At 58.7% G+C, this 55064-nt stretch carries 61 protein-coding genes (1 of these 61 running past the window's edge); 28 read left to right on the top strand and 33 right to left on the bottom strand.

All coding sequences use genetic code 11. The features are described 5' to 3' along the window. The 10 genes from Q4D83_RS05550 to glf form a co-directional block, all read right to left on the bottom strand. A protein-coding gene (locus Q4D83_RS05550; protein ID WP_303173706.1) for a FadD32-like long-chain-fatty-acid--AMP ligase crosses the window boundary here: on the bottom strand, nucleotides 1-114 show its 5' portion. It extends 1737 nt beyond the left edge of the window; the window shows 114 of its 1851 coding nt (coding positions 1-114); its start codon is at nucleotides 112-114; its stop codon lies off the left edge, out of view. Nucleotides 115-188: 74 nt separating this feature from the next. Beyond that, a complete protein-coding gene (locus tag Q4D83_RS05545) occupies nucleotides 189-1094 on the bottom strand; it encodes a cutinase family protein (protein ID WP_303173703.1) in 906 nt (301 codons plus the stop codon). 5 nt (nucleotides 1095-1099) lie between these two features. Beyond that, nucleotides 1100-1576 carry a DUF732 domain-containing protein gene (locus tag Q4D83_RS05540; RefSeq protein WP_303173702.1) on the bottom strand — a complete coding sequence of 159 codons (477 nt, stop codon included), beginning with the start codon at nucleotides 1574-1576 and terminating at the stop codon, nucleotides 1100-1102. Further along, entirely contained in the window at nucleotides 1573-3495 is a 1923-nt protein-coding gene (locus tag Q4D83_RS05535) for an alpha/beta hydrolase-fold protein (RefSeq protein WP_303173700.1), read from the bottom strand. The genes Q4D83_RS05540 and Q4D83_RS05535 overlap by 4 nt, the downstream gene beginning before the upstream one ends. 169 nt (nucleotides 3496-3664) lie before the next feature. After that, entirely contained in the window at nucleotides 3665-4687 is a 1023-nt protein-coding gene (locus Q4D83_RS05530) for an alpha/beta hydrolase family protein (protein ID WP_303173699.1), read from the bottom strand. Between the two features lie 129 nt (nucleotides 4688-4816). Further along, nucleotides 4817-5764 (bottom strand): decaprenyl-phosphate phosphoribosyltransferase, encoded by a 948-nt coding sequence (locus Q4D83_RS05525; protein WP_303173698.1) that lies wholly within the window; start codon nucleotides 5762-5764, stop codon nucleotides 4817-4819. A 5-nt stretch (nucleotides 5765-5769) separates the two neighbouring features. Then, complete coding sequence (locus tag Q4D83_RS05520; RefSeq protein ID WP_303173697.1) at nucleotides 5770-6270, bottom strand: phosphatase PAP2 family protein; 501 nt, start codon at nucleotides 6268-6270, stop codon at nucleotides 5770-5772. Next, nucleotides 6267-8210 carry a glycosyltransferase gene (locus tag Q4D83_RS05515; protein ID WP_303173695.1) on the bottom strand — a complete coding sequence of 648 codons (1944 nt, stop codon included), beginning with the start codon at nucleotides 8208-8210 and terminating at the stop codon, nucleotides 6267-6269. Before Q4D83_RS05515 ends, Q4D83_RS05520 begins: the two co-directional genes overlap by 4 nt. 117 nt (nucleotides 8211-8327) lie before the next feature. After that, on the bottom strand, nucleotides 8328-9659 hold the full coding sequence (locus Q4D83_RS05510) for a polysaccharide deacetylase family protein (protein WP_303173692.1): 1332 nt from the start codon (nucleotides 9657-9659) through the stop codon (nucleotides 8328-8330). A gap of 81 nt (nucleotides 9660-9740) precedes the next feature. Beyond that, nucleotides 9741-10913, bottom strand: coding sequence for a UDP-galactopyranose mutase (gene glf / locus Q4D83_RS05505; RefSeq protein WP_303173690.1), 1173 nt, complete (start codon nucleotides 10911-10913; stop codon nucleotides 9741-9743). A 151-nt stretch (nucleotides 10914-11064) separates the two neighbouring features. Between glf and Q4D83_RS05500 the strand changes: the two genes are divergently transcribed. Next, on the top strand, nucleotides 11065-12867 hold the full coding sequence (locus Q4D83_RS05500; RefSeq protein ID WP_303173687.1) for an N-acetylmuramoyl-L-alanine amidase: 1803 nt from the start codon (nucleotides 11065-11067) through the stop codon (nucleotides 12865-12867). A 31-nt stretch (nucleotides 12868-12898) separates the two neighbouring features. Here Q4D83_RS05500 and Q4D83_RS05495 read toward each other — a convergent pair whose 3' ends face one another. Then, nucleotides 12899-13714: an HAD family hydrolase gene (locus tag Q4D83_RS05495; RefSeq protein ID WP_303173685.1), complete on the bottom strand. Its 816-nt coding sequence runs from the start codon at nucleotides 13712-13714 to the stop codon at nucleotides 12899-12901. Continuing rightward, nucleotides 13715-14974 carry a serine--tRNA ligase gene (serS, locus tag Q4D83_RS05490; RefSeq protein WP_303173683.1) on the bottom strand — a complete coding sequence of 420 codons (1260 nt, stop codon included), beginning with the start codon at nucleotides 14972-14974 and terminating at the stop codon, nucleotides 13715-13717. Between the two features lie 146 nt (nucleotides 14975-15120). Here serS and Q4D83_RS05485 point away from each other — a divergent pair, with 146 nt between their 5' ends. Genes Q4D83_RS05485 through Q4D83_RS05475 form a run of 3 tightly spaced genes read left to right on the top strand, consistent with a single transcriptional unit; the run spans nucleotide 15121 to nucleotide 17216 of the window. Then, nucleotides 15121-15897, top strand: a complete 777-nt coding sequence (locus Q4D83_RS05485; RefSeq protein ID WP_303173682.1) for a GntR family transcriptional regulator — start codon at nucleotides 15121-15123, stop codon at nucleotides 15895-15897. 9 nt (nucleotides 15898-15906) lie between these two features. Then, nucleotides 15907-16872, top strand: a complete 966-nt coding sequence (locus tag Q4D83_RS05480; RefSeq protein WP_303173680.1) for a septum formation family protein — start codon at nucleotides 15907-15909, stop codon at nucleotides 16870-16872. After that, nucleotides 16869-17216 (top strand): metallopeptidase family protein, encoded by a 348-nt coding sequence (locus tag Q4D83_RS05475; RefSeq protein WP_303173678.1) that lies wholly within the window; start codon nucleotides 16869-16871, stop codon nucleotides 17214-17216. Before Q4D83_RS05480 ends, Q4D83_RS05475 begins: the two co-directional genes overlap by 4 nt. Here the strand turns inward: Q4D83_RS05475 and Q4D83_RS05470 are convergent. After that, nucleotides 17213-17818 (bottom strand): histidine phosphatase family protein, encoded by a 606-nt coding sequence (locus Q4D83_RS05470; RefSeq protein ID WP_303173676.1) that lies wholly within the window; start codon nucleotides 17816-17818, stop codon nucleotides 17213-17215. The genes Q4D83_RS05475 and Q4D83_RS05470 overlap by 4 nt on opposite strands. Continuing rightward, nucleotides 17812-18723, bottom strand: coding sequence for a prephenate dehydratase (gene pheA, locus Q4D83_RS05465; protein WP_303173675.1), 912 nt, complete (start codon nucleotides 18721-18723; stop codon nucleotides 17812-17814). The genes Q4D83_RS05470 and pheA overlap by 7 nt, the downstream gene beginning before the upstream one ends. Nucleotides 18724-18747: 24 nt before the next feature. Here pheA and Q4D83_RS05460 point away from each other — a divergent pair, with 24 nt between their 5' ends. The 3 genes from Q4D83_RS05460 to Q4D83_RS05450 are packed head-to-tail and all read left to right on the top strand — an operon-like array spanning nucleotide 18748 to nucleotide 21805. Beyond that, nucleotides 18748-19953 carry an amidase gene (locus Q4D83_RS05460; RefSeq protein WP_303173673.1) on the top strand — a complete coding sequence of 402 codons (1206 nt, stop codon included), beginning with the start codon at nucleotides 18748-18750 and terminating at the stop codon, nucleotides 19951-19953. Beyond that, nucleotides 19950-20624: a CPBP family intramembrane glutamic endopeptidase gene (locus tag Q4D83_RS05455; RefSeq protein ID WP_303173672.1), complete on the top strand. Its 675-nt coding sequence runs from the start codon at nucleotides 19950-19952 to the stop codon at nucleotides 20622-20624. Before Q4D83_RS05460 ends, Q4D83_RS05455 begins: the two co-directional genes overlap by 4 nt. Before the next feature lie 5 nt (nucleotides 20625-20629). Then, nucleotides 20630-21805 (top strand): LCP family protein, encoded by a 1176-nt coding sequence (locus Q4D83_RS05450; protein WP_303173670.1) that lies wholly within the window; start codon nucleotides 20630-20632, stop codon nucleotides 21803-21805. A 175-nt stretch (nucleotides 21806-21980) separates the two neighbouring features. On the opposite strand, the gene Q4D83_RS05445 is transcribed toward Q4D83_RS05450, so the two are convergent. Continuing rightward, nucleotides 21981-22190, bottom strand: a complete 210-nt coding sequence (locus Q4D83_RS05445) for a hypothetical protein (RefSeq protein WP_303173668.1) — start codon at nucleotides 22188-22190, stop codon at nucleotides 21981-21983. A gap of 644 nt (nucleotides 22191-22834) precedes the next feature. On the opposite strand from Q4D83_RS05445, the gene Q4D83_RS05440 reads away from it, so the two are divergent. After that, nucleotides 22835-23188 (top strand): hypothetical protein, encoded by a 354-nt coding sequence (locus tag Q4D83_RS05440; RefSeq protein ID WP_303173666.1) that lies wholly within the window; start codon nucleotides 22835-22837, stop codon nucleotides 23186-23188. A 77-nt stretch (nucleotides 23189-23265) separates the two neighbouring features. On the opposite strand, the gene Q4D83_RS05435 is transcribed toward Q4D83_RS05440, so the two are convergent. Then, nucleotides 23266-23721: a transposase gene (locus Q4D83_RS05435; RefSeq protein ID WP_303173665.1), complete on the bottom strand. Its 456-nt coding sequence runs from the start codon at nucleotides 23719-23721 to the stop codon at nucleotides 23266-23268. 201 nt (nucleotides 23722-23922) lie between these two features. Continuing rightward, nucleotides 23923-24321: a hypothetical protein gene (locus tag Q4D83_RS05430; RefSeq protein WP_303173663.1), complete on the bottom strand. Its 399-nt coding sequence runs from the start codon at nucleotides 24319-24321 to the stop codon at nucleotides 23923-23925. 144 nt (nucleotides 24322-24465) lie between these two features. Here Q4D83_RS05430 and Q4D83_RS05425 point away from each other — a divergent pair, with 144 nt between their 5' ends. The 3 genes from Q4D83_RS05425 to Q4D83_RS05415 all read left to right on the top strand — a co-directional run bounded on the left by Q4D83_RS05425 (nucleotide 24466) and on the right by Q4D83_RS05415 (nucleotide 25963). Further along, entirely contained in the window at nucleotides 24466-24681 is a 216-nt protein-coding gene (locus tag Q4D83_RS05425; protein ID WP_303173661.1) for an acyl-CoA thioester hydrolase/BAAT C-terminal domain-containing protein, read from the top strand. An 83-nt stretch (nucleotides 24682-24764) separates the two neighbouring features. Continuing rightward, nucleotides 24765-24938 carry a hypothetical protein gene (locus Q4D83_RS05420; RefSeq protein WP_303173660.1) on the top strand — a complete coding sequence of 58 codons (174 nt, stop codon included), beginning with the start codon at nucleotides 24765-24767 and terminating at the stop codon, nucleotides 24936-24938. Between the two features lie 50 nt (nucleotides 24939-24988). Further along, nucleotides 24989-25963, top strand: a complete 975-nt coding sequence (locus Q4D83_RS05415; protein ID WP_303173659.1) for an acyl-CoA thioester hydrolase/BAAT C-terminal domain-containing protein — start codon at nucleotides 24989-24991, stop codon at nucleotides 25961-25963. Here the strand turns inward: Q4D83_RS05415 and Q4D83_RS05410 are convergent, their stop codons facing one another. Next, the gene (locus Q4D83_RS05410; protein ID WP_303173658.1) at nucleotides 25964-26866 is read right to left on the bottom strand and encodes a DUF5926 family protein; all 903 of its coding nucleotides are present in this window, start codon (nucleotides 26864-26866) and stop codon (nucleotides 25964-25966) included. A 60-nt stretch (nucleotides 26867-26926) separates the two neighbouring features. Further along, a complete protein-coding gene (locus Q4D83_RS05405) occupies nucleotides 26927-27880 on the bottom strand; it encodes an L-lactate dehydrogenase (RefSeq protein WP_303173657.1) in 954 nt (317 codons plus the stop codon). Nucleotides 27881-27995: 115 nt separating this feature from the next. Between Q4D83_RS05405 and Q4D83_RS05400 the strand changes: the two genes are divergently transcribed. Further along, the gene (locus tag Q4D83_RS05400) at nucleotides 27996-28556 is read left to right on the top strand and encodes a phosphatase PAP2 family protein (protein ID WP_303173655.1); all 561 of its coding nucleotides are present in this window, start codon (nucleotides 27996-27998) and stop codon (nucleotides 28554-28556) included. On the opposite strand, the gene Q4D83_RS05395 is transcribed toward Q4D83_RS05400, so the two are convergent. Next, the gene (locus tag Q4D83_RS05395; protein ID WP_303173654.1) at nucleotides 28513-29886 is read right to left on the bottom strand and encodes a DUF5129 domain-containing protein; all 1374 of its coding nucleotides are present in this window, start codon (nucleotides 29884-29886) and stop codon (nucleotides 28513-28515) included. The two genes, Q4D83_RS05400 and Q4D83_RS05395, sit on opposite strands and share 44 nt — an antisense overlap. Nucleotides 29887-30018: 132 nt before the next feature. On the opposite strand from Q4D83_RS05395, the gene Q4D83_RS05390 reads away from it, so the two are divergent. Further along, nucleotides 30019-31416 (top strand): HAD family hydrolase, encoded by a 1398-nt coding sequence (locus Q4D83_RS05390; RefSeq protein WP_303173653.1) that lies wholly within the window; start codon nucleotides 30019-30021, stop codon nucleotides 31414-31416. Nucleotides 31417-31454: 38 nt separating this feature from the next. Then, a complete protein-coding gene (locus Q4D83_RS05385) occupies nucleotides 31455-31991 on the top strand; it encodes an NADPH-dependent FMN reductase (protein ID WP_303173651.1) in 537 nt (178 codons plus the stop codon). Here the strand turns inward: Q4D83_RS05385 and msrA are convergent. Next, the gene (gene msrA, locus Q4D83_RS05380) at nucleotides 31988-32638 is read right to left on the bottom strand and encodes a peptide-methionine (S)-S-oxide reductase MsrA (RefSeq protein ID WP_303173649.1); all 651 of its coding nucleotides are present in this window, start codon (nucleotides 32636-32638) and stop codon (nucleotides 31988-31990) included. The two genes, Q4D83_RS05385 and msrA, sit on opposite strands and share 4 nt — an antisense overlap. A gap of 142 nt (nucleotides 32639-32780) precedes the next feature. Here msrA and Q4D83_RS05375 point away from each other — a divergent pair, with 142 nt between their 5' ends. Both Q4D83_RS05375 and Q4D83_RS05370 read left to right on the top strand, forming a co-directional pair. Beyond that, entirely contained in the window at nucleotides 32781-33380 is a 600-nt protein-coding gene (locus tag Q4D83_RS05375) for a superoxide dismutase (RefSeq protein WP_303173647.1), read from the top strand. 8 nt (nucleotides 33381-33388) lie between these two features. Beyond that, nucleotides 33389-34501 carry an MFS transporter gene (locus Q4D83_RS05370; RefSeq protein ID WP_303173645.1) on the top strand — a complete coding sequence of 371 codons (1113 nt, stop codon included), beginning with the start codon at nucleotides 33389-33391 and terminating at the stop codon, nucleotides 34499-34501. A gap of 286 nt (nucleotides 34502-34787) precedes the next feature. On the opposite strand, the gene Q4D83_RS05365 is transcribed toward Q4D83_RS05370, so the two are convergent. Continuing rightward, the gene (locus Q4D83_RS05365) at nucleotides 34788-36230 is read right to left on the bottom strand and encodes a TM0106 family RecB-like putative nuclease (protein ID WP_303173643.1); all 1443 of its coding nucleotides are present in this window, start codon (nucleotides 36228-36230) and stop codon (nucleotides 34788-34790) included. Between the two features lie 79 nt (nucleotides 36231-36309). On the opposite strand from Q4D83_RS05365, the gene Q4D83_RS05360 reads away from it, so the two are divergent. Together Q4D83_RS05360 and Q4D83_RS05355 are read left to right on the top strand one after the other, a co-directional pair. Next, the gene (locus Q4D83_RS05360; protein ID WP_303173642.1) at nucleotides 36310-36945 is read left to right on the top strand and encodes a DUF6474 family protein; all 636 of its coding nucleotides are present in this window, start codon (nucleotides 36310-36312) and stop codon (nucleotides 36943-36945) included. A gap of 123 nt (nucleotides 36946-37068) precedes the next feature. Next, the gene (locus Q4D83_RS05355; RefSeq protein ID WP_303173640.1) at nucleotides 37069-37422 is read left to right on the top strand and encodes an Lsr2 family protein; all 354 of its coding nucleotides are present in this window, start codon (nucleotides 37069-37071) and stop codon (nucleotides 37420-37422) included. Nucleotides 37423-37467: 45 nt separating this feature from the next. On the opposite strand, the gene yidC is transcribed toward Q4D83_RS05355, so the two are convergent. Next, entirely contained in the window at nucleotides 37468-38832 is a 1365-nt protein-coding gene (gene yidC, locus Q4D83_RS05350) for a membrane protein insertase YidC (protein ID WP_303173638.1), read from the bottom strand. Between the two features lie 68 nt (nucleotides 38833-38900). On the opposite strand from yidC, the gene Q4D83_RS05345 reads away from it, so the two are divergent. Together Q4D83_RS05345 and Q4D83_RS05340 are read left to right on the top strand one after the other, a co-directional pair. Continuing rightward, complete coding sequence (locus tag Q4D83_RS05345) at nucleotides 38901-39689, top strand: class E sortase (protein ID WP_303173636.1); 789 nt, start codon at nucleotides 38901-38903, stop codon at nucleotides 39687-39689. Between the two features lie 4 nt (nucleotides 39690-39693). Then, entirely contained in the window at nucleotides 39694-39846 is a 153-nt protein-coding gene (locus Q4D83_RS05340) for a hypothetical protein (RefSeq protein ID WP_303173630.1), read from the top strand. 10 nt (nucleotides 39847-39856) lie between these two features. Here the strand turns inward: Q4D83_RS05340 and Q4D83_RS05335 are convergent, their stop codons facing one another. From Q4D83_RS05335 to Q4D83_RS12060, 4 genes are all read right to left on the bottom strand, one after another. After that, nucleotides 39857-39934, bottom strand: a complete 78-nt coding sequence (locus tag Q4D83_RS05335; protein ID WP_303174149.1) for a hypothetical protein — start codon at nucleotides 39932-39934, stop codon at nucleotides 39857-39859. A 138-nt stretch (nucleotides 39935-40072) separates the two neighbouring features. Then, nucleotides 40073-41272: an MFS transporter gene (locus tag Q4D83_RS05330; RefSeq protein ID WP_303173633.1), complete on the bottom strand. Its 1200-nt coding sequence runs from the start codon at nucleotides 41270-41272 to the stop codon at nucleotides 40073-40075. Continuing rightward, nucleotides 41272-42168 carry a 4-hydroxy-tetrahydrodipicolinate synthase gene (dapA, locus tag Q4D83_RS05325; protein ID WP_303173632.1) on the bottom strand — a complete coding sequence of 299 codons (897 nt, stop codon included), beginning with the start codon at nucleotides 42166-42168 and terminating at the stop codon, nucleotides 41272-41274. Before dapA ends, Q4D83_RS05330 begins: the two co-directional genes overlap by 1 nt. Before the next feature lie 12 nt (nucleotides 42169-42180). Next, a complete protein-coding gene (locus Q4D83_RS12060) occupies nucleotides 42181-42324 on the bottom strand; it encodes a hypothetical protein (protein WP_368502189.1) in 144 nt (47 codons plus the stop codon). 800 nt (nucleotides 42325-43124) lie between these two features. Between Q4D83_RS12060 and Q4D83_RS05320 the strand changes: the two genes are divergently transcribed. After that, nucleotides 43125-43277: a hypothetical protein gene (locus tag Q4D83_RS05320; protein ID WP_303173630.1), complete on the top strand. Its 153-nt coding sequence runs from the start codon at nucleotides 43125-43127 to the stop codon at nucleotides 43275-43277. Between the two features lie 10 nt (nucleotides 43278-43287). Here the strand turns inward: Q4D83_RS05320 and Q4D83_RS05315 are convergent, their stop codons facing one another. Then, nucleotides 43288-43833 carry a DUF2020 domain-containing protein gene (locus Q4D83_RS05315; protein WP_303173629.1) on the bottom strand — a complete coding sequence of 182 codons (546 nt, stop codon included), beginning with the start codon at nucleotides 43831-43833 and terminating at the stop codon, nucleotides 43288-43290. Between the two features lie 25 nt (nucleotides 43834-43858). Here Q4D83_RS05315 and Q4D83_RS05310 point away from each other — a divergent pair, with 25 nt between their 5' ends. Together Q4D83_RS05310 and Q4D83_RS05305 are read left to right on the top strand one after the other, a co-directional pair. Next, the gene (locus Q4D83_RS05310) at nucleotides 43859-45091 is read left to right on the top strand and encodes a sensor histidine kinase (RefSeq protein WP_303173627.1); all 1233 of its coding nucleotides are present in this window, start codon (nucleotides 43859-43861) and stop codon (nucleotides 45089-45091) included. Next, nucleotides 45069-45707, top strand: a complete 639-nt coding sequence (locus Q4D83_RS05305) for a response regulator transcription factor (protein WP_303173624.1) — start codon at nucleotides 45069-45071, stop codon at nucleotides 45705-45707. The genes Q4D83_RS05310 and Q4D83_RS05305 overlap by 23 nt, the downstream gene beginning before the upstream one ends. Here Q4D83_RS05305 and Q4D83_RS05300 read toward each other — a convergent pair. The 5 genes from Q4D83_RS05300 to Q4D83_RS05280 form a co-directional block, all read right to left on the bottom strand. Continuing rightward, a complete protein-coding gene (locus Q4D83_RS05300) occupies nucleotides 45704-46324 on the bottom strand; it encodes a TetR/AcrR family transcriptional regulator (RefSeq protein ID WP_303173623.1) in 621 nt (206 codons plus the stop codon). The two genes, Q4D83_RS05305 and Q4D83_RS05300, sit on opposite strands and share 4 nt — an antisense overlap. Before the next feature lie 238 nt (nucleotides 46325-46562). Then, nucleotides 46563-46823 (bottom strand): GlsB/YeaQ/YmgE family stress response membrane protein, encoded by a 261-nt coding sequence (locus Q4D83_RS05295; protein WP_303173622.1) that lies wholly within the window; start codon nucleotides 46821-46823, stop codon nucleotides 46563-46565. Nucleotides 46824-46964: 141 nt separating this feature from the next. Continuing rightward, nucleotides 46965-47855 (bottom strand): universal stress protein, encoded by an 891-nt coding sequence (locus Q4D83_RS05290; RefSeq protein WP_303173620.1) that lies wholly within the window; start codon nucleotides 47853-47855, stop codon nucleotides 46965-46967. A gap of 45 nt (nucleotides 47856-47900) precedes the next feature. Further along, entirely contained in the window at nucleotides 47901-48824 is a 924-nt protein-coding gene (locus Q4D83_RS05285; protein ID WP_303173618.1) for an MsnO8 family LLM class oxidoreductase, read from the bottom strand. After that, nucleotides 48824-48970 carry a hypothetical protein gene (locus Q4D83_RS05280; protein WP_303173617.1) on the bottom strand — a complete coding sequence of 49 codons (147 nt, stop codon included), beginning with the start codon at nucleotides 48968-48970 and terminating at the stop codon, nucleotides 48824-48826. The genes Q4D83_RS05285 and Q4D83_RS05280 overlap by 1 nt, the downstream gene beginning before the upstream one ends. Here Q4D83_RS05280 and Q4D83_RS05275 point away from each other — a divergent pair. The 5 genes from Q4D83_RS05275 (at nucleotide 48969) to Q4D83_RS05255 (ending at nucleotide 54982) form a co-directional block, all read left to right on the top strand. Further along, a complete protein-coding gene (locus Q4D83_RS05275; RefSeq protein ID WP_303173615.1) occupies nucleotides 48969-49925 on the top strand; it encodes a pseudouridine synthase in 957 nt (318 codons plus the stop codon). The two genes, Q4D83_RS05280 and Q4D83_RS05275, sit on opposite strands and share 2 nt — an antisense overlap. Before the next feature lie 59 nt (nucleotides 49926-49984). Beyond that, nucleotides 49985-50965: a PspC domain-containing protein gene (locus tag Q4D83_RS05270; RefSeq protein ID WP_303173613.1), complete on the top strand. Its 981-nt coding sequence runs from the start codon at nucleotides 49985-49987 to the stop codon at nucleotides 50963-50965. Between the two features lie 155 nt (nucleotides 50966-51120). Then, a complete protein-coding gene (locus tag Q4D83_RS05265) occupies nucleotides 51121-51855 on the top strand; it encodes an ABC transporter ATP-binding protein (protein WP_303173611.1) in 735 nt (244 codons plus the stop codon). Continuing rightward, nucleotides 51856-54378 carry an ABC transporter permease gene (locus Q4D83_RS05260; RefSeq protein WP_303173609.1) on the top strand — a complete coding sequence of 841 codons (2523 nt, stop codon included), beginning with the start codon at nucleotides 51856-51858 and terminating at the stop codon, nucleotides 54376-54378. A gap of 10 nt (nucleotides 54379-54388) precedes the next feature. Next, a complete protein-coding gene (locus Q4D83_RS05255; RefSeq protein WP_303173607.1) occupies nucleotides 54389-54982 on the top strand; it encodes a hypothetical protein in 594 nt (197 codons plus the stop codon). Nucleotides 54983-55064 lie beyond the last annotated feature (82 nt).

Here is a 55064-nt window from a genome sequence, read left to right as displayed (position 1 = left end):
CATCGCTTCCGCTTGGTACAGGGTTTCACACAGCCCAGCAATGGTCATCTGAGGTGGCAGATTGATTCGGCCCTGTTCGTCAAAAAACTGGCCGATGACGGCATGAAGATCCATGGTACTCCTATAGTGGTTGCAAGATACTTAGTGAAGTCTAATGCTTTCCCTAGTGAACATACAAGGGATTTGACTTATTTGTTGATTAAGTCTGTTGTCCAATCCACCAACCACGCGGATGTTGTAGTTCCGGGGATGACGTTCGGATTTGTGGCATATTGCGCGTGAATACCATTTGCCGCAATCAGACCCTCGGCGCGTTCTAACGCATTCAACACATTGAGCGGGGCGTCGCAAATGTGATCATCGGGCGCGCATATTTCCACGGTGCGGTCGTTGAGGGCGCCGAACCCGCCGGGCCGCGAGCCACGCATCGTTGCCTCGGGAACAATTGGTTGAATCAGCGCGTTGACGGGGCGCAACGCTACTTCCGCGCCGACACCGGATACGGGGTTGCCCACGTGCTGCCCGTACTGCGCTTCTCGACGCCCATCCGCCACCAGCGCCACACCCCGAATCCGCTCCGCGGGCACAATGTTCGCGGTACCGGTTCCGATCACGGAGGCGATGTCGCCGAGGAATACGGCACCTTGGGAGAATCCGACGAGCACGAAGTCCGTCAAGGGGCATTCCCCATGGGTTGCCCGCATCTCCTCTTCGGCGCGCGCGCTGCCCTCATTCCGAGACTGGTCGTAGCTCACCTCGTGCATGGCGTGAATATTGCGGAATTGCGCAGTATAGGGAACTGTCCACACCTTCACATCATCCGGGGAGTACCGCTCTTGGAGCGGTTGGGTCACCGTGAGCATGAACGAGGTGGGGTTGGCGGTGGGGGTCACGGGATCGTCCGCCGCGTTGGACTCCCACGTGCCAGGGGCGGCAATCACCTCCACGTCCGGGCACCAATCTGGTTGCGTTGCCGTTGGGGGTTCGGGGGTCGGCGGAACGGGGGTCGGGGGTTGCACTAACCAACGAACCACGCCCAATGTGATCAACACGAGCACAATGAGCGCAACCAGAATTGTGAGCACCTTTTTCATAGGATCTAGCAGTACGCGTTTTTCGCGGCCGCCGCAATTGTTTCGGCCAAGGCTTCGGGAGTTTCGCTACTGCGACCCTGCTCGATCAGCTGGCCAGCCACGGCGTCGACAGTGAAGCTTTTCTGCCCGAGTTCGTTGGCCCGGCACACCTCGGTAGCCGCGGCGATAAGTTGATCCTCAACGCCTTCTACCTTGACTTTCTTGTCCTGCAGATCGTGCAGAAAATCCTCGTCGGTAGCGGTGCGTTCGGGCGTGATCTCGGGCAGCGAGGAGATTTCCTGCGCGGGCCGATCCTTCACACTTGGCTCCGTCGAACTAGCGTCCGACGGGGTGTCGGTTTTGCTCGTCGCCCCAGAGCTTGCGGTGGTGGCGCGGCTCAGCGATGTCGCCGAGGAATCCGTGGTGTCTTCCGAAGTTGCGCCACCGCACGCCACGAGGGCACTACAGGCGACTAAGACTACGAAAGCGTGTCGTATGCTCACTTCTTCTCCTCAATAATGCGGCCGTTGACCTGCTGAATAACGCCGTGTTCGAAAGTAACGGATTCACCACCTGCGGGGATTTTCTCCTGATCGGAGACTGGGAACCCGTATTCGCCTTGTTCGTGATCCTTCTTACCCCAGGCGTCGAAAATGTCGCCGTAGAGGACGTAGTGTGCACCCGTGTTTGAGCTCCAATACATATTGCCATGCTCAAATTGCTGGAACGCACCACCATTCACGGGAATTTCATTGGATTTCGGTGCGCCAAGACGAGAATTCACCGTATCCAGTTCCCCGTATTTCTGGGCGATAATGCCCTGAACGGTGAACGCGTGATCGTCTTGAGTGCGAATGACATAGCCGCCCTGGAATTGCTGGACAACGTTTTCCCCAACCTCCTTCGGATCAGAAGTGGGATACTTCAACGCTCCCTGCTCGTGCTTCAACCGGCCCCAAGCTTCCTTCATGTCTTTGGGCACCGCGTGGGCGTTGGTTTCTGGGGTCCAATAAATGGAACCGTGTTCAAAATCCACGTAGCGGCCCACACCGTCCGGAGTAGTCTGCTCACCGGAGAGCGGGAACCCCAGCCAAGACTCGGTAGCACCCAGTTCAGAGTAGTGGGCACCGATGCGACCGATGAGCACGTGCGCGCCCGTGTTCGGCGACCAATACGCGCGGCCGTTGCGGAAATCCTGCGCCTTGCCGCCGGGGACGTCGTACTCGTTGGTCACGCAGGATCCGTAGGAGCCGTCCTTGGTGAGCTCGCCGATTGCGCCGCCGGCGGTGCATTCCGCGCCACGGTCCTGGTCTTCGAGGTTGAGGCTGTCTGCGATGTGCGGCCACGCTTGGGTCAGCTCGAACTGCCAGTACGGCCAGTTGTGAATGCCAGACGGACGGAACATTGCCGTCACCGGCACCCCGGCCTTTTTTGCGCGGTCCACAAACGTTTGGGTGGTCATGCGGGAAATTACCTCCAGCCCCATGCCGGAAACCTCCGCAGGTGCTTCGGCAACGCTGCCAGGCTGCCCGTAATCGTCCCGCCCAGAACCTGCGGAAACGTAGACGCTTTTACCTTTCAGCGCCTCAATACCCAGCTTCGGATCATTGTCGATCCACCGTTGGGAGCCGTACGGTCCCCACATATTTTCGGCCGTGTAGCCGCCACCGTCCTGCATCGCGGCGCCGATCATGGCGGGCATGCCGGAGGACGTGGTGTCCAAGTACCCAGAGAAGGAACCAACAAAATTGAACATATCCGGGCGATGCTGCGCCAAGTTCATCGCCGCGGTGCCGCCCATGGAAATACCGAAGATCGCACGCTGCTCATTCGAGCGATAGCCGTTCTTCAGTACCGCTGGCAGTTCCTGGGTCAGGAACGTCTCCCACTTATAGTGTTTGCCTTTATCGGGTTTGTCCCAGTCTGTGTAGAACGAAGACTCTCCGCCAACAGGCATGATCACGTTGACGTTTTTATCAGCGAATTGTTGCTCGATATTGGTGTAGAGAGTCCAACCGCTTTCTTCCTCTAGTGCGCGCAAACCGTCGAGCGCCCACACCTCGGGAAACTTGGCATCCTTGTTGGAGTGCCAATCGCGCGCCAGCAGGATCTGTACTTGGATTGGTTTTTCCGGCATGGCGGCTGACTTGATAAACACCGCGACTCTCCGGTCCGTGAGCCATTCGACGCGATCAACGTCCACCCCCGAGGGCAAACCACCAATATCTGGGTGATCAGTACGGATAGGCGTGCGTTGCGGCGCTTCGCCCCCCTCAAGATAGTCCGTAATACCGTTATGGCCTGCGCTCGGGCTCGGGGCAGTTACTTGTGCCACGGCGACCGGAAGCGGGCTCAGCAACGTCAGCGGAACGAGGATGGCTGCGGCGCGGAGAACGCGGGCAGGGAAGGAAAAAGAGCGCATGAACTAAGTCCTCAACAATTTAAAAGATTGCACACGATACGCTTAAGTTTAAGTACAACTTGAAGGTTGTGGTAGTTGTGACACACGGTGTCCAACGTGAATTTTTTAAATTGCTGTGACTAGACATGAAAAAACCGCGCCAGCGGCGCGGTCAATCCAAATGAAACTCTTAGCGAGCCTGCATCACGTCCAAGACGCGGTCGCGGGTACGCCACAGCTCATCCGTCCACAGACGCCAGTTGTGAATACCAACGGCCGGGTAGTGGGTGGTCGGGTTCAGACCCTTAGAGCGAGCTTCACGCTCCCACTCTTGAGTGGTAGCACGGGACAGGAACTCCAAGCCGGCGCCCATGAAGCGCTGATCCAACGGCAAGTTGTGATCCTCCGGCGCCCACGCACCGGTAGCGGCGGAAATGTACACGTCCGCGTTGTGCAGCCCCTCCATGTTGTGGAACGGGTCGTTCTCAAAACGGCGTGGGTTGGTGATGCTGCCGTACATAGCGTTCAGGTTGAAGCCACCGGTCTCCAGCAGCGCCAACCGCAGCAGGGTCTGCATGCCCGGTGCGGTGGTGTGCAGGTAGCCAGAGTAGGACAGCGCCTGGCGGAACTGGTTCGGGTGACGTGCCGCCAAGTTCAGGGCAGCAGTGCCACCCATGGAAAGACCAGCGATGGAGTTATTCGTCGGGGAAACACCGAAGTGCTGCTGCAGGTAGCCCGGCAGCTCCGCGGTCAGGAAGGTTTCCCACTTGTAGGTCACCGGCTCCGAGGAGAACGCTGCGGAGTTCTCCCAGTCGGAGTAGAAGGAACCTGCGCCACCGACTGGCATCACCAAGGTGATGTTCGTATCCACGTACGCCTGCTGGGCGTTCGAGTACACGGTCCAACCGGTGAAGTTATCGTCAGCGCGCATACCGTCAAGGAGATAGAAACCAGCGTTGCCACCGGCCCGAGCGGGCTGCACCAGCACAGGCACGTTCCGCCCCATCGATTCAGACCAGACATCGCAACGCTGCACCCAGTGCTGCGCCGCATCCCAGTCACAGGTTCCGGTTGCATCAGGACGAAGCGTTTCGCGACTGTTAGCATGTGCGACGCCACTGCCAGCGACGGCGAGTCCTGCTGCTGCAGCAACAGCCATAGCTACCACAGTGGCACTACGGCCGACTGCGCGAAGTCGGTTCATGATGGTCATGGTTCTCCTCGGTAGGGTCTTTCCCAGTACTCGATTGCGCATTGACATTGGGACTATCGCCCCAGCTTTTTCAAAATGTTACATCCTTAAGTCGCACAAAGCTAGATGCAAGTTTTTTTGCGGGGTGTCTTAAGCCGGATTTACGTACACAGCAAGCACGATGCAAACCACCCATAGCAGGGCTAATGCCTGCAAAGTTCGGTCCGAAAGTGCCAACTCATCAGGGGCACCCCCATCGCCCCGGTCAATGTCTGCTGCATATCGAAGAATTGCCACGGTAAAGGGCACCATCGACACCTGGTACCAGACACCCCCGTGCATATCGAAACCCCAGAGCGCATAAGACATCACCACAGCGGTTGCCGACAGGGTCCAAACAAAACGCAGATAAGGGGCTGTGTACCCCTCAAGAGACTTACGGATCTTTGCGCCAGAACGCTCAGCAAGCAGAATCTCTGCATAACGTTTTCCTGAGGCCATAAACAGCGAACCGAAAGCAGCTACTAATAGGAACCATTGCGAAAGCATGATCCCCGCCGCAACACCGCCCGCCATTGCGCGCAACATAAACCCGGAAGAAACCAATGCAATATCAATGACGGGTTGATGTTTCCAGCCGAAGCAATACCCCAATTGCAGTGCGATATAGATCGCCACCACCACGCACAAATCTTTACCGGAGGTTGCCAACCAAGACACGCCGAGCGCCCCGACAATCAGTGCGATCGCCATGCAATAAGCCAGCCACACAGGCAGTACACCTGCAGCAATAGGACGGAATCGCTTCGTGGGGTGCGCCCGATCGGCCTCCACGTCGCGGGCGTCGTTGACCAAATAGATCGACGACGCCGCCATGCAGAACACGGCGAACGCGATGGCGACGTCGAGAAGCGTTGTGGGGTTCAGCAGCGCCGAGCTACCCGCAGCGGCGGGCGCGGCGAGCACCAACACGTTCTTGATCCACTGCTTCGGACGCAGCGCTTTCACCATGCCATCCAAAAGGTTTTTCGGAGGCTTCTTTTTCGTATGTGTGTCCAGTCCAGTGGTGTGCGGTTCGGAGCCGATCGGCTGGGTCATGTAAGTTACTGCCTTTCCTGCACCAGTTTCGCGGTGAGCGCCCCCAACAACGCGCCGGCGGCAACGTCGGTGGGGTAATGCACGCCCAACATCATCCTCGAAAGCATCATCAGTGGCACGCCCACCAGGGGAATACGGCTACCGGTCAGCGTGGTCAGGCTCACCAATGCCGCCGTGGTGGACGTCGCGTGCGAGCTTGGGAAACTGAGCTTACTGGGTGTAGAAACGCCAATGGTAATTCGCTCGTCGGCGGGTCGCGGGCGGCGCACCACGCGTTTCAGCGCGACAGAGGCCGCGTGGCTGATCAGCGCCGCCAAGGCCAACCGACACCACCCACCGCGCCGCCGCTTATCCACGACCGCGCCCACCAAACCCAACGCCATCCAGCCCGCCGCATGCTCACCAAAAAAGCTCATGCCACGCGCCACCGGCAACGTCGCTTGGGGGACCAAGCGCTGCAAGCTCACGAGCACCTCGGTCTCGCGGAACGGGTCACCCTTGGTCACTGAAACACCTTCCCCCACGCCTGATGGCTGGTCAGTTCACTATGTGCCGCCCGATAGCGCTCGCGCATCTCGTCGAAGCGTTCCTTCACTTCCTTTTGCAGCGCCCGGGATTCCTGCAGCAACGCCTTTGCCTTGGCTCGATCGCGTTGGCGGTAGACCACGCCGCGGCCGTCTGCGGTGGTCACGGTCGCGCCGTCGACACGCGACAGGCTGAACCACCGCGCCTCAATGGGGGCGAAGTTTGCCTGCGGGGTAGCATGGTGCGCCTTGTTTTCCTTGCTCAGCGTGTGCTTGAGGCCCTTGAGCAGCCAAAACGCCTTCTTTACGGGGCCGAGGCGACCGCCAACGTCCTTCGTGGGCACGCCCGGAATGCCCGTCGCCCGCGGCAACTCCGCGGCGGTAGGCAACACCACAGCATCCGGGTATTCCTTGCGGATCGCCGCAATGCGCGGCAGCGAGGAATCCAAAATATCAAACAGGCGCTCGGGCCCGGCGAGGAAATCTCGCATCGCCTCGTTTTGAATCACCACAGTGGAGTACTCCAAGCACATCAAGTGCTTCACGGTAGCCTTCAGCATCGAGCGAATAATGCCGTCCACTGGGCCGTCGTGATACATGGCGGCGACAATAAGCCGGTTGCGCAGGTGGAAATACGCCTGCCAATCAATCGCGTCGTCCTTATCGGACCACGCCATATGCCAAATCGCCACGCCCGGCCACGTTGCCGTGGGATAACCCGCCTTCGCCGCGCGCAGGCCATACTCCGCATCGTCCCACTTAATAAATAGTGGCAGCGGCTGGCCGATCTCCTCCGCAACCAGACGCGGGATCAGGCACATCCACCAACCGTTGTAATCGACGTCGATGCGGCGGTGTAAGTCGCGGGAGTTTTTATCCTTCGGCTTATCGTCCTTGTTCCCCTGATAGCTCAGCGGCATCTTAGAAAAGTCGTGGTCATAGTGCACGTGCGGGGCGTGGGTCCACATAAAAATAGACCGGTCCACAACCTCGCCCATGGAATGGAGATGGCTGCGCTCCTGCAGGTTCAGCATCTGCCCGCCCACTAACATCGGCGTTTTGGCAAAACGCGCAACCTGCAGCGCCCGCAGCACCGAGTCCGGTTCGATGGCAATATCGTCATCCATATAGAGAATGTATGGGGACTGCGGCGCACCGGCCGGGCCGTCGCCCAACGCCTCCCACATGATGCGAGAATACCCACCGGAGCCGCCGAGGTTACCCTGGCGGAATTCAAAAAAGCGCCCCTCAAAATGATCCACGGCGGCCGCATATCCCGGCTCGTCCGCGGGGTGTTTCGTGCCCTGATCAGGCATAATCACCGCGTCAATTACGGCATCCACCGCGGGGTCACTGGCCAACGCTTCCAAGGCGGCGACGGCGTCTGCGGGACGGTTAAACGTAGGAACACCAACGGTTACGCGCTGTTCAAATGGGCCGACCTGCTCCCCGCTCGGCAGGGTTTGCGGCTGGGCGGCAATCGGGGAAAACCAACCGGCCTTGGTAATCGTCGTGTCGGTCTCGGCGGTGATGTCGAACCAATACCAACCACCATCCTCAAACGGGGCTAAGGAAAGGTCGAATTCAATCGCATCATCCTCAACCAGACCGCCGACCACACCGATGCGGGCGCCGTCGATCTTGGAACGGTACACGTCAACGCGGGCGGCGCCGGAAACCTCAACGCGCAACACCACCGAGTCCAGCTGCGACCAACGCCGCCAATAACTAGCTGGGAATGCGTTGAAATAGGTCTGGAAACTCACCTCGCAACCGCTGGGAATGGTCACACTCGTACGATCATTCCAGCTCGCGCGGGCGTCATTGCGATCAGCCTCCAGCAAGTACAGCGTGCGCACATCGTGCGGCTCACCACGCTTGGGCAGCAACACACGCTGCAGCTGCTCGACCGCCTTGCTCATATTGTTCCAGCCTTTCTGTTGGGTTCCCATTGAAGAGTAGTCTTCCACAAGCTGTATGGTGCTTAAGCCACCCAGACACGCATACTCAGCCCGACTGTAACATAAGCACAGGTCACGCTAGGAGGCGGAAAAATACATCGTGCCCGGCGTGGTTTCCCCAAGCAACTCGTCCACGGTGACGAAGCGGTACCCTAATTTGGCCAGTTCGCCGATCACACACGGCACGGCATCCACGGTGGTTTTGTGCACATCATGCATCAAAATGATCGAACCGGGCTGCGCGCTGGCCACCGCTCGATTGCACACGATGGTGGAATCCAAGTCCGCCCAGTCTTTCGTATCTACGTTCCAGAGGATCGTGGACATTTCGGCGGCCTTAATCTCCTGGGTCACGGCGGGGCTGAGCGCACCGTACGGCGGGCGCATGGTGTGCGGAGTCACACCTGTGACTTCCGCAATAAGCTCGTTCGTGTCCACCAGCTGCTGCCGAATCACTTCCGGGGATTGCTGCGACAGGTCCGGATGATTCCAGGAGTGGTTGCCAATCTGATGGCCGGCTTTCGCCATGCGGTTGGTCAGCGCGCGATTACCGCGCACCTGCTCGCCCACCAGGTAGAACGTAGCTTTCACGTCGTGAGCACCCAGGATGCTCAGCAGCCGCCGCGTATGCTCCCCCGGACCGTCGTCGAACGTTAACGCCACACACCGCTGGCCGGCGCAGCTTTTCGACACCGCGGGCTCCACCGGCCCGGGCATCGTCAAGGGCGTCACCCCAAACAAATCCTCGGCGTATTCCTCTACTATCAGGTCGCTCACCTGGTTGACGTCCACGCGTAGGTTTAGCTCACGGTAGGCATCCGGAAGCACCGAACCGAACATCAGCGAACCATGGTCCACCGCAAAATTGGTGAACCGGTCACCAGAAAGTTCCGCATCCTCCGCCGACTTGCCCTGGGCAGCCAAATGCTTCCGGGCCGCGTTTTGCGCAAGCTCAACGATTTCGGATACGCCGAGGGCGGGGTCGTCGAAAAGCGAAGGAAGCGTTAACGCCTCGCCCGTGCGTTTGTCGAACGTCCAACAATAACTCTCCGCGCGGTCATCCTGATGCACATTTACGGCGATGGAAAGGTACCGATCCGTATTCGTGGTGATCTGGTACCCCGCCGCGAACGTCTGCGCGGAATCCTCGTTGCGGAACGTGTCATAGTCGGCGTCGATCGCCTCCTCAATGGTGGCGTCAATGCCGGAAATGTGGGTGATCGGGTATTCGATGGAGACCTTTTCGCTGTCGGTCTCCCAGCCGGCAATTTTGGAGGACACTCCCGCGTATCGGCTATCCACAAACTTGTAACGTCCCGCCGGCGGCGCGGAAAAATACGTTGCCGCCGCCACTGCGGCGATCAGCAGCAAGACAGCGCTGACCACGACGATAATTTGACGTTTACCCACAACCCGCGTTCACATTCTTACAGCTATATTTATCCACAGTGTAAACGCCAATTCGGGGGAGAAATACCCCTTGGGTGTAACTCACCCCTGCCACATCGGCGCAAGCTTATTATCAAACATGCTCAGCGCGGAAGCGATAGCCATGTGCATATCCAGATACTGATACGTACCTAAGCGGCCGCCGAAAAATACCTGGTGGCGTTGGGTTTCCTGGGCGGCAAGCTCACGGTAGCGCAGCAGCATATCGCGGTCCGCCGGCGTGTTGATCGGATAATAGGGCTCATCGTCGCCCTCGGCGAAGCGACTGTACTCCTTCATGATGACTGTCTTGTCCGTTGGGTAGCGGTCGCTACGCTCCGGGTGGAAGTGCCGGAATTCGTGGATACGGGTGTAGGGCACATCCGCATCGTTGTAGTTCATCACGGATGTTCCCTGAAAATCGCCGGTGTCCAACACTTCGGTTTCAAAGTCAAGTGTGCGCCAGCCGAGCGTGCCCTCGGAGTAGTCGAAGTAGCGGTCGAGCGGGCCGGTGTACACCACGGGCGCGTTGGGGCTTTCGGCGCGAACCTGCTCGCGGACCTCAAACCAATCAGTATTCAGTCGCACATCAATGAGCTCGTGGTCCGCCATGCGCTCCAGCCACGCGGCGTAACCGTCGACAGGGAGACCTTCGAACGTGTCGTTGAAGTAACGGTTGTCAAAGGTATAGCGCACAGGCAGGCGAGTAATATTCCCGGCGGGGAGTTCCTTCGGGTCCGTCTGCCACTGCTTCGCGGTGTAGTCCCGCACGAACGCCTCATACAGGGGGCGTCCAATCAGGGAGATCGCCTTTTCCTCAAGGTTGGTGGCGGCATCCGGGTCCAGCCCATCGGTTTGCTCGCGGATCAAGGCGCGGGCATCGTCCGGGCTGTAATATTTTCCAAAGAATTGGTTAATAAGGCCCAGGCCCATGGGGAATTGGTACGCGGTGCCCTTGTGCATTGCAAACACGCGGTGCTGGTAACCAGTGAATTCCGTGAATTGCCGAACATAGTCCCAGACGCGCTTGTTCGAGGTATGGAACAAGTGCGCACCGTAGCGGTGGACCTCGATGCCGGTGGTGGGCTCGGCCTCTGAATATGCGTTTCCGCCGAGGTGATGACGCTTTTCCACGATGAGCACGCGCTTGCCAAGCTGGCTTGCGGCGCGCTCTGCCACCGTCAGCCCAAAGAGCCCGGATCCAACCACAATGAGGTCATATTTTTGTTCGGTCATGCATCGAGCGTATCGCGTGCGTTCGCGCAGCGCACGGTAATACTCGCGGACACGCCGCACACGCCACTTTATTAACAAGCGCCACACTGATAGCATGTGCCACTAGAGTTTATTATCGTAACATTGTCTCGATCTCAGGGAGTGTCCTCACATGCTGCAGCGCCGCCGCTTACAAGCAGGCTCCCACCGTCCCATCCTTGCTGTGATTCTTGCTCTTGCCCTGATCGCATCCGCAGCCTTGGGCATCGGTGGTATTCAAAAGACCCAGGAAGCTGGTGGTGACCCCATCGCCGCTTCACTCGCTACCACCAGCTTCGATGGCGGCGAAACCGTAGTCGTTGAGGATTCCGCAATCAGCGCGCAGGGCGAAGACCAGGGCCCGCGCAGCGTGAAGGAATTTGCCCGAGACGAACCTTTCTCACTATTCGCCCTCTCCTGGCAAGGGCAGCGCGACGTCGCGGCATTCTTCCGCGCGCAACGGGAGGACGGCTCTTGGGGGCCGTGGTATAGCGCCGACCCCATCAACGAAGAGGCCACCACCCGCACCGGCACTGAACCGATTTACCTCGAGCCCACCCGAAAAGTGCAGGTAGCGGTTCACGGCGTGCAAGACGCCGCGGGTATCGACGCCGTGTTTATCGACGGCCACGCCGACCAAGGCGGCATCGCGCTGACCGCCGACAGCGACGGCATGCCCAGCGTGGTGACCCGCGCGGGTTGGCGCGCGGACGAATCCATCCGCTGCGGCGAACCTACCTACGACGACGAGACCAACGCGATCACCATCCACCACACCGCAGGTTCGAACAACTATACGCAGGCGGAAGCAGCGGGTATCGTGCGCGGAATCTACCAATACCACGCCCAACAACTCGGCTGGTGCGATATCGGCTACCACTCCCTCGTGGACAAGTACGGCACGATCTACGAGGGCCGTGCGGGCGGCATGAACAAAACGGTCCAAGGCGCCCACGCAGGTGGCTTCAACGAAAACACTTGGGCGATTTCCATGCTCGGCAATTACGAAGAAGTCGAGCCAACCGACACCATGCTTAACGCTGTCGGCGAGCTCGCGGGCTGGCGGGCCAAGGTCGGCGACTTCGACCCGACCGGGGAAGACCTGCACTATTCCGAAGGCACAAGCTTTGCCAAATTCGCCTACGGGCAAGCCGTGACCTTGCCCAATATCTTCGCCCACCGCGACGTCGGCACCACCGCGTGCCCCGGACAATACGCATACGCGAAGATGGATCAGATCCGCGCGACCGCCAAACGCAAGTACGATTCCCTCCGCAACGGACAGCCCCAACCGGAGCGAACCACCGCACCAACAACCACCGCACCAACCACCGCCGCGCCAACAACGACGCAGCAGGCTGCGCAACCTGCGGCAGAGCAAGCCTCCACAGCGCCGCTCGCCCAAGCGCTAGCCTCCCCGAACATCGGCAATACGGTCGGCACGCTACTGGCCGCGGGCGTGGGTTTGCTCGCCTCTCAAGGCCGCCTGCCAAACGAAGTTTCCAAAGCCGGCAGCATCGACATCATCGAGGGCCTGCAGCTGAAGGACATCCCCGCGCTGATCACCACGGCGATTTCCCTGACCGGCGACGATAAATTCGCCGAAACTTGGCGGAAGATTAACGACGCCGTGGGACCCATCCTCGGCCAACCCCGCGGCGGCGTGCACACCGCAACCCCGGTAGGGGAACGCAATTCCACCGTGGAGTACGTACCGTTTGACAACGGCATGATCGTGTCCTCCCCCGAGGCGGGCACGCACGCCCTGTGGGGCAAGATCGGCGACGCCTGGGCCGCGCAAGGCTTTGACTCTGGCCCCTTGGGGTTGCCACTCACCGAGGAATACCTCGCCGGTGACCTCATCCGCGTTGACTTCCAAGGCGGCTACATTACCTTTAACCCCGCCGACGGCAGCGTAGAAATCCACCCCACCTAGGCTTTGGGTCGCGGCTCCGGGGGGCGGCGAACTAAAACCAGCGGCTGAGAATATCGGCGATGCCGCCGTCATTGTTGGTGCCGCACACCTCGTCCGCAACAGCTTTCAGCGCGGGGTGTGCGTTTGCTACAGCCACTCCGTACCCCGCCCATTGCAGCATCTCAAGATCATTGGGCATGTCGCCGAAGCACAGAACTTCGTTGGCAGAAACGCCGATATAGTTAGCCAACTCCCCAACACCTTTGGCTTTATTGATACCGGGCGGGGCAACCTCCAAGAGCCCCTCATTCATCGAATAGGTGATGTGCGCCGTACTCGCCGGTACCAACGGTTTAATAAGCGCGTAGAGCTGCGGTGCGGTCAGGGCGTCGTTACGCAACAGGAGTTTCACGGCGGGTTGGCCGATAACCTCGGCTTCGTCCGCGTGGCCGTATTCCTCGGCGTCCCATGCATGCACATACGAGGGCGACACCACAAAAAGTTCTTCCTCGGGGGCAAACGCGGATTCCCCGCAGCGTTCCACGGCGACGCCGACGTCGGTGACGAGGCGCGCGGCGTCGATAATTCGGCGCATTACCTCGGGTTTTAAGGATTGCTGCTGGAGAATCTGATCCCGGGCGGAATCGTAAATCACAGCGCCATTGCTACACACGCACACAGGGCGCACGGTGAGTTGATCCAGTACGGGGCGCAACCAACGCGCAGGCCTGCCAGTAGCTAACGCCATCACGGTGCCCGCGCGAGTCATGCGGATAATCGCCTCCCGCACGGCTTTGGGGATGCGTTCCCTATCGTCAATGAGCGTGCCATCGATGTCGCTGGCCACGAGCAGCGGCGGCTCCATCATTTACTTCACTGGCTCCAGCACCTCGCGGCCCACATACGGTCGCAACGCCTCCGGCACCAGCACCGAACCATCCGACTGCTGATTGTTTTCCAGGATCGCCACCAACCACCGCGTGGTGGCGAGCGTGCCGTTCAGCGTGGCGCAAGTTTGCGTGCGGCCCTGCTCGTCCCGATACCGCACCTGCAAACGCCGCGCCTGGAAGGTCGTACAATTCGAAGTAGACGTCAATTCTCGGTACGTGCCTTGGGTGGGCACCCACGCCTCAGTGTCAAACTTCCGGGCCGCCGAGGCGCCAAGGTCCCCGCCAGCAACGTCAATGATCCGGTACGGCACCTCAACGGCCGCCAGCATCTCCCGCTCCATGGCCAACAAACGTTGATGCTCGGCGGCGGCATCCTCCGGCTTACACCACGTAAACATCTCCACCTTGTCAAACTGGTGGACACGCAAAATGCCGCGCGTATCCTTACCGTGCGAACCCGCCTCGCGGCGGAAACACGACGACCAACCGGCATAGCGTTTCGGCCCAGCGGAAAGATCAAGAATCTCACCCTGGTGGTAGCCCGCCAACGCAACCTCCGAGGTACCCACAAGATACAAATCATCCTGCGGCAAGTAATAGATCTCGTCCGAGTGCGCGCCCAAAAAACCAGTACCAGACATCACTTCAGGGCGCACCAGCACCGGCGGCACCATCAGCTCGAACCCATTCGCCACGGCCTTTTGCGCGGCCAGGTTCAGCATGGCCAGCTGCAGTAGCGCACCATAACCAGTGAGGAAATAAAATCGGGCGCCGCTCACCTTCGCGCCGCGTTCCATCTCAATCAGGCCGAGGCTTTCGCCGAGCGCTAAGTGGTCCTTGGGTTCGAAGTCAAAGGTGCGGGGCTCACCCACATGCTCTAACACCACAAAGTCGTCCTCGCCGCCGGCGGGGGCGCCTTCCACCACGTTGCTCAGCTGCATTTGCAGCCTGTCAACCTCCTCGGCCGCTGCCTTCTGGGCGGCTTCCGCTTCCTTGACCTTCGCTTTGAGCTCGTTAGAGCCCGCGAGCAAGGCGGGTCGTTCCTCCGGCGTAGCCTGCCCGATCTTTTTGCCAAAGGCTTTTTGTTCGGCGCGCAGGGCATCCGCCGCGCTAATCGCCTCGCGGCGTTGCGCATCGGCTGCGATGAGTTGATCTACCAGTGCGGGGTCTTCCCCGCGTGTGAGCTGCGAGGCGCGGACGGTTTCGGGATAGTCACGAAGGAATTTGAGATCAATCACATCTTTACCCTACCTCGCAGCACCAGTGCCGTTAACATATGCCAATACCAGCTGTGCCAAACGCAACATACGGGCACTCCCCCTCCTGCGTGGGGTATGTACCACAAAGCCACACCTGGTTATCACCAGGCGAGTAATCTGGTTGCATGGGCGAGTATCCGGTGGTCAGGCAGTTAACGGACGGTTCGAAGCCAAAACACGCGCAGCTCAGAGAGATCTTGGAAGAGATTTGCGCCACCCAACTTTCCCCTGGGGATATGCTGCCCGGCGAGCGAGTCCTTGAAGAAACCTACGGCGTGAGCCGAATTACCGTGCGTCGCGCCATTGGCGATCTTGTCGCGGCCGGCACCTTAAAACGCGCCCGTGGCAAGGGGACGTTCGTGGCCCCAAGCCCGCTGGTGTCTCGGCTGAATCTTGCGTCTTTTTCTTCTGAAATGTCCGCCCAGCATTTAAAGGCCTCCAGCAAGATTTTGCTCGCCGCCCGTGGCACCGCCCCGGATAATGTGCAGAGTTTTTTCGGTTCGGATGCCGCCCATACGCATCTGCGCCGCCTCCGATTGGGGGATAATCGACCGTACGCGATTGACGATGGTTGGTACAACAGCGAATTCGCCCCTGGCCTGCTGGAAAACGATGTTTATAATTCCGTCTACGCCATCCTGGATAACGAATACGGGGTTCCGGTGACGGACGCGGAGCAAACCGCTACCGCTATCACCGCCGACGAGGAGACTGGTGAACTGTTGGACGTTGAGCCTGGTACGGCGTTGTTGCGGATTGTGCGGCAGTCGTTTTCCGGCGCGCGCCCTATCGAATGGTGCACGTCCCTGTACCGGACAGATAGATACGCCCTGAAAACACATGTGTCGCGCACAAGAGATTCCGGGCGTTTCACTTCCGACTCGGCGGTAAGTGGTGCATGATGGAACACGATGAATACCATACGTACTGCTACAACCGTGCGCTTCACGCTGGCATTGGCCGTGGTTGCGGTTGCAGCGTTTGCTTTGACGCGGTTTGCCACGCCGACGAATGAACCCTCGGTAGAAACCCCGGACGGGGTTGCCCCATTTACCACGGCGGATATTGGCGCCTGCCTGACGTGGGAGATCCAAAACGGTGCGATTAAGAATTTTGAGCAGACTGACTGTGCCCAAAAACACCGCTTTGAAGTTTCTTACCGTGAGAATTTGGCCACCTACCCTTCAAGTGAGTTCGGCCCGAACGCGTCGTTGCCGGACGTGACGCGCCAGGCGCAGCTGCGCGAGGAGTTATGCCGGCAGCCCACGCTTGATTATTTGCAGGGGAAGTATGACCCGAATGGACGGTATTCCATCGCCCCGATTTTGCCGCCGCCAGACGCGTGGAAGAACGGGGATCGCACGATGCTGTGCGGTTTGCAGGTGACCGACGACCACGGCAACCTGCAGCTCACCAGTGGCCGGGCGACGGAGCAAGACCAAGCACGTATTGCGCAAACGGGTGAGTGCGTGCGTGTCGACGCCGCCCAAGCCATCCACGTGGTGGACTGCGCGGAACCACACACCTACGAGGTGACTGGCGTTGTTGATTTGGCACTGCACTTCCCAGACCACGCGCCGAGTATTGAGGAGCAAGACGCTTTCCTCAAGGATCATTGCACGCAGGTCAGCTTGGATTACATCGGTGGCGACGACGCGCTGTACAACTCAACGTTGCAGACGTTCTGGAATACCATTCCGGTGAATTCTTGGGCTGGGGGTACGCACACGGTGAACTGTTCGCTGATTAAGGCGAACCCAGATGGCGGCTTTGCAACGCTGAAGGGAACCGCCAAGGGTGAGTTTTTGATTAACGACGCCCCGCCGCCGCCGCAGCCGACCCGCAATCCGTTGCGCAGCCAGCGGCCACCGCAATGATGCCGGTCAGCGACGAGCGCTTCGAAGAGCTCGTGGATTTAGGGTTAGATCAGATTCCCGAAGAATTCGTGCGACACATGCACAACACGGTGATCTTGATCGGCTCGTATCATCCAGATTCCCCGCACATCCTCGGCTTTTACGAGGGTGTTGCGTTGCCGCAGCGCACCTTTGATAATGCGGGGCACCTGCCCGACACGATCACCATCTACAAGAACGCCCTCGAGGATTTTTGTTCTTCGGAGGAAGAGCTGATCGAGCAGGTAAAAATCACCGTCATCCACGAGGTGGGACACCACTTCGGCTTGGACGACGATGATCTCCACGCGCTCGGCTGGGGTTAACCCCAGCTGACTAGGCCCCATTCGCCAAAGGGCCGACCTGCGGGATCGAGGATGACGGTTCTACCGTTGGCCAGGTACGTGTCGAACGCGTAATCGGGCGTAACGCCCGTGGCCCAGCGCGCCATGGTGCGGATGGCGGCGCCATGGCTGACCAGCACATTCACACCCTCTCGTCCGGCGAGGAGCTCGAGTACAGGCTGGGAGCGTTGCAGCACCTCGAGGTAGTTTTCGCCGCCGGGCAACCGGGAACCCGGGTCGCCGTCGAGCCAGCCGCGAAAGGCGCGCGTGTATGAGGCGGCGGTTTCGGGGTCGCCGCGGCCGTCGAGATGCCCCGCGAAAATTTCGTGCACGCCGAGTTGGATGTCCACCGGTACGTGCTTGCCGGTGGTTTCCGCGTACGCGCTGGACAGCAGCAGGGCGGTTTGCTGGGCCCGTAGCGCGACGGAGCAGTTGATGGAATTCAGGTCGTATTCCGCAAGTTCGGCACCGAGTTTGCTGGCCTGGCTGCGCCCCGTGTCAGTCAGCTCCGCCCCCGGCGGCCGCGTGTCGATGATTTTTGCGGCGTTCGCGTGGGTTTGACCGTGACGTACCAAGATCAGCATGAATGGTGCCCTTTCCGTGCCGCGTCGACCCACTCGGCTGCCTCCGCCAGGCGACGCGTATCCGTGCGTGAAACTACTTCTAATGTAGGCCAAGACCCCAAGTAGGACAGGTGTTCGCAGTGCAGGTAGAGCGCACGGAGCGCTTCGGCGACTGGGGCATCATCGATATGGCCTATGAAGTCTACGTGGAAGCGGTACGTACCCAACCCGGTGCGGGTAGGCCGGGACTCAATGCGCGTAAGGTCCAGTCCGCGCAATGCGAACTCGGTGAGGGCGGCCACCAACGAACCGGGCGTATTTGGCAAGGTGAACACCACGGCAGTGCGGTCGGATCCGGTGCGCGGCGTGGGCGTGCCCGGGCGTCCGACGAGGACGAACCTGGTGCGGGCGCCGGATACGTCGGCAACCCCATCGGCGCGACGTTCCAGCCCAAACAGGTCTGCGGCGCGGCGGGGGGCGGCGGCGGCGTCGATACGCCCTTCGGCGACAGCTTGGGCGGCGGCGGCGTTGGAGGATGCGGGAATGTACTCCACGCCGGGGAGATGCTGGTCCACCCAACTTCTCACCTGCTGGCGTGCCACGGGGTGAGTGGAAAACGTGCGGATGTCGGTGGTGCCTGGCCGCACCATGATGCTAAACGCGATTTCTATTTCGGTTTCGTGGTAGATCTGCACCCCTTCCCCGGCGAGTGCATCAAAAGTCAGCGTCACTGCCCCATCGACAGAGTTTTCTATTGCAACGCAGGCGTAGTCCGCGGCCCCGGTGCGCACCGCTTCCATGGCTTCGGCGGAGCTTGCCACGGGCAGCGGGGTGACGTCATCGGGGACGCAACCGGCGTCAGCAAAGCGCCAGAGGGCTTCTTCAGTAAAGGTGCCTGCGGGACCGAGGTACGCGACGTTTGTCATGGCTCAATAGTAGTGTTTACTTCCGTGCCCGAAGATTCTGCGCTGGATTTACCGCTGTCCGAGTTGTGTGCGGCCGTACGCGGCGGCGAGGTACGGCCCACGGAGCTCGTCGCGGATATCGACGCCCGCGTCCCCCACCACCACCCTTGTTTCGCCTCCCTCGACTTGGATTATGCATTCGATTCAGCGCGCGCATTGCAGGTACGCAAACCCACCGACCAACACCTATTCGGGCTGCCGCTGCCAATCAAAGACCTCTCTCCGGTAGCGGGCCTACCGTGCGCCTACGGCTCAGTGCATCGCATGGATATGCCCACGACGACAGACCCGTATGTGGAGGCGTTGGTGGGCTGCGGCGCGGTGGTTGCCGGCAAGACGCAGACTTCGGAAATGGGCATGACGGCGTATACGGAACCGGTGGGGTTTCCGGCGGTGGATAACCCGCGGTTGCCGGGGCGCACGCCGGGCGGGTCTTCGGGCGGGGCGGCGGCCGCGGTCGCCGCGGGGTTTGTACCGGCGGCGCACGCGTCCGACGGTGGAGGCTCCATCCGCATCCCGGCGGCCGCAACCTCCCTGGTGGGGTTCAAACCCGCGCACCATAGCGCGGGAGGCAAACTCACAGTGCAGGGGTTTATTACCCGCACGGTTGCCGATGCCGCCTACCTCCACAAACTCGCCCCTGCCCCCGCCCGGTTGCGCATCGGCCTGCTCACTCGTCCGCTACATGGGGATGGCAGCGTGGCGCCCGCGTGGGCCGACGCGGCGCGGTCCGCCGCAGATCAGCTGGCGAACTTGGGCCACGAGGTGATCCCGGTGCGCCCCTACTCGCCGGACGTGTTTGCAGCCTTTGAGCAGGTGATTTGCCTATTGTCGCGCCGCATTCCGGGGTCGGCCTCGCCGATGATTACGTGGATGCGGGAGCGGGACATCGACAAGCGAGAGGCTTTGCGGCGATTCCACGCGGTGCCGCAAGCCACCCACAGTTGGGGTGTCCATGTACTACTCACCCCGACGCTGGCGTATGACCCGCCGCCGATTGGCACGTTTTCCCGCCTTGCCCCAGCCGAGGACTTTGCCGAGCAAACCCGGTGGACCCCTTGGGCTTCCCTGTTTAACATGACCGGGGGCGCGGCAATCACTGTGCCCTTCGGTGGCCGCAGCGTGCACTTGGGTGCGTTGAACTGTTCCCCTGCCGCCTTGCTCGCCGTTGCCGGAAAGTTGCACCCATGAAAAAGGAACTCGGCGTGGTGCTGCTGATCACCTTTGGCATGCAGGGTGTGCGGTCCCTCCTGCGGCTTATCGACGCCCTGCTGCAACCCGCCCCACTCAACGAACAGTCCGTCGCCCTCCACCCGCAACAAACCACCACGTGGCTGGACCCCCTCCTGCAAGCCACGTCCTCCGGCATTTTGATTGGTTGGGGCTTACTGGTGCTGATGTTGTTGGAAAAGGATGGCATCCGCATGCCGCGGCTGCGCCGCCTTGACCTTGTGCACGGGGCGCTTCTGGCAGCGGTGATCGGGATTCCAGGGTTGGCGTTCTACCTCGGAGCATTACACTTTGGCTTCAGCAAAGAGGTGGTGCCTAATTCCGATTGGATCAGCATTCTGTGGAGCTTTGCCAATGGCTTCGCCGAGGAAACCGTCGTGGTGTTTTGGCTGCTCACTCGGCTACGGCAGCTGGGGTGGGGCGCTCCAGCGGCAATCGCTGCCTCCGCTGCGTTGCGGGGTAGCTACCACCTGTACCAGGGCGTGAGTGCCGGTGTGGGCAATATAGTGATGGGCGTCGTATTCGCTTGGGTGTATCACCGCACGGGTCGCGTGTGGCCCCTGATCATCGGGCATTTTCTTATCGATGTGGTAGCGTTCCTCGGCTACCCCTTGTTGACTGCACTAAGGTAATCCACATGGATGACATCGCCCGAGACAGCTCTGGCCGCCCAATTTTAGATAGGTTCGGGCGACCTGTTCGACGCTCGAACGCCGCGATGCCGCGCAAACCCGCGGCGCGTCACTCCGCCGCGCTCGGACAGGGCCAATTGCAGCAGCACCGTGCGCCGCGCGGCCAACGCCCCGGCAACGTCGGCCATGTGCGCGTGCCGCAACAGGCGCCCCAACAGCGACAAACGCCGCGGGTGGTCCCCCCGCAAGCTGCGCCGCCGCGAGTAGCGCCGCGCCAACAGCGCCGCCCACGGCCCAAAGGCAGCTTCAAGCGCATGGCCGGGTTGGCGTTGTTGGCGGTGATTACGCTGTTGGTGGGCGGAATCCTGTGGGTTGATATGTCGTTGCAGCGGGTGGATGCCACCCCGGATGTTCAGGTGTCCAACACCAGTGGGACCAATTGGCTACTGGTTGGTTCGGATTCTCGGCAGGGCCTCGATGAGGCGGATGTGGAGCGCTTGGCCACCGGTGGGGATATCGGTGTTGGCCGCACCGACACGATTATGCTGCTTCATATTCCACTCACCGGGGAACCTACCTTGCTGTCTATTCCCCGCGACTCGTATGTAGAAATCCCCGGCTACGGGTACGACAAAATTAACGCCGCGTTTACGTTTGGGGGTCCGAAACTGCTCACCCAGACTGTGGAACAGGCAACGGGCATTCGTATTAACCACTACGCGGAGATTGGCTTCGGTGGATTCGCCGGCATTGTGGACGCCCTCGGAGGTATTGAACTCTGCGTGGAGGAGCCTATCGACGACCCGCTCGCTGGCATCAACTTGCAGCCCGGATGCCAAATCATGGACGGCCCCACCGCGTTGGGTTTCGTGCGCACTCGCGCCACCGCCCAGGGCGACTTGGACCGCGTGGCCCGCCAGCGCGTCTTCTTTAGCGCGCTGATGAGCAAAGCCACGGAGTTCAGGCCGTTCAGCACAATCCCGCTGATCAACCAGGTGGCCAAGTCTTTTACGGTTGGTGAGGGCGACCATGCGTGGCACTTGGCGTGGCTGGGTTTCCGCATGCGGGGCGGCATGATCACAGAGACGGTACCGGTTGGCGGCTTCGCGGATTACGACGTCGGCAACGTAGTCCTGTGGGATGAAGTCGCAGCGGAGGAGCTTTTCAGCAAGCTGCGCTAGGCTTATCGACGCCGCGGCTGGTTGGGTTGTTTGTTAGCTGCGGCGATGGCGTTTTGGCTGTGTTGTGGTTCGCCGATTGCGTTTCAGCAGTTTCGCCAGTTGGCAGGGCGATTTCGCCCATGTTGGCCTGGGTGGTGGGACCGCCTTATTGAACCAATCGCGGACACCTTCCCCGTCAACGTGCGCGCCATTTTCGAACCCCCAAAGACTCCGTCACTGCCGCCACTTGGTCATCAGTCTGCGCCACAATCCACGCCTCGTCCGGCAGCGCCTCGTCCTCCGAATAGTACCCATCAGGGCCAAGATTTCGCTCCTGATCCTCCACCTCGACGGACGCGCCCGCAGGGCACGGCGGGCAGTTTACTGCAAATATCTCGACTAGCAAAGGCCTTTAAGGCTACAACAACGAAATCAGAGGAAGCAGCGCAGCGAAGGAACGATCAAGATACGGTGACAGCAGAAAGACGAGGACGTGTCAGGCAACGTCCGGCATAAAGAATTTCGCATCAGCGCTTCAACATAGGCATACTAGCTACGGCTCACGCGACGTCGACGCCGAAACGACACACGACTCGAGCCTCCGCGTCCTCGCTAGCGCACGCTGCTGGCGACCATCAAGCGCATCCCACTCCTTAACGAGACGGCGACAATCCGCGGGTGCGCTCGCTCACTGGAGCTCAATGATTCGTCGGCGGCTCGAAACGCGGCACACCCGCGTCATGAAGTAAGGCATCAATGCTCTGGATCATGGTTCCAGTATCGCACGGGATAAAGGCATCCGCCCCTCCAATCATCGAACTAACACACAGTGGCACTCTGCGTACCCATATCACCGAGACGGTGCTGGCTAGTTCCCGAAGTACCCCAGATACAGGCTATGTCCTACACCTCTACGACTGTTCAAGAGATCCCCAAAGGAAAACTATGCTTTAGGCTAAGTGGCACACCGATAAGGTTGGTGGAAGGTACTGGATTGGAACCGCAATCGGTGCTAGCCAAACCTCTACCAGTATCTACCTGGGGAGCGACATGGAACTGCTAAAAGGTCCACTTTGGGAAATGGGAGACCGTGGAAATACCCACCCCGATGAGAGCTTTGTTCGAATAAGGCTGTATGAAGACAGTGCCGTAGCTGAGTTTACCGTCACGGAGCTCTGTCGTTTCTTCGGTATTAATGGCCCCGACTGCCTGCGAATGCAATTTAAAACTTGGCATGATCTCGGGGCTTTCGCATGGGACCCAGCAGACGAAATCCATCTCGAAAAGAAGCCCTTTGCGGAGTACTTTTTTTCTTCCAAAATCCCTGGCTGCTATTCTCCGCAGCCGCTCCCCGAACCCATTAACGGGAGGGTGGAATGGGGGATGAAAAAGAACTTTAGGTAGAGTGCCTAGCGCCCGCACAGACCAGCACGCCACCAGTGGCTGCTACTTGCAAGGGCTGACGCTCGAGGACATGCGGGTCAGAAACACCGACGTGCGCTGGAGATTCTTGTGGTTAGTAAAACCCACATCCTGACAGGATTGGGCTTGAGCACGGTCGAATGCGGCTTCGTTGACGACGTATTCGCCGCCTTGTTTACGGACGAAGCGTACCTGCTTGGCGGCTTTGGTTCCTGCGGCGATAGCGTCAGCTTTTTCTTCTTGTTTGCGCAGCGAACGCAGGTCGTACCGGTAGCGTTTAGGGCTAAACGCAACAACCGAACGCCTTGTCGTGGTGCCGCCGGTTGGGCTTTTCGTAGCCTGTCCGCCACAATGTAGTCAATACCTGCCGCGTCAAGAGCATCCAAGTTTTTCGCAGACAGCATCGCGGCGTCTGCAACAACGACCAAATGATCGATGCGGTTGGCCTGGCAGTAGGCATTAATCATGGGAATCAGCGTGGTCGTTTCCGCTGTACGCCCATGAAAAAAGTCCACATGCAGGGAAACCCCGAACAGTCTGTGATCAGGCCGACAATGATTTGTGGATCAACCCGACGCTCTTTCGACATCCCCACGCGACGTAAATCATCTTCTTTCGGCGTTTCAAAATATAATGTGATCACGTCATATAACACCATGGTTACCTGATGCACGCGACGGCGATCCGTCCGTGATAGTCGCGTTCATTCGCCCGTTTCAAACAGTTGAAATGGTATTGACGTGCAACGGTTTCTGCCCCAACGAGCGCATGATTGCTGGGACCTGACGTTTCGCGGAAGGCTGCACAATCCGAGCAATCACCGTGGACATAAACGCCTGGTCATCGATGCCGAAATCCAAACAGCGCCACACATCAACCAGCACCTGCCACGTCAATTCATTAAACGAACCAACCACCACCGGAGTGCCACCCGAGACCCGATCAGTAGCACTACCAGCCGAAACCTTCGGCAACGGTAACTGCTCACGCTGACGAAAGCCGCTAATCTGATCCATCCGCGGGGCCGGCCGAGGCTCCACCGAAATCCCCAGATCAAGCGTCGGAGCCGCAATCGAATCCAAAACCTGCACCGCCGCAGCATGCAACGCAGCCAATTCAACATCCGTATGCGCAGACCCGGAATGCCGCAAAACCTCAGTTTTCCCCCATGCTTGGCCACAAACACACATTCCACAGCCCCACAAACCCAAAACCCAACAAACACTTGTGAAAGTCAGGAGCACAAATTCCTAGAAAACATGCCATTGGAGCTGTTCGAGGATATCGCTGCCGAGCTTTCAAAACCCATCACCGTGAAGGGGATTTCCACCGGGCCGGAAACGGCGCTGCTTATGTCCGCGTATTTTTCGGAGGTAAATAACGCTGTGTCCATTAACCCGTCGGCGCATCATTGGCAGGGCACCACCTACCCGGGGGCGCCTCCAAGGGTTCGCGGGAAAAGAGGCACCCATTAAGGTGGAAAACTCCCAGGCGCGCCTGTTTATCGCGGCGGGCGGACAGGATAAGTTTTGGGATTCCGGATCCGCAGCGAAGGAAATTGAACGCTTCGCGGGAGATCGCGCGGAAGTGCACCGCTATCCGGATGCGGGAAAGTGCTTACTCCCTCGGCCACATTCCAAGGTTTCAAGATTTACACCTCGGCAGCTTCGAGGAAGCCAACCATGAGATGAACAACGATGTCATGGAGAAACTGCTGGAGTGGCTGCCCTAGGCCCCACAAAAATCATTGAGTGCCACTTGTTTGCGTGATAAAATTTCGCTATGAATGCCATTCGTATACTTCTACGAATCCTGTTAGCTTTTATCATACTTTTGGCACTGCTGGCGGCGGTACTCTTTGGAATTCGAACATGGAATCAATCCCAGGCCGGGGACGTGTCCATCCCCGATCGGCCGCCGGACGTTGAGGGCGTAACCATTACCGATTTCTCCGATGGATACGCCAAGGGCTTTCACCTGATGCCCAAGGAACGGAAACACCCCGGCACGGTGGTGATATTCGGCGGCTCCGAGGGCAGCGCCAATCCATACGATGCCGCCGAGATCGCCAAAACCGGCAGGGAAGTCTACGCGCTGTACTTCTTCGGGCAGGAGGGCCAGCGCGAAAATCTGACTCGAGTACCGCTCGAGCTTTTCGACGACGCCCTCCCCCACCTTTCCAAGCCCATCAGTGTTGTCGGCGCTTCGAAAGGCGCGGAGCTTGTGCTGATGTTGTCCACGTATTACCCCGAAATCGAGTATGTGGCTGCCATCGCGCCGCCCGCGCACCACTGGCAGGGTTTGGGCAGCGATTATTTCGAATCGTTGCCGTCGTTTACTTGGAAGGGCGAAGATCTCCCGTTCTTGCACTTCAGCAAGACCGAAAGTCAAGTCCTCATGGACCAAATGTTCCGCATGCTTTTAGCAATGCCAGTGACTTTTCGGAATAGCTACGATTCCGTACTCGAAAGGTCTTCCGCGGAGGAGCTGGAGCAGGCTCGCATCAAGGTTGAAAACACGGAAGCAAAGTACTTTCTTGTCGCCGGCGAGCAGGACAAAATGTGGAATGCTGCGGACGCCGCGCGCAAGATCAAGCAACGCATTGGGGAACGAGCGGAAGTGCACAGCTATCCCGATGCCGGCCATGCCCCTGGGGCACCTGAAACGGTAGGGATGCTGCGACTTGGTGGCACCGAAGAGGCGAATAAGGCCATGGACGAGGATGTCATGAAGAAACTCGATGCCTGGCTGCCGTAATTAGCGGATGGTCACCTGGCGGGACTTAATGTTTTCCAATTGGCGCCGTTCCGCTGGGTTGAGCTGGGCATCGTTATCAAGTTCGGCGGCGATCAGCTTGTCCAACGCGGTCATAGCTGCGGCGAATTCGACATGCGGCACTGTCGGGTCGAGGTCGAACACGGGCACGACGATCCCGTGGGTACGAAACACCCCGGCGAACTTGGTGTCTTCCCCAAGGTGCAACTGCCCCGCCGCGCCGATGCGGGCCAAGGCGCGCAGCAGCGGCTCCTCGTCGTCGGTGCGCACCCACCGAATGTGGGCCTTTTCCCCAGCATCGATCCACCAGGCGCTCCCGGAAATCTCCGCGGGTACCGGCCAAGACGGCATGACGGAGTCGTTCGCCGCGCGCAGGGATTGCGCCATTTCGGGGTTGAGTTCCGTGCCTTCCGGCAGCCACCATTGGAAATCCTGATGTGCCTCAATGTCCAATGTTGCGTCCGCAAGCAGGGAGCCAATTTCCGGCTGGGTGCCATCATTGGCACCGGATTGCAGGGTGCTACCAGGGGCAGCATTTATCACCCAATTGAGCGCGTAGGCTAGGTCGCGCCCAGGATTGTTGGAACGGTTACGCACCTGCAATGCCACAAAACGTTCGCCACCGAGCTCAGCTTCCCGCACCAAGCCCGCGACCGCGCCCGGCAGCACGGTCACAATGTTGACGTCCATGCCGCCCACGGTGGTGGCTGCCACGGCGGAGGGGACGAACTCCTGCATCGCCACCAGTTCCGCTTCCATGGGAAGCCCACCATATGGGCGCGGGTCGGTCACGAGGGCGGCGCGGGCGGCGGCGCGAGCCGCAAGTTTTGCCTGCCTGCGGCTCATACCCTCGGGCAGTTGTTCGTTTTTCTTCTTTTTAGCCATGCCCTCGAAGATACCGCACCACTCGGCAGGCTCACCGCGGACATGGCCACTGCCGCGAAGCTACTTCGCTGGGAAGAATTTCTCCTGCACGGCCCGCAAGGTGTCGGCGGAATGCTTGAAGCGTTCCTTTTCGTGATCGGTGAGTTCCAGCTCCACGGCACGGCGAACACCTTTACGGTGGATGATCGCCGGCGTGCCAATGTAGATGTTTTCTTCCCCATATTCTCCGTTGAGCAGGCAGCACACCGGCAGCGCAACGTCCTGGTTTTGCAGGATGGCGCGGGTAATACGCGCGAGCCCCATGCCGATGCCGTAGGAGGTTGATCCTTTGGCGTCGATGATGGTGTACGCGGCGTCGCGGGTTTCTTCGAAGACTTTTTCGAGCCGCGCTTCCAGCGTAGGGTCCTTTTCCAATTGCTTGCGCATGGACACACCGGCGATGGTTGCGCTGGACAGCACCGGCAGCTCCGTATCACCATGTTCACCGATGATGTAGGCGTGCACGGAGGTGGGTGCCACCTCATACATTTCGCCGAGCATGTAGCGGAAACGGGCGGAATCAAGCACGGTGCCGGAGCCAAGGACGCGGCTCGACGGCAGGCCGGAGTACTGCCACACGGCGTAGCTGAGAATGTCCACAGGGTTGGACGCCACGAGGAAGATACCGTCGAATCCGCTGGCCATAACGGAATCCACGATGGACTTCATGATCTTCATGTTTTTGTCCACGAGTTGCAGGCGAGTTTCGCCGGGTTTCTGGGCGGCACCCGCACAGATAACCACCATGGCGGCGTCCGCGCAATCCTCATAGGAGCCTTTGGTTACTTTGGTGCGGGAGCTGGCCCAGACGACGCCGTGGTTGAGGTCCATGACGTTACCTTCGAGCTTTTTCTCATCAATATCGATGATCGCAAGATGGTCGCAGGTGCCTTGGTTGACCAACGCGTATGCGTATGCAACCCCGACGTCTCCGGCGCCGATGAGCACAACTTTGTTGCCGACGCTGACTTTCATATCCGCCTTCTTTCAGCCGATGTACCGTTTCCACCAAGCGTATGCCCGTTTATTTCCGGTTACAAGGTGTACGCGTGGAAGTGTGCCCGAATTCTCAGACGTTACAATCTTCTGTATGTTCGCCAGTTGCCGCGCCGCCGTCACCGCCTTTGATCAGCTGCTTTTCGACGCCGCGACCCACAACCGCATCTTCGAACACACGGTTACGCTCGTGACACACCTTGGCCGGATGCCGGTGTTGGGAACCTTGGCGGTGGCCGCGGCGTCGATAATGAGCTGGCGTAGGCGCAGTGTAACGCCGGTATGTCTCATCGGACTTGCGTGCGGGGCGGCGAGCGGAACTTCACATGCGATCAAAAATATCGTGCAACGGCCACGCCCGGATCTGGTATTTGCCGTCCCACCGTACGAAACCACGTGGAGCTTCCCCAGCGGCCATAGCATGAATGCGGTGCTCGTGGCCGGTGTGCTTGCGCTTCTAGTGCGCAAACCGTGGGCGTATTGCTTAGCTGGCGCCTTCGCCCTAGTCATTGGCGCCACACGAGTCTACCTGGGGCACCACTGGCCCACCGACGTCCTTGCAGGTTGGGCGTTGGGGATTGCCTACCTTCCGTTGTTTGGCTGGCTCATCGCTAAAAACTTCCCGATCCTCCCCCGCCGGAAAACCCGGAACTGAAGGACGTCGTCGATACGCCGGCGCTATAGCCCGACGAAACCGCCATGGTTTGCGTGTACTGGGTGTACATCACGGCGAAGGGCAGGAAATTCGCATAACCGGTGCCAATACGGTAGGTGGAATCGTACAGCTTCGGCGGTTCGAATGCCTCGGGCTGGACCAGCTCCTCCTCGCGCACGAGTTGCAGCACAACGCCATAATCGTGAACAATTCCGGCGTACGTATCCATGAAGTCCGCGGCGGCGGTGCGTTGCTTCAAATCCGTAATCCGCTGTTGGATCCCCCGCAGGCGTTCCTGTAAACGATGGCCGTTGATATTGGTTTCGGCCCGTACGGCGTCGTCATAGAGGCGGTCGAGCTCGCGGCGCCGCTGGGTTTGATTACCATGCTCCATCTCCCACAGCGAGTCAATGTTTGACTCCGCCCGCAGCAACTGCTCCACCGTCTCACGTAGCTCGGCGTATTGCTGGGCATTGTCCGACTTTGGTTCCGCCAGCGTCACCAGCGATTCATGCAGCTGGAGGAACCGATCCCGCACCTCCGCCCATTCTCGGCGCAGCTGATCGTTTGCAAGTTCCGAAGTGAGGCTATTGGCTCGAACGTCAATACCGTCCAAACGCTGGGCGATCTCGGCGTAGTGCAGCATCACGTACTCGTAATCCTCCGCGGCCTGGCGCTCCTGATTACGGCGATAGCGCTGCACTGCGCGGATAATGGCTGCCACCAGGGCCAATAACCCTAAACCACCGACCGCAATGAACACCTTGGTGAACACATTATCGTTCTTTTTCTCCTTGCGTTCCTCCGCGCGATCCATGGCAATAACGCTGCTATCCACCGCGTACCGGGTGCCTTCCAGGAAACCCGCGGTGATATTGCCCTTGGTAAACGCGGGGTGCATCGCCTCGCGGGTGCGGTCAAGGTGGTTGCCGTGAAACAAATCAAATTGGGCGCACATATCGTCACCGCAATACACGCCACTGCGCCGAGGATCCCGCCCGTAGGCAAAGATCAACGCACCCGGCGCCCAGGCATCGTCGTTGTCGGCAATCAAGTCCGGCCGCGAGGCGCGGATTTCGCGCTCTACCGTATCGTTTAAATTGTCGTCGTTTCGTTCGAACGCCACATAAGTAACTGTGCTGACGCTCTCGGGAAGGTCGAGGTCGCGGGCGTCCGCCCGCAAAAGCTCTTCATCTTGGTCGCTGAGTACATCGTGCGGGTCCAGCACGGACACGGCGGGCATGGTGGACACGGCCGCCGCCGCGCTCGGGGCGCTCAGCAAAAGCGCCGCCGCCAACGCCGCGAAGATTCGAAAACCTTGTCCAATCATGCCCCCACTGTAACGAGTGACGGCGCCCGGGATGCCGCAGCACGCGCCCAAACAAAACTGAAATCTACCTAAGCCGCCGCCTCGGCGATGGTCCCCAGCGCCCACGACCGGAGCGCCGTAGAATGTGCCCATGTGACATACCACGCGATTCTTTTTGATCTAGACGGCACTCTTGTAGACCACTATCAGGCAGTCAATGATGCCGTTGTCCGCTGGTCCGCGCACGGGGGAATCGAACCCGACATCAACCGTTGGTTCGAACTCGAAAAGTATTGGTTTTCCGTCTATGAGCGGGGCGAAATTTCCCTTGCGGAGCAGCGCCGCGAGCGAATCCGGCACTACTTACACCAGGCGCAATGCCCCGATGGTCGCGCGGATGAGCTCTTCCAAGATTTTTTGCGCTTGTACTCGGATGCCATACGACCATACCCGGATGCCCTTGACGCGCTTGAACGCGCGCTAGCTACCGGCGCAACGGTGGGGATTCTCACCAACGGTTCGTTGGCGGTGCAGCGGCAGAAATTGCAACGCGCCGGGTTGGATTTGCCGGGGGTGCACCTGCTGGCCAGCGAGGATTTGGGGTTTGCTAAGCCGGATCCGCGCTGCTATCAGGCTGCGCTGGACCGGCTTGGGGTGTCGGCCGCCGGCACGATCATGGTTGGCGACAACTACACCAACGACGTGCAAGGCCCGGTGGCCTGCGGGATGATTGCGCGGCATCTGGATCGGCGACGCGGGCAGACGCTGGACCATTACCCGCCGCCGGCGCCCGAGCTAGTGGTGTGCGATATGGACGGCACGCTCTTGGACGCCCACGGCAAGGTGCCGGAGCATTTCCCCACCATGGTCGAGCATATGAACGAACTCGGGGTAACGTTTGTGCCCGCGAGCGGCCGCCAACGTCAAACCCTCGCGCTCATGTTTCCGTACGCCAAGACCCTCATTGCGGAAAACGGAAACGTGCTCGTACACAACGGTGAGGTAGTGCACTCCACCACGTTGGATCCGGCGTTTGTCCGTTCGATTATCGACGCCGCGCGGGCCACCGCCGCGCACGCGAGCTTAGTGTTATGCACCGCAGACTCCGCGTATGTCGAGGATGATTCCGACGAGTTTTTGGCGGAAGTGGATAAGTATTATGCGGCACGCACCGTGGTCGAGGACTTGCGGCAGGTGGACGCGCCGTGCGTGAAAATCGCTATCTTCGCCTTCGATGGTTCGGAATCCTATCCGCTGCCTGAACTTGGCCCCGACCATGTGGGCACGATTTCCAGCCCCAACTGGATCGACATTATGGACGCCACCATGAATAAGGGAGTCGCCTTGGCGCGGCTCCAAGAAGTGTTGGGGGTGCCCATGGAACGCACCGCTGTCTTCGGCGACTACCTGAACGATGTTGAGATGCTCTCACGCGCAGAAATGTCGTTTGCAATGGACAACGCGCACCCGATCCTTGCCAGTACTGCACGGTGGCGGGCACCGTCGAATGCGCACCACGGCGTCATCACGGCTCTGCAATGTCTATTATAAGTAAAGGCTCTTAACCTCACTCAACAAGGAGTACACACGTGAAGATTGGAATCATTATCGGCAGCGTCCGCGACGAACGCTTGGGCGACCATATTGCCGAGTGGGTTGCGCAACAGGCGCAGGCACACCCCGAGGCAACGTTTGAGATCATCGACCTCAAGGCCTTTGATCTGCCGTTGCTGACCACGTCGATTCTCCCGCGCATGAACAACAAGCACTATGACGATCCCCACGTCGCAAAGTTCAGCAAGACCATCGATGCCTGCGACGGCTTCGTATTTGTTACCCCGGAGTACAACGGATCCGTCTCCGGCGCTTTCAAGAACGCCGTTGACCACCTCGCCGCCGAATGGGCCGGGAAGCCTGTGATGTTTGTGGGCTACGCCTACAGTGGTGCCCACACCGCCATCGAGCACTGGCGCACCATCGTCTCCAAGCTGCAGGCTCCGGCCGTAGATGAGCACGTTTCCATCAGCCTCAACGACAGCATGGTCGAGGGCGTGTTCCAGCCCACCGAGGCGAACAACGCCGATGTGGCCACCGCGCTAGCCGCACTGGTGGCACAGGCCAGCTAGCCGCAGGTCACCCCAGTTGCGTGAACCGGGCAATACCCCGTGGGATTCTTTTCTAGATACTGCTGGTGGTAATCCTCGGCCCGGTAATACGCCCCCGACAATTCAGCCACCTCCGTGGTGATCGGCCCGAAACCGTGGGCCGCCAGCCGGGGCGCGTACTCGTCGAGCCGGCGCTGGATCAGGGCGGCGTCGTCACGCGCCGTTTGGCCGAGGGTGTAAAACACAGAACGATACTGGGTGCCCGTGTCGTTTCCCTGGCGGTTCCCCTGCGTGGGATCGTGGTTTTCCAGCGCTACCGTCACAATCTCGTCGAGGCTAATACGCTCGGGGTCGTACACCACCTCCACCACTTCCGCATGCCCGGTCTGCCCAGAGCACACCTCACGATATGTGGGATTCGGCGTGAAACCACCCGCATATCCTACGGACGTAGACTCCACACCCGGCAGGTTCCATAACAGCTTTTCCGCACCCCAGAAGCAACCGATGCCGACGAGCACGCTGCGTTGCCCGGCCCGCCACGGGCCAGTGATCGGCGTGCCCAAAACCGCATGTGGTTTCGGATCCTCCAGTACTGGAGTGTCACGCCCCGGCAGTGCCTCCGATTGGGTGACCATGCGCGCTTGCCTACCAAAAATCCAACCCATAGGTAATGATCCTTTCTTCAACAGGTGCTACTGGGATAACACGTTTATTGGGGCAATTATTTCGCAGCTCACCCGCCCCGTTACCTTGCGCTAGATCACATTTCCTTTATCATTGGGGGCACCAGTCTTAGAAAGGACCAGCATGGCTGTTTATGAACTTCCCGCGCTCGACTACGCGTACGATGCCCTCGAGCCGCACATCTCCGGCGAAATCATGGAGCTGCACCACACGAAGCACCACCAGAATTACGTCAACGGCGCCAACGCAGCTTTGGAAAAGCTGGAGGATGCCCGCAAGAACGGCTACATCGGTGTGGCAGTGACCGCGCTGTCCAAGGACTTGGCGTTTAACCTTGGTGGCCACACCAACCACTCCCTGTTCTGGAAGAACCTTTCCCCGAACGGCGGCGAGCCGACCGGCGACCTGGCCGCGGCAATCGAGCGGGACTTTGGCTCCTTCGACGCGTTCAAGGCGCACTTCAACGCTGCGGCATTGGGCCTGCAGGGATCTGGCTGGGCTGTGCTCGGCTACGACAAGGTGGGCAAGCGCCTCGTTATCGAGCAAATGACTGATCAGCAGGGCAACCTTTCTATCGACCTCGTGCCGCTGCTGCTGCTGGACATGTGGGAGCACGCCTTCTACCTCCAGTACAAGAACGTCAAGGCGGACTACGTGGATGCCGTGTGGAACGTCTTCAACTGGGATGAGGTTGCCGCCCGCTACGCGGACGCCACCAAGTAATCAGCCTCATGGTTATCTCACGCGGGTTGCTTGGCAGCCCGCGTTTTTCGCACCACGCACGGCGCGGGGTTGTCGCGATGGTCGCGGCGGGGCTCGCCTCATTTAACACCCTGTATGCCACGCAAGCCCTCCTGCCTGTGTTGACTCGGGACCTCGGTATACCGCCGACGCAGGCGGCGCTGACGGTGTCGGCCACCACGGGCGCGTTGGCGTTATGCATCGTGCCGGCGTCGATCCTTTCGGAACGCTTCGGACGAGGGCGCATCCTGGGTATTTCCGTGGTGTGCGCCATTGCTATCGGCTTGGCCCTACCGTGGTGCCCGTCTGTGGAGCTGCTCGTCGCCGGGCGCGCCCTCCAGGGAGTGATGTTAGCCGGCGTGCCCGCGGTAGCCATGGCTTGGTTAAGCGAGGAAATTCACGGGGAGAATCTCGCTCACGCCATGGGTTTGTATGTTGCGGGCACCTCGCTGGGTGGACTGTTGGGCAGGCTCATCCCGTCTACCGTGGTGGGACTCACCACGTGGCAGTGGGCGCTGCTTGCAAACTCCCTCGTTGCCGCCGCCTTCGCTGCGACGTTTTTGTGGCTGCTACCCGCCCAGCAAAACTTCCGCGCCAAGCGGCTCACCTTTCGCTCGGAGCTGCAGGCGATGCTTGGGCATTGGCGTAACCCGCAGCTGGCAGCCCTGTTTATCACCGGATTTTTAAACATGGGGACGTTTGTATCCCTGTATAACTATCTGGGCTACCGGATGATTAACGATTTCGGGCTCAGCGAATCGCTCACCGGCTCCCTGTTTCTACTCTTCCTATCGGGTACGTGGAGCTCATCGCGCGCGGGACGGTTGGTGGCTAGGTTCGGCGCAGGCCACACCCTGCTGGGCTGGATCCTAGCAGGCGTTGTGGGTTTGCTACTTACCTTGGGCAATGTGTGGCTCACTACCGCAGGATTACTGATATATACCGCCGCGTTTTTCGCTTTGCATTCCACGGCTTCGGGTGCGATTGGAAGGATTGCGCAAACGCACCGCGCGGAGGCTTCCAGTATGTACCTATGCTGTTATTATTGCGGTTCGGCGGCAGTGGGGTGGGCCTCCGGAATCGTCTTTTCGCACTTCAATTGATTCGGTTTGATTGGCGTACTACTATTCTTGATGCTCATGTTTGGGGCAACCGCCATCTACTTCACTCGGGCAAACTGCTAGCGCGAGACAGAATTCTCGCTATCACTACGATAGGTTTTCGCAATATTGCAGCCGAAAATGTAGCACTTCAACAAAACCGGAGCAGCGGCGGGTGCGGCTAATTCCCCGCTGAAAAGACACCCCAATTCATTCGTGCGCTACCTAAATGTTGGCGGGTGTCTCCTCGAAAAACTGTCTTCAAGAAACAGCGTGGCTGAGAAATATGTCAAAAGACGGCGGCAATTGGCGTTTTCGGGGCACCCTCACTCAACCACTTGCGCACCGCGGCAGTTGCAGCACAATCGTCGCGATTATAACGAAGCAATTGTTCGCGCATTATAGAATCATTCTCATCTATTGCCTTGCGGTACGCCTCGACACTTGCCTCCCCATCTAAGTCCCCTTCCCAATGGAACCCAGCCTGCGGTGCCACTACTTTCAGGCCCAAGCCTTCCGGGCCAACCAATTGTGCCCTTACCAGCCGAAAAACGTCAATCCACTGCGGGGAATTAATAAACTCATCTACTTCGGTTTCGCTCGGCACCCCAGCGACCCCAGCGAATCTGCGCGCGGAACTGCGTAGCCAGTGATTTTCCCCATGGTTGGAGTAGCAAAACGCCGCAAACGACAACCCCGCATCCTCCGCTTCTCGACGCCGCCGCCGCAACCACGCCCAAAACTCGGCAAAGTTGCGTGCCTCCTCGTCACCGCCAAGCTTTCCCCAGGTGACAAACGGCGTGTAGGTTTCCCCATCGAACGCGCCCCACAGGTAGGCACCTATATCAAGGTAGGCCTCGAGGTCGATATCGATCTCCACATCAAACCGCGGCGCCGTCACCGCATCGCTGCGACGCAGCAGCGGAACACCATCGCGCCATGCTCGAGCAAGCACGGAAGGTTGGCCAAGGTCGGCTTCGATAAGCTGCTGAACCGTGGTAATGCCGCGGGCGGCGTATTGGGCTCCAGCATCCCCAGCAAACAGCAAACTAATATCGTCACGGGCAGAAAGTTGCGCCTGGCAGTCAAACCAATACCGGCAGCTACGGCACTCCTTGACTCGATGCGGCCCAGCAGGGTCCGGCACCTCCAGCGCCGCGGAAAGCCCAGCCTGCAAGGGTTGCGTGGGCATCACAAACGTCAACGTGGGGTCTTGGCCGATCGCACCACCCTTACCGCAAGACAACCCCAAGGCCGCAAGAGCACGGTCTGCGAGCGCTAAGCGAAAGGAATCCGCCGCGTGATTGCGCAACTTCCAGCCCTCAATATGGGGCGTACCCAACCCCAAGCGGCGCGTGGGAATCACCTCTTGGCGGCGCATAGGTGCAGGTCGCGCCACCCGATGACTACTCACCACCACCGGCAGATACCCCTCGGGGGTGCGCACCAGGACGTCGATACGCACGCGTACACCCTCGGCGAGAAACTCCGCGTCAGTGATAATGTTGGCGCCGGCGTCGAGGGCCGCCTGCGTTTCCTGTACTCCGCTGACACTTATACGCCGAAACTCCGGCAATTCACCTCTCCGCGGCGCTGCGGGCAACAACGCCAACGCTTCTCGACGCCCCCGCTCCGTCCGCACCGCACGCTGCCGCGACGTTTCCGTGGGTGGGACAAAAGGGAACCGCCGGCGCTGCACACTCCGATAGCGACAACCCAAAAGATCCGTCATATCCTTTTCCACAATGCCTACCAGCCTAGACAGGTAGGGTTAGAACCGACGAAACCACCTCCGACCTTTGGGGAGAACCATGGGAATCTTTGAAGCCATTCGCAAAAGCCGGGCCCGCACAAAAGCGGAAATCAAAGCCGCTAAAGTCAAGGCAAAAGAAGAGGTGCGCCAGCACGCCAAACTCACCGCCCGTAAAGAAAAACTCCTGGCAGCGCAAGAAAAAGCCCTGCTCCGGGCGGAACGCAAGGGTCTGAAAGCCAAGCGCAAGCACGAACGCGCAATGGCACAAACCACCCTGGCGCAAATGAAAGCAGGCCGTTTCAACAAAGCGACCATTATGCGCTACAGCGCCGCAGCGCGCGTACTCGTACCAATCCTGTTACCGCTGGCGTATCGCGCAATCACTTTTGGCCGCGAACAACTGCTTTCCATGAAAGCGCAGCGGCTCGGAGTAACTGCACATGAATTAGCGCAGTATTCCGGCCACGGAGCCCCACTGAAAGCACGAATTGCGGGCATCCGAAAGTCGGTGGAGAACTCGAAGCTGCCGTCTGGGTTTGTTCACGATGTCAATGAACGGCTCGACCAATTAGACAGCGCAGTGGATAATTCTGAATACATGACTGCGGAGCAACGGCGGCGGGTTCACCGAAGCACTTCAAATGACCTCGATTTGCTTCTTCAGGAAGTTCAGCAAAAAATCGAATCGGCCTAATCTTAGCCCAAAATCCCCAAATTGTTTCTTGGCATATATACTAAACAGAAGAACACGCACATTGCGCGCCTCTTCCACATTTACAACCGCCTACTTGGCCCAAGAAGCAAGGATTTTTGAGTTATGGCACGCCGAGAAATTACGCAGTACTTCGACGATCTGAACAACACACCATTGACCCCGGATAAGCTCCACGTAATTCGCTTCTCCGTCGATGGCATTGACTATGTGATGGATCTCTCCGCCGAAAACGCGGAAATGTTCCGCGAAGCCCTCAAACCGTATATCGCTGCGGCACGGCGCGACGCCGCCGCACGTGGCCGCCGTCGTGCCGCCGTGCCCACGAGCATGAACGCTTCCCGCGCCCGCACTCGCGCAATCCGCGAATGGGCGCACGACAACGGCTACACCATCGCAGAGCGCGGTAAAATCCCTGCCACCATCATCGAGGCATACGACAACGCGCACTCCAACTAAACACTACGAAGACGGCCGGGCATTCCATAATGCCCGGCCGTTTTCCTATGTTTCTTCCGCCCATGTCCGCCGCGGCGGATCCTCCCGCAGCGCATGCCGCCCGCGCGGCACTTGCGGACGCTTTGGCCGTGGCCGATCTGGTTGAGGTGGAGGTGGCAATTGCTCGAATTCGTCGGTGGGAGTTTCCTCCGGTTGCGGTAGCTCAGACGGCTGCGGTGGTAGTTGCTCAAACTGGTCTGTTGGAGTGTCCTCCACCGAGGGTGGAGCAGCTTCCGGTTGCTGTTGTCCGTTTTGTTGAGCGAGCTTGGCCGCCTTCAGCTCTTCGCGCCGTTGCCGCTTCGCCGCATTGCGCTGGCGGCGCACCTCTTTGCGCGCTTGCTGCTCGGAGCGGAGCTTTTCCTTCTTCTCCTGTTTAGCTACGCGAAGTTCGGCGTAGTGCTGAAGGAATTTATGCGGCTGCACTAGCATCAGCAGCCGGCGTTTACGAATGTCCCATTGGTAAAGCTTGCGTTCGGATTCTTGTTCCACACGTCGCTCAAACGCCTCATCCTGGAAGGATTCGAATTCCTGGGTGAGAGGATACTTTTTGTCCAGCAGGAAGTTCAGCACCACAATTTGGCCGAGGGTCCACAGGTTGTTGGCCACCCAGTAGACGACAATAGCGGCAGGGACCGGAGAGTACATCGCGGCGTTGATAAGCACCAGGGGCATGATCAGGACCATGCCGATGACAATCCGGTTCATCCGTAGTGCAATACGGTTTTCGTGGTCTATTGTCAGATAGGATCGACTAATCGAGTACGACATGTTGCCGATGGTGAAGAAGGTAGCAACCACGACAAGCGGCAGCACAAACCAAAACACATCGTCCCTGTTTGTGCCCAACTGTTGCAGTTGTTCGGCTTGCATAGCCACATACGAAGGCACCGGAACATCCCAAATGCGAACTTTCAGAAAAGCGCGAACCTCGTCGCTTCCCAAAAAACCGATCGGGTGGATAGTTGTGGCGTTGAATCCTTCCACCGGCCGAGCCATACGCAATAGCAATTGGTAAAGACCGATAAAGACCGGTATCTGCACCAATGCCGGAAAACACCCCGACTTCGGGTTAAAGTTCTGCTCCTTGTACAGGGCGTTGAGCGCGGCGCGCTCCTCTTTGTCCGCGTCCGCGTCGGTGCGTTCCGCAAACGAATCCCGCAGCGCTTTGATACGGGGGCGCATGTTCACCATCATGCGGGTGGCTTGGAATTGCTTCCACGCCAACGGCAAAATAATCGAACGTACGGTCACAATGAGTCCGAACAGCGAAATGAGCCAGGCGACCTGATCATCCACGCCAAAAGCGTTATGGAGCATCAAATGCCAAAGTTTCATCACTCCGGATACTGGGTAGATGAACACTTCCATCATCGTCAGGCGCATCCTTTCAGCTTTATTCCTCCGATCGATGGTAGCGCGCAGTGATAAACTCTGTCGCCATGAGACATGCTGCGCAGTCGCGACGCCTCAGCTTCACACAAGTGTTAGGTGAGCTTTTTATTACGGTGGGCGTCCTCTTCTTCCTGTTTGCATTTTATGAGTCGTATTGGACGAACCTAGAAGCGAACAGGGAGCAATCCAAGGTCTCGGAGAAGCTTGACGCCCAATGGCAGCACGTGAACCCCCGCCAAAAGTTGACCCCCGAATTAGGCGAAGCATTCGCTCGAATGTACATTCCAGCGTTTGGTTCAGACTTCCACTTCGCCATCGTCGAAGGCACAAGCGATGCAGACCTCCTCGCCGGCCCTGGACGTTACACCGACAGCCAGTTTCCGGGCGATCCGGGCAACTTCGCTGTAGCCGGCCACCGAGTGGGCAAAGGCGCGCCCTTTAACGACCTAGGCAACCTCAAAGTGTGCGACGCCGTGGTGGTGGAAACAAGCAACCGGTGGGACATCTACCGTGTGCTCCCCATAGACTCGCAAGGTGAACAACGCCGCAGCGAAGCACTACAATGCCTCACCCCAGAACAAGCGGAGCGACTCACCACAGGAGACTACTCGGGGGTGAGCGGCCGCATCATCACCGTCCCAGGCGATGTATCTACCATCAACCCGATTCCAGGCTTAGATGTCACCGAGGCCAACCCGGAAATGGAATCCCTCATGACCATGACCACCTGCCACCCGCAGTTTTCCAATGCGGAACGCATGATCGTGCACGCCATGCTAGTACGCAGCGAACCGAAACAACCCGGGGTGCGCCCCGCCGAACTCGAGGAGAAATAACCCAATGTACGGATTTATCTGGCGCGCCATCCCCGGCCCTTGGCCCGTAAAGCTACTGGTATCCCTCGCGCTGCTCGTAGGAACATTCTTCCTACTGATGGAAGTAGTGTTCCCATTCGTCAGCGCCAACATGCCCTACAACGACGTATCGGTATAACCCCAACCCGCTACAAGCCAAGCCGAGCAATCACTTCCTTGGCCACCAATTCCACCTTGATGGATTGCCCCTGATTAGAAAACACCACTACAACGCACTTTCGCACCGCACAACAAAAGCTTGGATTGAGTAACTGTCACACGATAATCGATCGAAGAACAGCCGCAGTTCAAGTGCGCTGGGATCGCTTCACATGCAGTTACATCGAGGGCTCCTGCCTCCTCAACTAACCATGTAACGGCTTTAAACCCGACTGCCGAATTCCAAGCCACAGGAAGTAGACAGCTACAGCAACCAGAGCACTTGAAGAAATCCAGAATGACAAGGCATCAGTCGGCCACAGGGCGACACTAGATGTGACAGCCGCAATACCTACCCACGAACCCAACGACTCCGCTCCACCGCGCAAAGCACCAGCAATCCCGTAAGCCGTAACTGACGAGAGATGCCCCTTTACATTGAGAATCTCGGAATCATAGGTGGGACCCCAGATTAGTTCTGTAAGCGTGAAGAGAATCATGGCGATGTAAGCAAGAACTACAGGCGAGTGACCTGTAAATCCAAACATCAATACCGATGCAGCAAGGACAAGATGCGCCGCCGGTAAAACCGTCAAGGCAGCCATCTGGGCGTTCCGCTTGCGAAACCACTCAATAGCGGCAGTGATCGGCGCCTGAAGCACAATGACCATAGCCGAGTTGAGTATAAACAGGTACGAAATCGCTTTAGATCCAATCGTTTCGGCTGAAAGGGTAGGTAACACATTGAAGACCTGTGCATAGGCAACCCAAGTGATGCCTGTGAAAAGCAGGAAAAATCCGAAAGCCATGGGGCTACCAGTAGCTGTGGTGTCAGCGGAGGACCTTTTCTCTGTTTTGGTAGTAGCCGGAACGAAGAGAAGCGCCAAGAAAGCGGCGCCGTATAAAGCAGCACTGCCCCAAACGAAGACATTCGGCGCATCGGCTACCAAGAATCCACCTGCTGCAACGCCTGCCGCTGCTCCGGCATTTACCGCCAAGTTCAGCATAGAAAACGCCCGCAGCAGCTGCTTAGGTGTGTAAGAGACAGCAACCATAGCTTTCAAAGCAGCCGTTGCGGCAGAGAAGGACAGGCCAAACAACGAACCAATCACATTCCAGATAAAAAGGCTTTCACCTTTATAAATTGCCATGATTGCTAGTGTTATCGTTGCGATGGCATAGGCCACGAACACTGAATAGCGTAATCCCATCCAGTTAAGGAATCGCGCCGCCAACATCCCGCCAGCCCTGCCAAAGAACAGACAAAAGGCAACCACCGTAGCGGCCGCTGGCCCGGAGAAACCACGATAGTCGATCAACCATAAGGCAAAGAATGGGACTAAGAGAAAGTAGCCAGCCGCGCTAAAACTACGGACAGCTAAGAAGGCCAGCTCTGGACGTGCCATCACCGATTGCTGCCTTGTTTAGCGGCAGTGATAGCAGCTACGATCTCAGCCACTTGAACCTTAGTAGCAGAAGTGAGAGGCAGCCTCGGCGAACCGGCGGGCAAACCAAGGGCGTCCAATGCCGCTTTCACGGCAATCACACCTTGCACTGGTCCTTGCAACGCTGACACTGCTGGTATTAGCGCATCATAGTGGGATTGCGCATCCCGCATTCGCCCGTCCTCAACTGCATCGAACATCACGTTTAGACTGTCGGCAAAAAGGTGTGCAATAACACTAACAACACCGGCATAACCAGATGCAAAGGCAGGCAAGGAGATAGCATCGACACCGCAGTACATTGCCAGCTCGGTCTCCACCCTTACTGGGTGCATGGCGGCGATATCGCCAGTGGCATCCTTAACTGCCACAACATTCGGAATAGAAGCCAGTTGTCGGTAAGTCTCGAATTCAATGTGGACAGTCGACCGAGCCGGAATATCGTAAAGCATCACCGGCAGATCCGTCGCCTGCGCTATGGTCGAAAAATGCTGAACAATCCCCTCTTGCGGCGGCAAGGAATAATAAGGAGAAACAAGCATAAGCCCGTTTGCCCCCGCCTTTTCAGCATCACGAGCAAGTGCAACGGAATGAGTTGTGTCATTAGTCGACGCCCCAGCCAAAACGTGGGCTCGATCGCCTATCGCCGCCACTACGGTAGCGATTACCTGCTTCTTCTCTTCGTCAGTAGTAGTTGGAGCTTCGCCTGTCGTACCGTTGACCACTAACCCGTCACACCCCAAATCATCCACGAGATAGCGTGCCAGCGCCTCTGTTCCAACCAAGTCCAGTCGACCGAACTCGTCGAAGGGCGTAATCATCGCCGTCAGAATACGGCCAAAGGGACGTTTGTTCATGTTTTCGTTTCCTTATTTGTATTCGACGCGCACTTGACCCAAAGCGCGGTGCGCATTTACCAATGCCTCTTCAGGGCTATCTCCAACCGCGATTACCCCGAGTACGCGATCAAGCGAATTCTCCACAGCCCTCACCTCTACCCCGGGTGACAACACCCAACGGTGGTTGCTGGTAGTGAATACCCCTGTGCGTCGAGGTATTCTTCAAGAAGAATGGAGTTATCTATGCCCTTGGAATCAGACAATTCCCGAAGGACTCGGGCACCGATCGAACCTGCCCCGTCACAGGGTGCCGCGACAAGCTTACTGTGATGAGCAAACATCTCCTCAACATCTCGAGCTCCTTGAGTAACCCTAAAAGCAGCAGAAGCTTCATCCCCCTCCAAAGCTTGGCGGATAGCCCCCTTATCCATCGTGAGCCGCACGGACCCAGCAGGATTTGTTGGAAGACCTAGGCACTCAGCCACTTCAGAGGATATATTTAGGGTTGCCTCGCTATGGGTTAGCACGCCAACAATCCGATCGGAGAGATCGATACAAGTCAGCTGCTGGCGAGGTCTCGAACGACGGGGCATCGATAGGCCCCAGGGCGGCTTTTATCACAATCACTAGTCCAATCTTTGGCGGAGGGTTTCTAGCCACTAGCCAGTCCCTCAATGTGGCATAACCACCCATTTTTAGTTAAATTATACTGGCTTATTAAAACCGTGTTCTATTTGTATCACATCGTTCGACCCCTGACAAGTAAATACCGCAAGAGAGTTTAAAGTTCCCAACCGTAGCAGAATCACTGCTACAGCTTCTTTGCTGATACTTTTGCAGTGTTGAAATAGGATCGCCCAAATCGATAATCATGCGTACCTGCAGAAATCGACGCTACCCCCGATATGTAATTCGGTAGAATCTACGCCAAGCCTGCCGGGTGCGCCCCGCCGAACTCGAGGAGAAATAACCCAATGTACGGATTTATCTGGCGCGCCATCCCCGGCCCTTGGCCCGTAAAGCTACTGGTATCCCTCGCGCTGCTCGTAGGAACATTCTTCCTACTGATGGAAGTAGTGTTCCCATTCGTCAGCGCCAACATGCCCTACAACGACGTATCGGTATAACCCCAACCCGCTACAAGCCAAGCCGAGCAATCACTTCCTTGGCCACCAATTCCACCTTGATGGATTGCCCCTGATTAGAAAACACCACCACAGCCACATTGCCTTTTTGAACGGCGTACAGCGAACGCCCTTCTGAACCGAGTCTGCCGCCGGACCAACCTTCCGGTTCTTCGGCAGGTTCGGTTTCATTAATTGGGGCCGCCCAGTTCACCACGTCCACCGCCTGCTGTTCGTCGGCCATGTGCCGCACGATAACTTGCAGTTGCGGATCGTCCTGATAGGACCAAAACACGCACGCCGGGGTGTCAAAGCGTTCGTCAATGCCCTGCGAGGTCACTTTTTGGCCGTTGGTATCCGCCACCCAGTTCGTATCCAGATATGGGCAGGGAACGTTCGCGTCGCGCGGTACTTCAGCCACGGCGTCGATAGGCAATCCCTGATCGGCGGGGGGCGCTACCGAGGACTGCTCGGAGCTTACTGAAGTGCCTTCATTGCTGGTCAGCGGGCTGCACGCGGCAAGGAAGGCGGAACAAAGTACCAAAACTGTACGGCGCATGCACTCCAGTCTAGGGTTGCTGAGTATGAACAGTGAACCGGCCGCGCTCCAGAACCACGGGCTGCGCCGCGGCGTGCACATCCTGACCACGATTCTGCTGGTGGTGATCGTGCTGTCGTCGGTGCAGCTTCCCACCCAGGAGTTGCTGGCTATTCTTGGTTTGACCAGCGTGTTCGGCGCCGTGTATTACGCGGGGAATCGGCACTTGGCGCACCCACTCGCATTGCAATTGTGGCTGCTGGTGCTCACCTGCATTTGGGTGATTATGATCCCCATTCAAAACAGCTCCGTGTACTTGGTGTTTGCGCTGTACTTTCTGTACCTACAGGTGTTGAACGATTTCCGTGGTTTGGTCGCAGTAATCGGCGCCACCGTAGTGTCTGTGCTGAGCCAGTACCCTCACATGACCATTGGCAGCGTGGTAGGGCCGTGCGTTGCTGCCCTCGTTTCGGTGGGGATTAACTACGCGTTTCAGGCGTTGTGGACTGTGTCGCAGGAGCGGCAAACCCTGATCGAGGAATTGCTGCGGACCCGAACACAGCTTGCAGAAACCGAACGCGCTGCCGGTATTGCCGCGGAACGTCAGCGCATCGCTCACGAGATTCATGACACCCTCGCCCAGGGCCTGTCCAGCATTCAAATGCTGCTGCACGTAGCTGAGCGGGACCTTGACTCCGTGCCTGTCGACGCCGCGGAACCAGCGATCCGACGCATCCGCCAGGCCCGCACCACCGCGGCGGACAATCTCAGCGAGGCGCGCGCCATGATCGCCGCCCTGCAGCCGCCAGCACTTTCTAAAACTTCCCTCGAAGGAGCGTTGCATCGGGTGGCGCACACCGTGGTGGGTACCGATGTGAGCGTGGTGGTGGAAGGCGAAGAACGCCAACTGCCTATGCGTACGGAAGCCTCCCTGTTACGGATCGCGCAGGGCGCGGTAGGCAATGTGGCCAAACATGCGCAGGCGGAACAGTGCCGCATCACATTGACTTACGGAGAGCAGGAAATCCGGCTGGATATCGTGGATAATGGCGTGGGGTTTGACCCGGAATCTGTGGGTTCCCGCCCAGCCGGTCTCGGCCATATCGGCCTGGATGCGATGCGCCAACGCGCCCTGGAACAGGGCGGCACCTTGAGCGTGGAATCTGAGTTGGGTGGCGGCACGGCGGTGTCTGTGGCGTTGCCGGTCGACCGGGAACTAGACTCAAACCCTGAACATACTGATGAGGGAGCCGACGATGATCCGAGTTCTCCTAGCTGACGATCACGAAATCGTTCGCCTAGGGCTACGCGCCGTTCTAGAATCCGCCAAGGATATCAACGTGGTAGGTGAAGTTGCCACGGCGGAGGCTGCCATCGAGGCCGCGCAGCAGGGCGGGATCGACGTGATCCTTATGGACCTTCGCTTCGGCGCTGGGGCGGAAGGCACCCTGGTGTCTACGGGGGCTGACGCCACCGCCGCTATTCGGCGCACGATGGATAATCCGCCGAACGTGCTGGTGGTAACCAATTACGATACGGACGCCGATATCTTGGGAGCCATTGAGGCGGGCGCGGTGGGATACCTGCTTAAAGATGCCCCGCCGGCGGAATTGCTGGCCGCTGTCCGCTCGGCGGCGGAGGGGGATTCCACCTTGTCGCCGGTAGTTGCGAACCGCTTAATGACGCGCGTGCGCACCCCGCGGACCTCGCTCACCCCCCGCGAACTGGAGGTGTTGAAGCTGGTTGCCAGTGGTTCTTCCAACCGAGACATCGGCAAAGCGTTGTTTTTGTCAGAGGCCACGGTGAAGTCACACCTCGTTCACATTTACGACAAACTCGGCGTGCGTTCGCGGACCTCGGCGGTCGCCGCCGCCCGCGAACAGGGCGTGCTTTAAATGGAGTAGTCCGCCGGTGGCGCGGACAATAATTGACGCGCTAAGTCGCGGGCGGTTTCCAGCGGTAAAATGTTTCTACTCAGCCGCGCGCCCGCGAGGCCACCGTCGAGAAACACCAGCAATTGATTTGCTTGTGTGGTGCCCGGGTAGCCGTTTTTCTCGGTGAGCAGTTCCGTCATGGTTTGATGGCACCACGTGCGGTGTTCCTGCACGGCCGCAACAATGCCATGCTCGCTTTCGGTTTCTGGGCGCGGGTACTCGTTTGCCGCGTTTTGGAAATGGGAGCCGCGGAAATCTTTCAACGGCTCCTCCTCGATACACTGGTCAAAAAATGCCAGAATTTTGTCTTCTGGGTTATCCATAGCTGCCGTGCGGGCGCGCCAATCGGAGCGCCACTTATCGTCGAGGGCGTGCAGGTAGGCGATCACCAGCGCATCTTTGGAACCAAACAACGAGTAGAGGCTTGCCTTGGCCACGTCTGCTTCGCGCAGGATACGGTCAATGCCGATGACGCGGATACCCTCCGTGGTAAACAAACTGGTAGCACTTGCCAGCAGCCGTTCCCGCGGAGTCGGACGATTCCGGCGGCTACTCTTTTTCGGGGCGATCGGTCCCACTTCCCTTCCTGAATAATCAAGGCGTGTCAGCGTACCCAGATTACCGCAGAAACAGACAATTCTGTCCGTATTTGCTACCCGCCCCCGAATTACTGCGGGCCAATTTCACGTTGACTGGGTAGACATCAACAACCCCCACCCTCGAAAGGGGTAGCAATGAGTAAACCCCACAGCTCCAATTGAAGAGCTGCGGGGTGGACATACACTTGCAGCACGTTGCCGCGCTGCTGGAAAGGCTCTACCTGCGTACCATCTGCACCACAGTGATTAAGATGACAGCGCCAATCAAGCACGTGATAAAGCTAACCACAATGCCTGCGCCAGCTACATCGAAACCAAGCAGGCTCAGCAGCCAGCCGCCGATAATGCCACCAACAACACCAACCAGAATATTCAGGCCGATGCCCTGCTGAGCATCAGTGCCCTTAATCTTTGAAGCAATCCATCCGGCAAGACCACCGATGATGATCCAGCCTAAAAACCCTAAACCTAGAGTCATGGAAATCTTCTCCCTTCGTTGTCGAGTACATTTTCCAGCGTAAAGCTGAAAAACACCTAAATCGACAGTTCCTTGCAGAATGCAATAGGACTGTGACTTAGGTGTTATTTCAATTTTATAATTGCGGCACTCGTGCTACCCCTACTTGCTTTCGGGGCGCACCACCATCATCGGACAGGGAGTGGACTGCAGCAAGGCCCGAGACGTAGACCCCAGCAACATACCCTTGAAACCGCCACGACCGTGCGAACCCACAATGAGCAATTGGGCCCCCAGCGCGGCGTCGGTCAGGGCGCGCACTGGGCGATCGCGGGTGACCACCTTGGTGACCTTCACATCGGGATACTTTTCAGAGAATCCCGCGAGGCGGTGACCCAGCAGCATGTGCTGCTCCTGCTCCACAACCTCCCACTGCTGCTGGGCTGCAGTCAACCCGGCCAGGGATGCCTGAATTTGCATGTCCATCCATGTATGCACGGCGATAAGTTCACAGCCTCGTGCGGAAGCTTCCGCAAACGCGTACTCAATCGCCTTCTGGCTGATGCCAGAACCATCGACACCGACCACAACAGGGCCGTACTTGTATTCTTCGCCAAGGTCTTCGCGCACCACCACGACTGGGCACAGCGCGTGGCTGACCACTGCAGCGGACACACTGCCCATCACCATGCCGGAAAGCCCACCAAGGCCGCGGGACCCCATCACGATCATGGTCACGTCTTTGGACATGTCCAGCAGCATGTCAATCGGGCTGCCTTCCGCCAAAGTGTGACAAATCTCAATGTTAGGGGCAACCTTCTGCGCCTCCGCTCGGGCAGTTTCGATTTTCTCCATGGTTTCAGCCTGGAGATCATCAAACAACTCTTGCGGCGGGACCATACCCTCGGCGTAGAGGAATTGCGGCATGGTGTAGCTGGCGGCGAGCCGCAACGGAATACCGCGCTTCAATGCGGTATTTGCTGCCCAACGAACAGCGGCCAGCGAGGCGAGAGACCCATCTACGGCAACAACAACGCTTTTATCCTTGCTCATCATGTACCTTTCTCTCTCTGATACCCCAAGCCTACACTGGACTGGTTAGAACCAGTTGCCTAATTCCTGAATGGAAGCTTCACGTACCGCCGACTCGTACGCGTAGGTCACCGTAATTATTTCATCAATGCTCGATGCGCTGGCCCACTGTTGCATGCGCAGGGTGACGTCTGGACCGGTACCCGCAAACGTCACTTTGAGCGATTCCTGCACCCGCGCTTGGACGAGCGGGTGCATTTCAATAGTGCGCGGCGGGGACAGCAACCCACGCGCACCGGTCACCACGCCTTCAAACATTTGTATAAGGGTTGTGAGCTGAAATTCAGCTTCCTCGCGGGAATCACACACCATGACGTTCGCGGTAGCCAATACATACGGCTGCGCGCACTGCCGCGACGGCACAAATCCGCGCCGGTATGCCGCAATCGCAGCATCAAGCTGTTGCGGCGCGATGTGGCTGTTAAACGCAAATGGCAGCCCAAGCCGCCCGGCCAAGACGGCCGCCTGTACCCCGGAACCCATAATGCACAACGGCACCTGGGTGTACAGGCCGGGCACCCCGGCGAGGGCCTGCTGCAGGGCGCGCAAGTCTGCAGAGATTACGGAGTCCCGCCCTAACAGCCGAGAGGTTTCCGCATCCACACCAGAACCGCCACTCACAGCTGCTTCAATGCGCTGTGGGTGTAATCGAGACAGAGTTCCAAGGTCTTCCGCAAGCCGTAGCGGCCGGTGCAACGGCAGCATGAACGCACCCGCACCCACTCTGATGGTTTTGGTTGCGGATGCAATGTGCCCCATAAGTACGCTCGTCGCACCGCAAGCAAGCGCAGAAGTGTTGTGATGTTCGGCGATCCAATAGCGCTGGTACCCGGCCTGTTCCGCCACCTTCGCGGCGCGCACGGTTGCTTCGAACGCCGCAGTCGGGGTCGTGGCTACGGGGACAAGGTCGAGAACAGACAGCGCAACCATTAGGCAGGGATTTCTACTGGATGTGCTGCGCCAGCGGTGTCTGGAGAAAACGCGGCGTACCATGCAGAAAGCAGGTCCGCGGAGAACTTGCCAATACCATGGTTAAAGAATTCCAACGCTTGAGCAAGGAGTGCATTCATATCCATGGTCGAAAGAGTAGTACGGCGTCGGCAACCACCGCTACCCGTCCGCGATGGGTTGAATCCTTCTCGCGCCCAGTTGCCGTCGGACGCGCAACCCATGTTGGCCAGGGATTTTTTGCTGCATTTAATCCTTACCCAAACGCACCGACATCCGAATGATGACGCCGCCGCCGTGGACCGCCGTTTCGCGCGCGACGAGGTGCGAAACCCGCAGGGCCGACCATACGCCGCCGATGACGTCATGTCCCCCGGCGCCTGCATGTGGTTTTACCGCACACCCGGGCCAGAGCGTCCAGTTCCGCACGAGATTCCTATTATTTATTCGGATTCGTACATCCTTGTGGCCGACAAGCCACCATTTTTGGCTACCATGCCGCGCGGGCGTCACATTACGGAGACGGCGACGGTGCGATTGCGACGGGCCACGGGCAACCAGGATTTATCACCGGCACACAGGTTGGACCGATTAACCTCGGGGGTGCTGGTGTTTACCCAACGCCCGGAGTTCCGGCGCCCGTATCAGGAATTATTCGCGCACCGGCAAGTGCATAAGGTTTATGAAGCCCTCGCGCCGTACTCCCCGGACATCGCACCCGGCACGGTGTGGGAACACCGCATTGAAAAAACTCCCGGAGCGCTCCAGGCCGTACTTGTCGACGGCCCCGCTAACGCCCGCACACGTGTACTCAAGGTGGAGCCGCTACCGAACACAGATTTAGCCCGGTACACGCTGGCCCCAGAGACTGGACGCACCCATCAGCTGCGGCTACACATGGCCCACGCTGGGGTTCCCATCCTAGGGGACCCGCTTTACCCGACCCCCAGCCACAGCGCTGAAGAAGACTTCACGCAGCCGATGCGGCTACTTGCCCGCGAACTCTCCTTTACCGACCCGATCGACGGCGCCCCGCGAGTCTTCCGCTCGCCACGTCGGCATACGCCACTGAGCTGCGAATAAGGGTTTTTTCAGGGCAATCCCTGATGCGTCGAGCCGGGGAGTTGGGCGACGATAACACTATGAACGAAACACTCCGAACTATGTGGCAAACCCGGCCCTACCGGCTGCCGTCCAGCCAAGGTAGTTCCGCGCCGGGCGCTGGGGTCTGCGAGGGCATAGGCATCCGATACCAAGTCGACCCTGGGATTATTCGCATCCTCTTCATCTGCTCCGCGTTTTTCGGCGTAGGCATTGTCGTGTACCTCCTGTGCTGGCTTTGTATGCCGCGGTACTCCATGGCCCTGGCCCCCGCGGAGGTGCTGTTTAGCAAGCAGGACGACCCGCGTTATCGCGGTGAGCGCAAAACCGGCATGATATTGTGCCTGCTTCTCGCCGTCTTGGTGCTCGGCGTAGGTTCTTTGAGTTATTCCGGCTTACCTGCGCTGCTTATCGCCGGGTTGTGCTGGTGGCTACTCCACTCCAAGCAACCCGAACCACCTGCCGTCACGTTAGCTACGGCGGCGCCAGTGGAAGGCTTCTACGACATGCACAATATGACGACCATTCCTGGGCGTACCCAGCCACCGAGCTGGGACCCTTTGGGCACCGCGCCGTTCGCATGGGATCTTCCAGATCCCCCGCCCGCACAGGCCGCCATGCCGCCCAAGCGACGTCGCATGTGGCCGTGGCTCATCATCGCCGGGATTATCGTCGCCCCTGTTTTGTTCGTTTCCACCATGAGCACATCCGACGGTGTTGGCGAACAAATCTACACGGTCACCACCTCGGATGGCCTCGAACCCCACTACGCCATGGACGTTGGGCAATTGACGCTTGACCTCGGCAATCTTGAAGAATTACCTGAAAATAAGACCGTAGACATCACAATGGGTGCCGGTGAAATCCTCATAATTCTGCCAGACAACGTGCCGGTAGCATTGAACTGCAATTCCGAAGTTGGCAGCCACGATTGCGGGCCCACAACTCGAAATAGCGGTGCAAAAGGTAGCTCCCTGACCCTTAACGTGCATAACGATATCGGCAGCATCGAGGTACAGTAGCCACAGCACGGCACATACAATGTTCAGCTCAACACGTGCCTCTGGTGGCCAACACCTAGGCACGTGTAGCGTGTGTGCCAGCCTAATGTTTGCTAAACGTCGGCATGAACTACACGAGGCGCGAGTCCTCGTCGCCAACAGGAAAGGACTTTGCTATGCAGCCAAATATTGCTGCACACGCGGTGAACCTAGTCAAACGCTACGGCCAAGGCGAAACTGCGGTCGTGGCGTTGGACAATGTCAATATCGAGTTCGCACGCGGGAAATTCACAGCAATTATGGGCCCGTCAGGTTCGGGTAAGTCTACGCTGATGCACTGCATGGCTGGTCTCGATGTTGTCACCGAAGGCTCAACATTCATCGGAGAGACCGATCTTTCCCGCCTGCGTGACAAAGATCTCACCTCGCTGCGCCGCGACCGTCTCGGCTTTGTGTTCCAATCGTTTAACTTGGTGCCCACGCTTACCGCGCAGGAAAACATCACGCTGCCGTCGGACGTGGCTGGGCGCAAGGTTGATTCGGAGTGGTTCGAGGAAGTTACCTCGCGCTTGGGGTTGACCAATCGCTTGGACCACCGCCCCAGCGAACTGTCCGGCGGCCAGCAGCAGCGCGTGGCCGTAGCACGTGCACTGGTGTCTCGCCCAGAAATCATTTTCGGCGACGAGCCCACCGGCAACCTAGATTCAAACTCGTCGGCAGAAGTATTGGATATCTTACGTACTTCTGTTGACGATCTCGGGCAGACCGTAGTGATCGTGACCCACGATCCGAAAGCAGCGTCCTATGCCGATCGCGTGGTGTTCCTAGCCGACGGCAGATTAGTAGAGGAATTGAACGACCCAACTACAGAGGGCATTCTCGGCATTATGGCCAGGATTGAGGATCTGTAAATGGCTACGATGCGAACAATCTCGCTGCGTACCATCGCAGCGCACAAAATCCGGCTGGCGCTCACCGTGCTGTCCGTTGTGCTTGGCACGGCGTTTATTGCGGGTTCCAGCATGTTTACGGTGAGCCTGTCGAATAGCTTTAACTCCATCGTGTCCACTGCATTCGACGACGTGGACGTGGTGATCACCGGCGGCGAAAAATCCCCCGAGGGGGTCCCGCTCACTGTAGTGGATGAGCTGCGGCAGCGTTCGGACATTAAATCTGTCGACGTCGCGGTGCAGCGCGCCCAAATCGTCCTTGGCGGCAGCGACGGTAAAGCCGTTCAAACCGGCGGCGCACCGTCGCAAGCGCTGCCGAGCTTTGAGGGTTCCACAAGCGCTAGCGGCGGCGAAGTAACCGATGGCGTCATGCCGACCGAATCGGGCACTGTTGCGGTGAATAAATCCGCCGCCGAACGTGGAAACATCAAAGTCAATGACAAGGTCACGGTGATCACGCCAAAGGAACGCGCCGAGTACAAGGTGGTGGGCATTGTCGACCCCGTGAATGACACCGGCGGTTGGGTTGGCGTAGTGTTCCCCGAGCCGGACTACCTCGAGCAATTCAGCAATGGCGTTACGGTACAGCAACTATCCGCCCAGATATCCGATCGGGACAAAGCTGACGAGCTGCGGGAAACGCTAGCGAAGCAATACCCGAACTTAAAAGTGGACACTGGGGCGAAACTGGTGGAGGAGGTAAGCTCCACCATCAAAAGTGCCCTTTCCTTTGTGAATTACTTCTTGTGGGCATTCGCTGGCATTGCACTGCTCGTAGGCACCTTTATTATCTCGAACACGTTCTCTATGATCGTGGCGCAACGGAACCGTGAATTCGCCCTGCTGCGCAGTATCGGTATTTCCCAGCGGCAAATTACTCGCTCCGTGATTTTCGAGGCCATCGTCGTTGGCGTCATCGGCTCCGTGCTCGGTATTTTCGGCGGCATGGGCTTGGTCAAGCTCGTGACCGTGGTGCTGGAAGCCCAAGGCGTCGGCTTCCCCTCGACTGGGTTTAGCCTGGATACCCAATCAATCGTCATTCCGCTGTTGGTGGGCGTGCTTATTACCGTGATCAGCGCGTGGGCACCGGCCAAGCGTGCTGGTTCAATCCGCCCAGTGCAGGCAATGCGGAACCAAGAGCCGCCGTCGTTAATGATCCGCACCATTGCCGGCGCCGTATTGTTGGCGATTGGCGGCGGCATCGTGCTACTCGGCGCGCTCAACGAAAACATTGGCGAAACCGGGACGCGCGCCAGCGTGGTCGGCGGCGGGGCGTTGGCAATCGTGCTGGGAACGTGGCTTGCCGGCCCTGCGTTGTCGATCCCTGTGGTGAGCACCCTAGGTCGAGCGGTTGGCGCCCCGTTCCGCGCGGTGGGCCGCATCGCCGCAACCAACTCGCACCGCAATCCGCGCCGCACCTCCGCCACCGCTTTTGCCCTCACCCTGGGCCTAGCGATGGTCAGTTCGATTAGCATGTTGGGCGCGACGATGCGCGAAAACCTGTCCGAGATGATCGATACCACCGTGAAGGCCGACTACGTGCTCACCGGGCCTGCCAACATGGACTTGAGCATCCCGCGCGGCGATGTTGACCGGGTGAAGGAAATCGATGGCATCAAAGACACCTCCATCGTCTACGAGGCGCCAATGTTGATTAACGACGCCCCGGTAGGCGCTGGGTTCGGACCAGGAGCCGCAAAGCTACCGGTTACCGAAAGCAACCTTGACTCGGCCGTGAAACTCAACGTCAAGGAAGGCAAAGCTGGCGACGTCGCATTGAGCGAAACCGTAGCAGAGCTGCTCAAGGTAAAGGTTGGCGACAAAGTCCGCATCAACGACAAAGAATTCCCAGTCGATGGAATTTTCGAATCCAATGTCGCGGTGGGGAGCGCGTACGTTTCCTATGACATTGCCAAACAAGTCGTCCATGAAAACGATATCCAGCCCAAAAAGCTCTTCGTGATCAGCGACAGCAACGTCAACCAACAGACTCTACGCAGCGAGATTGAAGAGGCAGTGGCCAAATCCCTCGTTGTCACAGTGAAAAACAAGGAAGAGTTCGCTGGCGAAAACGCAGCTGGCATCAACCAAATGCTTGGCATTCTCTACGGTCTGCTAGCGCTCGCGGTGGTAATCGCGATCCTCGGCATCGTCAATACCTTGGCGCTGAGCGTGATCGAACGCCGCCAAGAAATCGGCATGCTGCGAGCGGTTGGCGTGCAACGCAGGCAAATCCGCCACATGATCTACATTGAATCCGCCGTAATCGCGGTATTCGGCGCGCTCACGGGCGCTGCAATTGGCCTTGGCCTCGGCTGGGGCTTCGTGAAAGTCTTGGCCGGCGACGGCCTGGAAACCATCGTGGTTCCGTGGGGCCAAATCGCTCTCATCCTTGCGGCCTCCGCCGTTGTGGGTGTACTCGCAGCAGTTTGGCCGGCGTCGCGTGCGGCGCGGACACAGCCATTGGAGGCAATCACAGATTAACGTTGAGGTCATGAACCTCAAAGAGTGCATCGCCGCCGACTCCGCTATAGGTGTCGGCGGCCCCACCATTTTCGGGTGGCGAGCAATCCAACTCCTGAGTGACGACCCCGACCTCGACCCCGGCGAGCTTACACCCGCCGAAAAAGTCTCCTGGGAACACATTCAAAAACACGCCGCGCACCTATCCCGCGGCATCCCCCTCGAAGACAGTAAAGACATCCACGCCTCCCTCGACCCAGGCTTTGACGCACTGAACCGCGCCCGCGACGTCATCATCGAAGCCCCCTACGACGCCATAGAATACGCGGAACAGGCCTTAACCAGCGCCACCCAAGACCCTGTTGGAGTACGACTAGCAGCCCATCAGATGATTGCGTCGGGGTATATGAATATGTCGAACTTTGAGGCTGCTCACGAACATCTTTTGCTTGCTCTTGGTGATGCTGAGCTTCCGATTCTTCGTGGCCAGCTGTATGCGTTGTTGACGCAGGTGGCGTTGCTTCGTTGTGACCCGGATGCGTTTGTATTTCGCCATTCAGGGTTGCAGGTATTGGCTCCGTATCCGGAAGCTCCTGCGCGTAAGTATCTCGAAAGTCTTGATTGAGTGAGGTATTTGGTTGTAGTTGGTGGAAACGACGAAGAAGGGGAGGAGGGGCCGTGGTGGCTCCTCCTCCCCTTTTTTTTTG

Origin of the sequence: Corynebacterium sp. (assembly GCF_030532715.1) — a bacterium.
Lineage (GTDB): Bacteria > Actinomycetota > Actinomycetes > Mycobacteriales > Mycobacteriaceae > Corynebacterium.
Note: the sequence above shows the minus strand (reverse complement) of the source record. Positions and strands in the feature narration are given on the sequence as shown.

What these genes read in the sequence shown, in the direction of transcription:
- Q4D83_RS05255 (WP_303173607.1), top strand. Translation starts at nt 54,389, where the DNA reads ATGAACCTCAAAGAGTGCATCGCCGCCGACTCCGCTATAGGTGTCGGC.
- Q4D83_RS05375 (WP_303173647.1), top strand. Translation starts at nt 32,781, where the DNA reads ATGGCTGTTTATGAACTTCCCGCGCTCGACTACGCGTACGATGCCCTC.
- Q4D83_RS05400 (WP_303173655.1), top strand. Translation starts at nt 27,996, where the DNA reads ATGTTCGCCAGTTGCCGCGCCGCCGTCACCGCCTTTGATCAGCTGCTT.
- Q4D83_RS05330 (WP_303173633.1), bottom strand. Translation starts at nt 41,272, where the DNA reads ATGGCACGTCCAGAGCTGGCCTTCTTAGCTGTCCGTAGTTTTAGCGCG.
- Q4D83_RS05340 (WP_303173630.1), top strand. Translation starts at nt 39,694, where the DNA reads ATGTACGGATTTATCTGGCGCGCCATCCCCGGCCCTTGGCCCGTAAAG.
- Q4D83_RS05355 (WP_303173640.1), top strand. Translation starts at nt 37,069, where the DNA reads ATGGCACGCCGAGAAATTACGCAGTACTTCGACGATCTGAACAACACA.
- Q4D83_RS05545 (WP_303173703.1), bottom strand. Translation starts at nt 1,094, where the DNA reads ATGAAAAAGGTGCTCACAATTCTGGTTGCGCTCATTGTGCTCGTGTTG.
- Q4D83_RS05525 (WP_303173698.1), bottom strand. Translation starts at nt 5,764, where the DNA reads ATGACCCAGCCGATCGGCTCCGAACCGCACACCACTGGACTGGACACA.
- Q4D83_RS05395 (WP_303173654.1), bottom strand. Translation starts at nt 29,886, where the DNA reads ATGATTGGACAAGGTTTTCGAATCTTCGCGGCGTTGGCGGCGGCGCTT.
- Q4D83_RS05515 (WP_303173695.1), bottom strand. Translation starts at nt 8,210, where the DNA reads ATGAGCAAGGCGGTCGAGCAGCTGCAGCGTGTGTTGCTGCCCAAGCGT.
- Q4D83_RS05440 (WP_303173666.1), top strand. Translation starts at nt 22,835, where the DNA reads ATGGAACTGCTAAAAGGTCCACTTTGGGAAATGGGAGACCGTGGAAAT.
- yidC (WP_303173638.1), bottom strand. Translation starts at nt 38,832, where the DNA reads ATGATGGAAGTGTTCATCTACCCAGTATCCGGAGTGATGAAACTTTGG.
- Q4D83_RS05290 (WP_303173620.1), bottom strand. Translation starts at nt 47,855, where the DNA reads ATGAGCAAGGATAAAAGCGTTGTTGTTGCCGTAGATGGGTCTCTCGCC.
- Q4D83_RS05455 (WP_303173672.1), top strand. Translation starts at nt 19,950, where the DNA reads ATGAAAAAGGAACTCGGCGTGGTGCTGCTGATCACCTTTGGCATGCAG.
- Q4D83_RS05270 (WP_303173613.1), top strand. Translation starts at nt 49,985, where the DNA reads ATGAACGAAACACTCCGAACTATGTGGCAAACCCGGCCCTACCGGCTG.
- Q4D83_RS05370 (WP_303173645.1), top strand. Translation starts at nt 33,389, where the DNA reads ATGGTTATCTCACGCGGGTTGCTTGGCAGCCCGCGTTTTTCGCACCAC.
- Q4D83_RS05530 (WP_303173699.1), bottom strand. Translation starts at nt 4,687, where the DNA reads ATGACCATCATGAACCGACTTCGCGCAGTCGGCCGTAGTGCCACTGTG.
- glf (WP_303173690.1), bottom strand. Translation starts at nt 10,913, where the DNA reads ATGACCGAACAAAAATATGACCTCATTGTGGTTGGATCCGGGCTCTTT.
- dapA (WP_303173632.1), bottom strand. Translation starts at nt 42,168, where the DNA reads ATGAACAAACGTCCCTTTGGCCGTATTCTGACGGCGATGATTACGCCC.
- Q4D83_RS05405 (WP_303173657.1), bottom strand. Translation starts at nt 27,880, where the DNA reads ATGAAAGTCAGCGTCGGCAACAAAGTTGTGCTCATCGGCGCCGGAGAC.
- Q4D83_RS05480 (WP_303173680.1), top strand. Translation starts at nt 15,907, where the DNA reads ATGAATACCATACGTACTGCTACAACCGTGCGCTTCACGCTGGCATTG.
- Q4D83_RS05500 (WP_303173687.1), top strand. Translation starts at nt 11,065, where the DNA reads ATGCTGCAGCGCCGCCGCTTACAAGCAGGCTCCCACCGTCCCATCCTT.
- Q4D83_RS05265 (WP_303173611.1), top strand. Translation starts at nt 51,121, where the DNA reads ATGCAGCCAAATATTGCTGCACACGCGGTGAACCTAGTCAAACGCTAC.
- msrA (WP_303173649.1), bottom strand. Translation starts at nt 32,638, where the DNA reads ATGGGTTGGATTTTTGGTAGGCAAGCGCGCATGGTCACCCAATCGGAG.
- pheA (WP_303173675.1), bottom strand. Translation starts at nt 18,723, where the DNA reads ATGACAAACGTCGCGTACCTCGGTCCCGCAGGCACCTTTACTGAAGAA.
- Q4D83_RS05365 (WP_303173643.1), bottom strand. Translation starts at nt 36,230, where the DNA reads ATGACGGATCTTTTGGGTTGTCGCTATCGGAGTGTGCAGCGCCGGCGG.
- Q4D83_RS05315 (WP_303173629.1), bottom strand. Translation starts at nt 43,833, where the DNA reads ATGCGCCGTACAGTTTTGGTACTTTGTTCCGCCTTCCTTGCCGCGTGC.
- Q4D83_RS05450 (WP_303173670.1), top strand. Translation starts at nt 20,630, where the DNA reads ATGGATGACATCGCCCGAGACAGCTCTGGCCGCCCAATTTTAGATAGG.
- Q4D83_RS05285 (WP_303173618.1), bottom strand. Translation starts at nt 48,824, where the DNA reads ATGGTTGCGCTGTCTGTTCTCGACCTTGTCCCCGTAGCCACGACCCCG.
- Q4D83_RS05305 (WP_303173624.1), top strand. Translation starts at nt 45,069, where the DNA reads ATGATCCGAGTTCTCCTAGCTGACGATCACGAAATCGTTCGCCTAGGG.
- Q4D83_RS05475 (WP_303173678.1), top strand. Translation starts at nt 16,869, where the DNA reads ATGATGCCGGTCAGCGACGAGCGCTTCGAAGAGCTCGTGGATTTAGGG.
- Q4D83_RS05280 (WP_303173617.1), bottom strand. Translation starts at nt 48,970, where the DNA reads ATGGATATGAATGCACTCCTTGCTCAAGCGTTGGAATTCTTTAACCAT.
- Q4D83_RS05535 (WP_303173700.1), bottom strand. Translation starts at nt 3,495, where the DNA reads ATGCGCTCTTTTTCCTTCCCTGCCCGCGTTCTCCGCGCCGCAGCCATC.
- Q4D83_RS05470 (WP_303173676.1), bottom strand. Translation starts at nt 17,818, where the DNA reads ATGCTGATCTTGGTACGTCACGGTCAAACCCACGCGAACGCCGCAAAA.
- Q4D83_RS05495 (WP_303173685.1), bottom strand. Translation starts at nt 13,714, where the DNA reads ATGATGGAGCCGCCGCTGCTCGTGGCCAGCGACATCGATGGCACGCTC.
- Q4D83_RS05485 (WP_303173682.1), top strand. Translation starts at nt 15,121, where the DNA reads ATGGGCGAGTATCCGGTGGTCAGGCAGTTAACGGACGGTTCGAAGCCA.
- Q4D83_RS05345 (WP_303173636.1), top strand. Translation starts at nt 38,901, where the DNA reads ATGAGACATGCTGCGCAGTCGCGACGCCTCAGCTTCACACAAGTGTTA.
- Q4D83_RS05425 (WP_303173661.1), top strand. Translation starts at nt 24,466, where the DNA reads ATGCCATTGGAGCTGTTCGAGGATATCGCTGCCGAGCTTTCAAAACCC.
- Q4D83_RS05260 (WP_303173609.1), top strand. Translation starts at nt 51,856, where the DNA reads ATGGCTACGATGCGAACAATCTCGCTGCGTACCATCGCAGCGCACAAA.
- Q4D83_RS05310 (WP_303173627.1), top strand. Translation starts at nt 43,859, where the DNA reads ATGAACAGTGAACCGGCCGCGCTCCAGAACCACGGGCTGCGCCGCGGC.
- Q4D83_RS05320 (WP_303173630.1), top strand. Translation starts at nt 43,125, where the DNA reads ATGTACGGATTTATCTGGCGCGCCATCCCCGGCCCTTGGCCCGTAAAG.
- Q4D83_RS05415 (WP_303173659.1), top strand. Translation starts at nt 24,989, where the DNA reads ATGAATGCCATTCGTATACTTCTACGAATCCTGTTAGCTTTTATCATA.
- Q4D83_RS05275 (WP_303173615.1), top strand. Translation starts at nt 48,969, where the DNA reads ATGGTCGAAAGAGTAGTACGGCGTCGGCAACCACCGCTACCCGTCCGC.
- Q4D83_RS05360 (WP_303173642.1), top strand. Translation starts at nt 36,310, where the DNA reads ATGGGAATCTTTGAAGCCATTCGCAAAAGCCGGGCCCGCACAAAAGCG.
- Q4D83_RS05410 (WP_303173658.1), bottom strand. Translation starts at nt 26,866, where the DNA reads ATGGCTAAAAAGAAGAAAAACGAACAACTGCCCGAGGGTATGAGCCGC.
- Q4D83_RS05295 (WP_303173622.1), bottom strand. Translation starts at nt 46,823, where the DNA reads ATGACTCTAGGTTTAGGGTTTTTAGGCTGGATCATCATCGGTGGTCTT.